The sequence below is a fragment of the Nocardiopsis coralli genome, from assembly GCF_014892575.1.
GTDB classification, from domain to species: Bacteria; Actinomycetota; Actinomycetes; order Streptosporangiales; family Streptosporangiaceae; genus Nocardiopsis; species Nocardiopsis coralli.
On sequence record NZ_JADBGI010000004.1, the window covers coordinates 57,672 to 115,342 of the forward strand.

Consider the following 57,671-nt stretch of genomic DNA (forward strand, 5'->3'; position numbering starts at 1 on the left):
CTCATCCGGGGCAGCAGCGCCGTGATCACCGACACCGCGATGATCGCGTACGGCAGCTGGAAGATCATCGACGCGAACTTGTAGGCGGCGATCCCCGCGCCGGAGGACCCCGCCTCGGCCGCCATCGCGCCCGCGCGCGTGGCCACGTTGGTGGAGACGAGCGCGCCCACCTGAGCGACGCCGATGTAGAGCATCATCCACGAGGCTGCGCCGGCGGCCTCCCCGAGGCCGGACCCGCGCAGGTCCAGGCGCGGGCGCCAACGGAACCCGGCCGCGGCCAGCGACCAGATCAGCACGGCGGCCTGGACGACCTGGCCCAGGACCGTGCCGAGCCCCAGCAGGGCGATCTGGCTCTGGTTGGCCATGAGGTCCTCGGGGGTCGACCCCGGGCCGGCGATGGCCAGGAACCACAGACAGATCCCGATGATGACCAGGTTGTTCAGCACCGGCGCCCACATCGGGGCCCCGAACTTGTTGCGCGCGTTGAGCATCGCGCTGGCCAGACCGCTGGCGCCGATGAAGAAGATCTGCAGCACCAGGAACCGCGCCATGATCACCGAGACGTCGTACTGCGCCCCGGAGAACCCGCCCGCGTAGATGCGGATGAACCACTCCGCGAGGAACACCGAGAGGATGGTGATCCCCAGCAGGCCGAGCAGCATCAGCGTGACCAGGCGCTGCTCGGTGCGGTCGCCGCCGTCCTCGTCGAGCTTGCGGCGCTTGACCAGGAACGGGACGAACACGCTCGCCAACAACCCGCCGATGAGCAGGTCGTAGATCATGAACGGGACCATGTTCGCGGTCTGGTAGGCGTCACCCAGCAGTTGGGTCCCGATCGCCGCGGCCAGCACCATCGTGCGCACGAAGCCCGTACCGCGGGAGAAGACCGTGCCGAGCGCCATGATCGCGCTCGACTTCGCGATGTTGCCCGACCCCGTGTGGCTCGATCCGCCGACCTCGTCGCCGTCCTCGAGGCCCGCACGGTCTGCGGTACCCAGGTCGCCGATGTCGGTCGGGTCGCGGTCGGTGCGCAGCCCCGTCTCGGGCTCGCTCCGCGGCTCGCTGCGCTCGTAGGCGTCGAGCACGTCCTCCGGCATCACGAGCGTGTGCCGTCCTCCGTGCTCCTGCGCCTCTGTCTCGGTCGCCTCGGAATCCCGTGGCTCCCGCGGATCCTGTCGGGGGTGATCGCTGGACACCGTCGCGCGGTCCTTCACTAGGTCGAAACTGGCGTGACCCCGGTGGGGCCCGGTCGGGGGGAGGGGGGATGGCGTTATCGACGCAGGCGGCCGCGGATCAGTTCCACGGCCGAGGTGAGCTCCTGGACACGCAGCAGTCGGGCCGCTCCGAGGAAGAGCAGCGCCCCGAGGACGCAGCCCACGACGGGGGCACCGATGTAGTTGAGCAGGCCGGGGCCGGCGTAGGTGTCGAAGAGGTGGATCACACCGAAGCCGGCGGCCACGCTCGGGATCGCGGCCAGGTGCAGGCGCAACAATGTGCCAAGGATGTGCTTTCCGTCAAGCCCGCCGAGTCGGTGGCTGAGGATGTTCCCCGCGATGACCAGGCCGGACAGGAACGAGATCATGAAGCCCGCGGCCACGCCCGTGACCACGTGCGCAGGCGGGAGCAGCAGGTAGGAGGCGAAGGCCAGGGCGGCGTGCACCGCCAGGTTGGCGATCGCGATCATCGCGGGGGTCCGGGTGTCGCCCATCGCGAAGAACACACGCAGCATGAGCTGGAAGACCGTGAAGGGGACCAGGCCCAGCGCCATGACCGCGAGGATGTAGCCGATGCTGGTCGCGTCGGCCACCGAGATCGACCCGCGGGCGAAGGCCAGGATCGACAGCGGCTTCGCGAACAGGGCGATCGCGAACGCCATCGGGACCAGCACGAACGCCGAGATCCGGAGTGTGCGCGAGAAGTCCGAGCGCACCATCGTCCAGTTGCGGTCGTCGGCGTGGGCGCTCATCCGGGGGAGCAGCACGGTGATGAGGGAGACCGCGATGATCGCGTACGGCAGCTGGAAGAGCTGGTAGGCGAGGTTGTAGGCGGTGATGCCCGCACCGACCGCGGCGTCGGGGTCCTGCTCGACGGCGGCGACGTTCGCGGCGTTGGCGATGTTGGTGGTGATCCACAGGCCCGCCTGGGTCAGGAGGGTGTAGAGCATCATCCACCCGGCGGTGCGCACGGCCTCGCCGAGGCCGGAGCCGCGGAGGTCGATGCGCGGACGCCACCGGTAGCCGGTCCGGGTCAGGGCCACGAACAGCACCACGGCCTGCAGCGCCATACCCGCGGCCGTGCCGGCGCCGAGGAGGGTGAGCTGGCCGTCGGTGACCTCGTCCGGGGTGAGGTCGGGGCCGGCCACCAGCAGGAACATGCCGGCCACCAGCATGATGACGATGTTGTTCAGCACCGGGGCCCACACGGCGGCGCCGAACTTGCCGCGGGTGTTGAGCATGGCGCTGAGCAGGCCGCTCATCCCCACGAAGAAGATCTGGGTGAGCAGGTAGCGCGCCAGGTAGACCGACGCGTCGAACTGCGCGGGGGTGAAGCGCGACCCGTACAGGTAGATGAGGATTTCGGCCGCGAGCACCGCCACCGCCGTCAGCGTGAACAGCGCCAGCATCGTGGTGGTGAACAGGCGGTCCTCGGTGGCCTTGCCGCCGTCGGCGTCGCGCTTACGGCGCTTGACCAGGAACGGCACGATGACACTCGCCATCAGGCCGCCGATGAGCAGGTCGTTCAGGATGAACGGGATCGTGTGCGCGGTGTGGTAGGCGTCACCGAGCAAGTGGGTGCCGATGGCCGCGCCCAGCACGATGGTGCGCGCGAACCCGGTGATGCGGGAGGCCATGGTGCCGACGGCCATCACCGCGCTGGACCGCATCATCCCGCCGTCGTCGGAGTTGCCCGCGGCGCTGTGGCCCCCGTCGCCGGGACCGTCGCCGCCGGACTGCGCGGGCGCCGGCTCGGGGAGCTCACCCTCTTCGTAGGAGGGGGTGGGGCCGCCGTAGGGCCGGACCGTGCTCTCGCCCGGGAGCGGTCCCTCGACCGGGTCCTGCTGCTGGGGGGAACTTCGGCGGTGTTTGCCGCCGTTCGGGGAGTCGGTGGCCACGGTGGATCAGGCTTCCTTTCGTCCGGCTGGGCAGGCCCCGGTCGGGGCGGGGGAACGGCGCTCGGCCGCGAGTGTCGACATGCGGACACCGGGGCCCGTCGGCACGTGGACGTGTCGACAGGTCGGGAGGTCGGCGAGTCGACTTCTCGACCCGCCGGGGGCGCGGGCCCGGGCACTCATGTGCGGGGGCCGTCCGCGCCGGGGGTGCTGTCTCCCCCATCCTCGCCGTGTGAGGGCGTGCTCGTGTCGTCGTCCGGGGCACGGTCGGCCTCGGAGGGCTCCGCGTCCTGGTCGGCCTCGGCGCGGTCGGTGTCCTCGCCGTCGGAGAGGTCGGCCTCGGACCCCCCATCGGTGCCCTCGGACGGTGCCTCTTCGGTGTCGTCACCGGCCGGAGCCACGGTGCCCTGGGAGCTCTCCTCGCCCTCGGGCGTCTCGCCGTCCCCGTCCCCGGGTGCACCGCCGGCCGCGGCCGCGGCGGCCGAGGACTTCGACGACGAACGCGCCCACTTGCGCACCGCACGCGGTGCGAGAGCGGCCACCAGGATCAGCACACCGATCCCGCTGATCAGCAGCGCCTGGGTGCCCAGACCCGTCGCGTTCACCGGGATCTCCGTGTCCTGGGCGTTGATCGGCTCACCCGCGGAGTTGTGCAGGCTCGTGTGCAGCACCGTCCGGCCGTTCACACGCGCCGACAGCGGCACGTACACGGTCGTCTTCGCGCCCGGAGCGATCTCGAAGGAGTCGGTGTAGCTCTCCACCGTCAGCCGCTCGGAGTTCTCCGAGAACACCGACAGCGTCACGAAGACCGACTCGTCCTCGAGGTCGTTGGCGACAAGGATCCCGGTGATACCGGTCCGGCTCGCCAGGGTCACCGGTTCGCCGGGGATGATGCGGACCGAGTCGAGGCCGTCCTGGACGTCCTGCGCCACCAGCGAGCGCATCGCCCCGGCCAGGGCCTCCTCGTCGCGCCAGTACGCCGACGACAGGCGCAGCAGGGCCGGGCGGAAGGGGTCGTTGTCCTCCACCAGTATGCTGTTGAACATGCGGACGTCGCGGTTGACGTCCTGGATCTGGCCCAGGTAGGTGGAGCTCAGCTCGGTGTCGTAGGCGGACTCGGGGTAGGTCAGGTCGCCGCGGGTGTCCTCGCGCTCGTCCTCCGGCGGGAGTTCGACGTCGTCGAGGTTCTCGGGGTTGAGCCACGGCAGGGACTCGGTCGCCTCCAACACCCCGGACGCGAACTCCTCACCCGGGTCCCACTGGGCCTCTGGGGAGGCCACGACCACCCGGTCGCCGCCCGTGTTCTCACCGGCGATCATCGCGGTCTCGGCGGCGAACCGCTGCAGCGCGAGCGCCGAGTCGCCCTGCGTCTCCGAGGGCATCGACAGCACCTCGGTGAGGCCGGGGTCGCTCAGCAGCGCGACGTCCTCGCCGTCCCCGGTGGGGGAGGGGAGCGCGTCCTGCGCGGACGGGGTCGTCGACAGCCACGACACGGGCGGCATCGCACTGCCGTCCAGGATGAACCGGTCGGCACCGGCCTCGGACAGCAGCTCGTGCACGGAGTCGTCCATGAGCCCGCCGGGCGGGAGGGCGTAGGACTCGTCCGGCGCCAGCTCCAGGGCCTCCATGGTCGCCTCGCGGCCGATCCGGACGGACGCCTCGGCGTCGGTGTCGATGTCGTTGCGCAGCATCGCGGCCAGGTCGGGGTTGGCGTACGGGGACGCCGCGACGGTGTCGGCCGGCAGCACACGGCGCGCCTCGCGCAGCCACACCTGGGCCGCCTCGTCGGCCTCGTGGTCGTGCCGGACGGGGTCGGACTCGGCCGGGATCGCCAGTACGTCGTCGAGCACCTCGAAGTCGTCGGAGGCGGCGCGGGCGATGTCGTCGAGCGTGCCGGGGTCGACCGCCCAGGTCACCGGGACACCCTCGGTGCGGGTCGGCTCGGGCTCCTCCTCGTCCTCGGGCTCCTCGGTGTCGTCCTCGGTCGGGGACGCGTCGTCGGTGGGCTCGGACTCCGCGGTCTCCTCGTTGGTGGCCTCGTCCTCCTCGGGGGAGCCCTCCTCGGGTTCCTCCTCCTCGGGGGCGGTCTCCAGGCCCAGGTCCTCCGGCAGGTCGTCGTCGCCCGGATCGAAGTCCAGGGGTACCTGCGCGCCCGAGGCCAGCAACCTGCCCAGGCGGCCCTGCTGTTCGAGGGACTCGGGCAGGGAGTCGGTGAGGAAGGTGTCGTCGTCGGCGCGCTGCGGGGTGTCCATGAGCGGCCACACCCAGGCGAGGTCGATCTCGGGTGCTTCGTCGTCCGGGTCGAGGTGGGGGAGGAACGTGTACTGGGACCCGATCACGGTTCCGTCGCCGTCGACCGCCTCGATCATCATCGGGAACACGCCGTACCCCGACAGTCCGAGCTCGTCCACGTCGGTGCTGAGCGCGTACCCCTGGCCCGCGTCGGGTGCCAGCTCCTCGGAGACGTCCTCCTCGGGCCCGGTCGCGTCGGGCTGCCAGCCGTCCCCGGCGGCGAACTCGTCCAGCTCGCCGCGGTCGCTGAAGGGGTGCCGCGAGTAGCGCATGCGTACCGACACCTCCGACACCTCTTCGTCGGTGGTGTTGGTCACCTGGCCGCTGACGCGCAGGGTGGCGTCCTCGTCGACCACGTCGGGTGTGATGCTGTCCACGACGAGCGGATCGACGGTGTCCTCATCGGGCTCGGCCGCCGCGGGCGGGAGTGTGCCCGGTATCGGGAGCAGCGCGGTGGTCAGGGCCATGACCACCGATGCGGAGGCAAATCGACGCAACGCTTGACCGGTTTCCTGCTCGGGTCCGTAAGGGCCGTACCGCCGGAGGATATGGGTGCGGCAGGGGCGGTGACGGCGGATACCCGCACGGCGCACTCGGCGGACGCGGGTCGGGCGGGCGCGAAGGACGGCGTCCCACCACTGCACCGAAGATACCCCCTCCCCGGAACGCGGGATCGTGCTGAGGGGCCGTGCGGCGCGTCCGGTGCCGGTCACGTGTCCCTCATGCGGGTGAGGGACGATTCGCGGTCACCGGTCGGGGCCGCCTAACCTGCGTGGTGTGCCGAACACAGAGCTTCCGGGCGACGACACCGCCCGCCACGAGACCGGTCGGTTGACCGATGCCCAGAGGTCGACCCTGGGCTCCTTGATCGACTCGATCCAGCCCGTGCCCGACGAGCTCGGTGAACGCTTCGCCGCACAGGGCCAACAGCTCGCGCTCGTGGGCGGGCCAGTACGCGACGCACTCCTCGGCAGGGACTCGCACGACGTGGACCTCACCACCGACGCGGTGCCCCAGCGCATCCTCGAACTCGTGGACGGCTGGGCCGACTCGGTGTGGACCGTCGGCATCGACTTCGGCACCGTGGGGCTGCGCAAGAAAGGCCTCCAGCTGGAGATCACCACCTACCGCAGCGAGTCCTACTCACCGAAGTCCCGCAAGCCCGAGGTCGCCTACGGCACCGACATCGAGGACGACCTGCTGCGCCGCGACTTCACCGTCAACGCGATGGCGGTGCACGTTCCCGACGGCACCTTCGTCGACCCCTTCGGCGGCCTGCGCGATCTGCACGCCCAGGTGCTGCGCACGCCCGGCAGGCCCGAGGACTCCTTCAGCGACGACCCGCTGCGCATCATGCGCGCGGTCCGCTTCGCCGCCCAGCTCGGTTTCACACTTGCCCCCGAGGTCGCCGAGGCGGCCCGGGACATGGCCGACCGGCTCACCATCGTCTCGGCCGAACGTGTGCGCGACGAGCTGGTCAAGCTCATGCTCAGCCCGAACCCGCGCACGGGCATCGAGCTCATGGTCGACCTCGGCATCGCCCAGTACGTGTTCCCCGAGATCCCCAGGATGAGCCTGGAGATCGACGAGCACCACCGGCACAAGGACGTCTACCAGCACTCCCTGACCGTGCTCGACCAGGCCATCGACCTGGAGCGTTCCCGCGGCCACGAACCCGACCTCGTGCTGCGCCTGGCCGCACTGCTGCACGACATCGGCAAGCCCAAGACCCGCTCGTTCGAGGGCAACAACCGCGTCACCTTCCACCACCACGAGGTCGTGGGCGCCTCGATGACGCGCAAGCGCCTCAACAAGCTGCGTTTCTCCAAGGACGTGGTCAACGCGGTCAGCAAGCTCGTCTCCCTGCACCTGCGCTTCCACGGGTACGGCAAGGGGGAGTGGACCGACTCGGCGGTGCGCAGGTACGCCCGCGACGCCGGTGACCAGCTCGAGCGCCTGCACATCCTCACCCGGGCCGACTGCACGACCCGAAACAAGCGCAAGGCCGCGGCGCTCGCGCGGTCGTACGACGACATCGAGCGCCGTATCGACGAGCTCGCCGAGCAGGAGGAGCTGGACCGCATCCGGCCCGACCTCGACGGCAACGAGATCCAGGAGATCCTCGGCATCGGGCCCGGGCCGGCCGTGGGCAAGGCCTACCGGTACATGCTGGAGCTGCGGCTCGAGAACGGTCCGATGTCCAAGGAGGAGGCCACGGCCGAACTCCGTGAGTGGGCCGGTCAGCACATCGAGTGAGCCGGGGCCGCCTCAGGGGGTGTACCGGTCGAACGGGAACTCGGGCGGGGTACCGAAGGGGTCCCCTGCGCCCGAGTTCTCCTTTCCGGCGACCTTGAGCGCGGCCAACGACGCACGCATGACCCCCGAGCGCATGCGGATCCCGCCGCGGCCGGTGCGCGGCGCCGCGAAACCGGTGGAGAGCGGCCCCACCTTGTGTGCGGCGTCCACGTGCGGACGCATCGCCTCACGGTAGGCGGCGAACGCGCGCACGTGGTCACCGTCGTGGTGTGCGAGTTCCCCCGCCAGCGCCATGGCCCCGAGCAGGGCCAGCACGCTGCCCATCCCGGTCATCGGGTCCGGGCAGTGCGCCGCGTCGCCGAGCAGAACCACCCGCCCCCGGTGCCACTCCTGCATCCGGATCTGCTGGGACGGCGCCATGTGCACGCGGGTGCCGCGCATGGCCCGCAGGAGGTCGGGAACGTGGCCGCCGAGGTCGGAGTGCACACGTTCCACGAAGTCCTTGACCTCGGCCTGGCGCATGCCCTGGGACTCGACCGGGCGCAGGCTCCGGAACAGGAACATGCCCTCGAGGTCGGTGTTGCCCGGGAACGTCGTCACCGCCGACCCGCGGTAGGGCCAGACGTGGAACTTGGTCGAGTCCTTCTGGCCGGTGTGGTTGTCCACCGTGAAGATGGCCAGGTTGGTGCCGAGGAAGAAGGCGTGGTCCTCGGTGGTCGTCCCGAACAGCAGGCCGCGCACGTTCGAGTGCAGCCCGTCGGCGCCCACCACGAGGTCGAAACGGCGCGGCTCCCGGTTCTCGAACCCCACGAGCACACCCTCGTCGTCCTCGTGCAACGCGGTGATGGAGTCGTCGAAGAGGTACTCGGCCGCCTGCTCGCCCTCCTTGTGGAGGAGCGAGCACAGGCGGTCGCGGGCGATGGCCCTGCCGCCCCCGGCCCAACTGGGGATGCCGATCTCCGGACCGTCGCCGTAGACGATCGTCGCGTTGGGCGGAGCCCCGCTGACGGCGTGCACCCGCTCGTGGAGCCCCATCCGGTCCAGCACGGTCAGGCCCTGGGCGGAGAGCTCGATGCGGAACCCTTCTGCCCGCGGAGCCGGGGCGCGCTCCACGACCGTGGGTACGAAACCCTGACGGGACAGGAAGTGGGCCAGCGCCGGGCCGGCCACACCCCCGCCGGAGATGAGGACGGTCTTGGCGGACGTGCGCACGGTGACTCCTCTCGGTCGTCGGCGGCGACCTCGTCGCCGCCCTCTACGCCCAGAGTGCCCCACGGCCCTTACATGTTGCTGACAGTCTGCGTGCACGCACCGTCCAGCCCACGGCGAGCGCGGCGTAGACCAGCACCATCGCCACCACCACCGCCGCGCTCACCCCCGACGGCGGGACGAACACCGCGGCGAGGGCCGCGCCCAGTACGAACGTGGCGTTGAACAGGACGTCGTAGACGGAGAACACACGGCCGCGGAACGCGTCGTCGACATGTCGCTGAACCAACGTGTCGACGGTGACCTTCACGGCCTGGGAGACGAACCCGAGCACGAAACCGGCGATCGGGAACAGCACCGGTGAGAACGGCAGGCCGAACACCACCAGTGCGACCGCCGCCGTGGCCAGCAACGACGCGATCCACGTGCTCGCGCTCATCCGGGCGGTCGCCCACGGGGTCGCCACGGCGCCGGCGAAGAAACCGATCGCGAGCAGGGCGGCCGACACCGAGAAACCGGCGAGACCGGCCACCCCGCCGCCGGTGAAGGTGTTGTTGTACAGCAGCAGTGTCATGAGGGTCGCGACCCCGAACAGGACCCGGTGCACACCCATGGTCAGCAGGCCGTCCCGGGCCGGGACCCGGTCGCCGATGTGCCGCAGTCCGCTCAGCATCCCGCGCAGCACGTTGCGGACGGCCGCGCGCACCTCTTCGGGCTCCTCCTCCAGGTGGGGACCGAGTTCCCGGTAGCGAAGGCTGAGCGAGACCAGCGCGGCGGCGGCGAAACCGAGCGCGGCCACGAACAGGATGATCCCGGTCCCGAGCGCGTCCTCACCGCCGATCATGCCGATCGCCAGGCCCACGCCCGTGCCCAGGGAGCTGGCCGCGGTGCCGCACGTGGGGGTGACCGCGTTGGCCATCATGAGCTGGTCGCGCGGCACCACGTACGGCAGTCCGGCGGAGAGCCCGGACAGGAAGAACCGGTTGACGCTCAGCACCAGCAGCGCGGCCACGAAGAACGCCGGACCTGCACCCTGGGCGACCAGCACCGCGGTGACGACCCCGAGTACCGCCTTGACCAGTGAGGAGAACAGCAGGACCTGGCGGCGCGGCCACCGGTCGATGAGCACCCCCGCGAACGGGGCCACCACGGAGAAGGGCAGCAGCAGCACGGCGAACGCGGCGGCCACCGCCCCCGCGCTGGTGTGCTGCTCGGGGTTGAAGAACACGAAGCCGGCCAGGCCCGCCTGGTAGACCCCGTCGGAGAACTGGGAGACCAGGCGGGTGCCGAACAGGCGGCGGAACCGGGCGCCGCGCAGCACCACACGCAGGTCGCCGAAGAAGGAGGAGGACACGGCCTCACCCTAGGGCCGTGAGTCCCGGGCGGCGGCCGCCCCCGATACGAAGGGCCCCGGCCGGGAACGCTCGTGATCCCGGGCCGGGGCCCCTGCGGTCGCGGCGGGTTCAGGCGTCGTCGCCGCCCGCGATGAACTCTTCGACCTGTGCGTGCGCCTCGGAGTCGCTGTACTGCACGGGCGGGGACTTCATGAAGTAGGAGGAGGGCGCCAGGATCGGGCCGCCGATGCCGCGGTCCTTGGCGATCTTCGCGGCGCGGACCGCGTCGATGATGATGCCGGCGGAGTTCGGGGAGTCCCACACCTCGAGCTTGTACTCGAGGTTGAGGGGCGCGTCCCCGAAGGCGCGCCCCTCCAGGCGGACGTAGGCCCACTTGCGGTCGTCGAGCCACGGCACGTGGTCCGACGGGCCGATGTGCACGGAACCGGCGTTGAGCTCGTGCGGGATCTGCGAGGTGACCGACTGGGTCTTGGAGACCTTCTTCGACTCCAGGCGCTCGCGCTCCAACATGTTCTTGAAGTCCATGTTGCCGCCGAAGTTGAGCTGGTACGTGCGGTCCACGACCACGCCGCGGTCCTCGAACAGCTTGGACATCACACGGTGGGTGATGGTGGCGCCGATCTGCGACTTGATGTCGTCGCCGACGATCGGGACCCCGGCCTTGGTGAACTTCTCCGCCCACTCGGGGTCGGAGGCGATGAAGACCGGCAGGGCGTTGACGAAGGCGACACCGGCGTCGACGGCGCACTGCGCGTAGAACTTGTCGGCCTCCTCCGAACCCACCGGCAGGTAGGAGACGAGGACGTCGGCCTCGCTCGCCTTGAGGGCGGCGACGACGTCGACGGCGTCCTCGGGGGACTCCTGGATCATCTCCCGGTAGTAACGGCCGAGGCCGTCGTAGGTCGGACCGCGCATGACGGGGACACCGGTCGGCGGCACGTCGCAGATCTTGACGGTGTTGTTCTCGCTGGCGGTGATGGCGTCGGCGAGGTCGTGGCCGACCTTCTTGTCGTCCACGTCGAAGGCGGCGACGAACTCGATGTCGCTCACGTGGTACGGGCCGAACTGGACGTGCATCAGGCCAGGTACCCGGGACTCGGGGTTGGCGTCCTTGTAGTAGTGCACGCCCTGGACGAGCGACGCCGCACAGTTGCCGACGCCCACGACGGCTACACGTACCGAACCCATTGGTCCTTGCTCCTTCTGTTCCGCGAACATGGATTCCACAGCGCACAGCTCGACGCGCCCGCTCCGGAGGAACCGGGGCGCGCCGTTCTGCTTCTTGTTGTCCGTGTTGAGGTCAGCAGCGCCCGGGGCGGATCTGTTCCCGCCCTCAGCCGCCGTGCGGACGTCCCACGGACGCCGTTGGCGCGGCCTCCCCTGAACGGCCGTCGGCAGTCGGGGGGAACATGCAACTCTGGCTGTTTTGCTCGGTATGACTCTATCTCCGCCCACCGGCCCGGCCCGCACGACAGTACGCGGGGGGTCCGGGGCGACCCGGCAGGTCAGGGCGGCCACACGGGATCCGTCCCCGCGTGCGGCGCCAGTGGTACCGAGTTCCCCCAGCTCAGAGGCGCTGAATCTCACACCGGCACAGGAGGGCATGGAGCGGTCACCGAGCGCACAACCGGGCGCATCGAGGCCATGCGACCACGGTCCGGAACCTGCGGCGTGAACTGCCCCGATCGGTACGGAGCGACCCGGCGTGGCCGACAACTCGGTCACGCGCGATACTCTCGCGCGTGGGTTGTGCTATGCCGTTTCATCGCTCTACCGTGACGTTTGATTTGCGTGCGTAGCCGTTCCGCCCCCATGGGCCGCGCGCCCATGACGGCCCCCGTCGGCCCCCCGCGCCGACGGTTGCGAGCCCCGCTGGCCAACGATCAGGAGGAAGAAGCGGCCAACGTCTTCGCGACCTGTTGAAAACCTACGCGCCCGCGTGGGCGTCTCTTCATCAAGCCTTGAACGACAGGCGAAGGCACCGGCCGAGGCCCCGTGCCGAGGCACGAAACCACCGGCCGAGCCACGTCAGCACCGCGGACGCAGGTCGCGGATCACCGATCCCCCAGGGGGACCGTCCCCCCGTTTCCACCAAGGAATCGTCAGGCCGACCGGCCGTGAGAGGCAATCGAGGACCACGTGAGTACCGAACGACGACGGAGTGCCGAAGGCGGCCGTCGACGGGCCGATGGCCCGGTCGACGGTCCGCACGGCGACGGTGGCGATTGGGACGGCGTCCCGCCCGGGGCCGAGCGTCCCGGGAGGCGCCGTCGGCCGGAGGCCGGCGAGGAGAGCGGATTCTGGGGCGGAGAGGAGCCCGCCGAACGGCCGCGCCGCCGTCGGCCCCCCGAGGGTGAGCCCCCGCCCGGCGAAGGCCGGCGCCGCAGGCCCCCCGAAGGACACCGCCGCCGTCCCCCCGAGGACGGTGAGCGCCCCCGCCGCCGTCGCCCCGACGACGAGACCGCGGCCCTCGGGGCCGAGGGCGAACGCCCCCGCCGCAGGCGCCCCGACGACCCGCGGGCCGGTGGGCGCCGCAGGGCGGACGGCCCCCGCGACCCCCGCGAGCGCGACCGCACCCACGCCGCCGGTGCCGAAGGGCGCCGCCGTCCTCCGGGACGCGGAGACGGTGGAGGAGGCCGTGGCGGCCGTCGGCGCAGTGCCGCGGGCGACGACGACCGGCCCTGGTGGAAGCGTTTCTTCTCCAAGGCCTGGAAGCCCGCACTCGCGGTCTTCGGCCTCCTGATCATCGCCGGTGTCGGCACGTTCGCCGTGTTCTACTCGGTCGCCCCCGACGCCGACGACCTCGACCACCAGGCCGAGGTCGAGCTCAGCGCCACCCAGATCATGTGGGCCGGCGAGGAGGACGGCGAAGAGAGCGTCGCCCTCACCACCGGTGAGGTCAACCGGGTGCCCGTCGAGTTCGAGGACATCCCGGACAGTGTCGTGAGCGGGGTGCTCGCCGCCGAGCAGCACACCTTCTACGACGACCCGGGCATCAGCGTCACCGGTACCGCGCGTGCCCTGCTCTCCCGCGGTGAAGCGGGCGGTGGTTCCACCATCACCCAGCAGATGGCCCGTAACTACTACGGCGGGCTCTCGCAGGAGCAGACGATCCAGCGCAAGATCCGCGAGATCTTCATCTCGATCAAGCTGGCCCAGCAGCTGGAGCAGGACCAGATCCTCGAGCAGTACCTCAACACCATCTACTTCGGGCGCAACGCCTCCGGTGTCGAGGCCGCGGCCCAGGCCTACTTCGACAAGCCCGTCTCCGAGCTCGACGACGCCGAGGGCGCCTTCATCGGGCTGATCATCCAGCAGCCCAGCGCGTTCTCCAACCCGGAGCCGGGCGGTCCGCACGACCAGGTCATGCGGGGCGAGCGCTGGGACTACCTGCAGACCCAGCTCGCGGCGCTCAACGAGATCGAGCCCGAACTCGGCCTGCCCGAGGAGGAGGCGCAGAACCTCGAGTTCCCGGACACGGTCGAATACAACCCCGAGGAAGAGGGCGACCCGCAACTCGCCTACATCAACAACGCGGTCGTCGACGAGGTGGAGCGCCGGTACGACGGCATCACCGGCGCCGACATCGCGACGCAGGGGTACACGATCCAGACCTCGCTGGACGAGGACCTGATGACCGCCGCCGAGGACGCCTTCGACGTCCTCCCGGAGATGGCCGACGACACCATGCGCGGACTCACCTCCGTCAACCCCGAGACCGGGGAGATCGTCGCCTTCAACGGGGGACCGAACGCAGCGGAGGTCGTCAACAACTCGCTGACCCACCAGACACAGGCGGGTTCGGCGTACAAGCCGTTCGTGCTCGCGGCCGCGCTCAGGGACGGGGTGAGCCTCAACAGCCAGTTCGACGGCGACTCCCCGCAGGAGTTCCCCGGGTTGGAGAGCCCGGTGCAGAACGCCGGCGAACAGAGTTACGGCGAGGTCGACCTCATCCAGTCGACGGCGGACTCCATCAACACCCCCTATGTGGAACTGATGGTCCAGACGGGTGTGGAGAACGTCGACGACCTGGCCGTTGACATGGGCGTGAACGCGGCCCGTACCGAGACCTCGGTCCAGGGGCCGCTCGTCGCCCTGGGTACGCACCAGGTGAACACCCTGGACATGGCCTCGGCCTACGCCACCTTCGCCGCGCAGGGCCAGCAGAAGCCGGCCCACATGGTGACGGAGGTGCGCGACCGCAACGGCGACGTCGTCCAGCCCAACGACGCCGACGAGATCGAGAGCGGTTCCGAGGTCCTCGACAGCGACGTCACCGCCGACGCCACCCACGCCATGACCCAGGTCGTGGAGAACGGCGGTGGTGAGAACGCCGCGTTGCCCGACGGCCGTCCCGTCGCCGGCAAGACCGGTACCTCCTCCGACGCCGTCTCCGCCTGGTTCGTGGGGTACACCCCGCAGCTGGCCACCGCGGTCAGCCTCAGCCGGGCGGGCGCCGAACCGCTGGAGATCGGCGGTCAGGGCGATGTGGAGATCTTCGGTGGCACCACCTCCGCGAACGTCTGGAGCGAATTCATGACGACCGCGATGGAGGGTGAGGAGGTCCAGGAGTTCCCGCCGCCGCAGTTCATCGGTGACGACCAGAGCTTCCTGCCCACGCCGGAGCCGACGCCGGAGCCCACGCCGGAACCGACCGAGGAGCCGACGGAGGAGCCCACGGACGAGCCGTCCGAGGAGCCCACGCCTCCGGAGGACTGCAACCCGCTCGACCCCACCTGTGAGCCCGAGGAGATCGACTGCGAGGACCCGCAGTTCGAGGGTCACCCCGAGTGCCAGGAGGACGGCGAGGACGACGGCCCCGAGTGGCCGTGGGACCCGGAGGAGGAAGCTCCCGAGGAGGACAACAACAGCCTGATCAGGCCTCAGCGGGAGTGATACCGACAGGTCGACGTCGCGACGTGCCGATCTCCTGACAGATCGACCTCCTGACAGATCGACATGCCGACACGGTGACGAGGGGCCGGCGACCGCGCAGCACAGCGCGGACGCCGGCCCCTCTCGCTGTCCACAGGGGCGGAACCGACCCGCCAGGGTGGTACGGAGCTGCTGGTAATCTTGGCTCCCGTACGGCTCAGAGCCCCGATCACTCCCCGGCCCGGTCCGGGTGACGGGAACGGGGCACCTGACCTCCTGCCATGGAGATTCCATGGCCGCAACAGTCCAGAGGAGGAACGAACGCTCATGCGTCGTTACGAAATCATGGTCATCCTCGAGCCCAGCCTCGACGAGCGCACCGTCGCCCCGTCGCTGGAGAACTTCCTCGGCGTCGTCCGCAACGACGGCGGCTCGGTCGAGAAGGTCGACATCTGGGGCAAGCGCCGTCTCGCCTACGACATCGACAAGAACGCCGAGGGCATCTACGCGGTCGTCGACCTGACCGCCACGCCCGCCACGGTCAAGGAGCTGGAGCGCCAGCTCGGCATCGCCGAGTCCGTTCTGCGCACCAAGGTGCTCCGCCCCGAGGTCCACTAGGACCCGGTCCGTCCCCAGAGGGCGGCGGTTGTCCACACCCCCTGCCTCCGAGCATTCCGTTCTGTCGTCACCGGCGCGGATGATCGGGGGAACAGGCCCCAGCGCCTGATCCGTCTATCTCGAACCGGAGCCGATCCATGGCAGGCGAAACCCAGATCACGCTCGTCGGCAACCTCGTCGACGACCCTGAACTGCGCTTCACGCCCAGTGGAGCCGCGGTCGCCAACTTCCGAGTGGCCTCGACGCCTCGCACCTTCGACCGCCAGGCGGGGGAGTGGAAGGACGGCGAGTCCATGTTCCTCACCTGCACCGTCTGGCGGCAGTACGCGGAGAACGTCGCGGAGAGCCTCCAGCGCGGCATGCGTGTCATCGTCCAGGGGCGCCTCAAGCAGCGTTCCTTCGAGACCCGCGAGGGTGAGAAGCGCACCGTCTTCGAGATCGACGTCGACGAGGTCGGTCCCGCCCTGCGCCGCGCCACCGCCAAGGTGACCAAGACGGCGGGTCAGGGCGGCGGCGGCTTCGGCGGCCAAGGTGGCGGTTTCGGTGGCGGCCAGCCCCAGGGCGGCGGCTACGGGAACCAGGGCGGCGGCTTCGGCGGCGGCCCCCAGGGCGGTCGCGGCGGAGCACCCGCCGACGACCCGTGGGCGACCAACGGCGGTGGCGGCGGCTTCGGCGGCGGCGGGTTCTCCGACGAGCCCCCGTTCTAGTCCGAGGTCGAGCACCGAGCATCACCCCGGCCGGTGTCCGCCGGACACCGTGCCACCATCCATTTGTCATAGACCATCCCCGGGAACGACCCGGGGCTCTTGCGAAGGAGCACCACGATGGCGAAGCCGGCAGCGCGCAAGCCCAAGAAGAAGGTGTGCATCTTCTGCCAGGAGAAGCAGTCCTACATCGACTACAAGGACACCACGCTTCTCCGTAAGTTCATCTCCGAGCGCGGCAAGATCCGTGCTCGTCGGGTGACCGGTAACTGCACGCAGCACCAGCGCGACGTCGCGACCGCGATCAAGAACGCGCGCGAGGTCGCCCTGCTGCCCTACACCAGCAGCACCCGATAGCCGGGAAACTCCGAGGGAGGTTTTTGTCGTGAAGCTGATCCTGACCCACGAGGTCAACGGTCTCGGAGCCCCCGGCGATGTCGTCGAGGTGCGGGACGGCTACGGCCGTAACTACCTGCTCCCCCGCGGGTTCGCCATCGTGTGGACCCGTGGCGGCCAGAAGCAGATCGACCTCATCCAGCGCGCCCGTCGCTCCCGCGACATCCGCACGCTGGACGAGGCCCGTCAGATCGCCGGCCAGGTCGAGTCGCTCACGGTGCGCCTGAAGCAGCGCGCCGGCCAGGGCGGCCGTCTGTTCGGTTCTGTCACCGCCGGTGACGTCGCCGAGGCCGTGAAGGCCTCCGGCGGTCCCGAGCTGGACAAGCGCCGGATCGAGATCAAGAACGCGATCAAGTCGGTCGGCGCCCACAAGGTCGACGTGCGCCTCCACCCCGAGGTCAGCGCGACCATCAAGCTGGACGTCGCAGGCGTCTAGTCACGGTCGACCGTCGAAGGCCCCGTCCCGCTTCGTGCGGGGCGGGGCCTTTCGTCTGTGTGTGAGATGGACACGCCGCCCCTGAAGCCCAAGTGTGATTACAGTTGGTAATCTATCGTGTTCTCTGTGTTGGCATCCCGGATGCCCCGCACAGAGAGGACGAAGCATCGATGGCCGTAGAGAGACTGGACCGCAGGACCATGCTCCGCGGGGCCGCACTCCTCGCCGGGGGTGTACTGCTCGGCGGAGGGCTGGGCACGACCACCGCACGCGAGGCCCGGGCCGCCGCGATGCCGAAGGTGTTCACGCGGGACGACTGGGGTGCCCGTGCGCCCCAGGAGACGATCGACGTCCGGTCGGGCGGACCGACGCACATCGTGGTGCACCACACCGCGACCGAGAACGTCTCCGACACCTCGACGTCGCACGCGGCCGCCCTGTCCCGTTCCATCCAGAGGTTCCACATGGACACCAACGGGTGGGCCGACACCGGACAGCAGTTCACGATCAGCCGCGGCGGACACATCATGGAGGGCCGTGAGCGCTCCCTGGCCGCCGTGGGCGAGGGGTCGCACGTGATCGGCGCACACACCGCCGACCACAACGACCACACCATCGGGATCGAGAACGAGGGCACCTACACCTCGGCCACGCCGCCCGGAGACCTCCTCGACGCACTGGCCGACACGTGTGCCTGGCTGTGCACCGCCTACGGGCTGGACCCGGAGGAGGCGATCGTCGGCCACCGCGACTACAACTCGACCAACTGCCCCGGTGACGAGCTGTACGGGCTGCTCCCGCAGCTGCGCAGCGACACCGCGGCCAAGATGTCGAACGTGCGGAGCGAACTCGACGGGGTCGTGGACCTGGATCTGCGCCCCGAACAGCTGCCGTCGTTCCCCGGGCTCCCGCAGGCCGAACGGGTCGCCAACCACTACCACGGTCCGACGATCGGTCAGCGCGAACCGGTCCTGTGACCCGTCACCGGGGCCGCTCTGCCCCGGTGACCAGCCATGCACCGCCCCGTGCCCTCAGCCCCAGGGTGAGGGCACGGGCCAGGATCCACACGGAGAAGGCCCCCCACAGGCCGACCAACCCCCACAGCTGGGACCCCGCCACACTCGGCAGGGCCAGCGCGAACGGCAGGAACGCCAGCATCGTCCACAGGGACGCCCACGCGAGGTAACGCTGGTCCCCGGCCCCCATCAGGACCCCGTCCAGCACCATCGTCACCCCGCTCAACGGCTGCATCAGGGCCACCACGACCAGCGAGGCCATGATCAACGAGGCCACGTGTGCGTCGTCGGTGAAGGGGACCGGTGCCCAGGGCAGCACCAACAGCACCACGACGGTGAAGACCAGCCCGGCCATCACACCCCACTCGACCATGCGCCGGGTCGCGTCGCGGGTCCCGCGCACGTCGCCGGCGCCGAGGTAGCGGCCCACGATGGACTGTCCGGCGATGGCGACGGCGTCCATGGCGAAGACGAGCAGGGCCCAGATGTTGTAACTGACCTGGTGCGCGGCGATCGACTCGTCGCCCAGACGGGCGGCGACCGCGGTCGTGACCAGCGCGACCACACGCATGGAGACGCTGCGCAGGAACAGGGCGAACCCGGCGGTCGCCGAGCGGCGCAGGCCGTACAGGCTCGGCGCGAGGGAGACCCCCTGACCGCGGGCCGACCGGGCGATCGCGGCCACGTACCAGAAGGCCCCCGCCCCCTGCGCGATCACCGTCGACCAGGCCGAACCGGCGATGCCCCAGTCCATGACGAGCACGAAGAGCGCACACAGCAGGGCGTTGCCCGCGTAGGACGCCACGGCCACCACGAGTGGGGTGCGGGCGTCCTGGAGTCCGCGCAGGACCCCGGTCCCGGCCATGATGATCAGCAGGAACGGGGTGCTCAGCAGGCTGATGCGCAGGTAGGTCAGCGCGTAGGGCGCGACCTCGGGGGAGGCGCCGAGCATGTCGATGAGGTACGGGCCCAGGGGCCAGCCGATGCCGATGGCGGCGATCCCGAGGAGCACGGCGAGCCACAGGCCGTCGATCCCGTCGCGCATCCCGCCGGGGATGTCCCCGGCCCCGAATTTGCGGGCCACCGCGGCGGTGGTCCCGTAGGCGAGGAAGATGCACACCGCGGCCAGGGTCAGCAGGACCTGGCCGGCCACCCCGAGCCCGCCGAGGGCCTGGGTGCCGAGAGTGCCGACGATCGCGGAGTCGGTGAGCAGGAACAGGGGCTCACTGATGAGAGCGAAGAACGTGGGGACCGCGAGTGCGAAGATCTCCCGGTCGTGGCGGTGCCGGAAGGGCGCGGCGGAGAGCAGTCTGGGCATGACGGGGCAAGATTACCGGACACCCGTTCGACGGGGTGGGTGAAGTTGTCCACAGGCGCGCGAAAGCCTGTGGACAACCTGTGGAAAGACCCTCTGTGAGGCATCTGGCACCCGGGGGTCACGAAGCACGTTTTCGCAGATCAAATGGGTCATGAACGGGACGTCGCAAAGTTATCCACAGGTGATGTGCACAACCTGTGCGCACAACGTCCCGCGCAGCCCGGGACATGGTGGTACAGGCGGTTGTCCACAGGCTTCTGCCGGGGTCCGGGAGGACCTCGGGATGGGGCATCCTGGAGGGGTCGTCATCGTCTCTGGGGGAGTAGTCCGTGAGCGTCGCCGAGGAACCACCCGAGGAACGCGGATACGATCGCACCCCTCCCCACGACATCCAGGCGGAGCAGAGCGTGCTCGGCGGCATGCTCCTGTCGAAGGACGCCATCACGCAGGTCGTGGAGATCATCCGCTCCGCCGACTTCTACCGGCCCGCGCACCAGATCATCTACGACGCGGTCGTGGACCTGTTCTCCCGCGGCGAGCCGGTCGACGCCATCTCCGTCAACGCCGAGCTCACCAAGCGCGGCGAGGTCACCCGGGTGGGCGGCGCCCCTTACCTGCACACCCTGACCGAGGCGATCCCCACCGCCGCCAACGCCGGCTACTACGCCAAGATCGTCTCCGACCGCGCGATCCTGCGCCGCCTCGTGGAGGTCGGTACCCGCATCGCGCAGATCGGCTACACCGGCGACGGCGAGGTCGACGACCTCGTCGACCACGCACAGGCCGAGATCTACCGCGTTGCCGAGAAGCGCACCGGCGAGGACTACCTCGCGCTCGCCGACATCATGCCCGGCGCCCTCGACGAGATCGAGGCGATCGGTGCCCACGACGGCAGCCTCACGGGTGTGCCCACGGGCTTCGCCGACTTCGACGCGCTCACCAACGGCCTGCACCCCGGCCAGATGGTGATCATCGCCGCCCGCCCGGCAGTAGGCAAGTCGACGCTTGCACTCGATTTTGCTCGGGCGGCCTCCATCAAGAACGACATGACCTCGGTCTTCTTCAGCCTGGAGATGGGGCGGAACGAGATCGTCATGCGCCTGCTCTCGGCCGAGGCGCGGGTCCCGCTGCACACGATGCGGTCCGGTCTGATGACCGACGACGACTGGACCCGCCTGGCCAGACGCATGGGCGAGGTCGCCAACGCCCCCCTGTTCATCGACGATTCCCCGAACATGTCGATGATGGAGATCCGTGCCAAGGCGCGCCGTCTCAAGCAGCAGCACGATCTCAAGCTCATCGTCGTCGACTACCTCCAGCTCATGAGCGCCTCCGGCCGGGTGGAGAGCCGGCAGCAGGAGGTATCGGAGATGTCGCGTTCCCTCAAGCTCTTGGCCAAGGAGCTCGAGGTTCCGGTCGTGGCGCTCTCACAGCTCAACCGTGGCCCGGAACAACGCACGGACAAGCGCCCGCAGGTCTCGGACCTGCGTGAGTCCGGATGCCTGGTCCCAGAAACACGTGTACGGCGTGCAGACACGGGTGTTGAGACCACCTTGGGTGAGCTGCACGAGAGCGGGGAGACCGATATCCCGGTGTGGTCCCTCGACGAAAAGTTGCGCATGGTTCCCCGGACCATGACTCACGTGTTCTCCAGCGGCACCAAGCAGGTGTACCGCCTTCTCCTCACCTCGGGCCGGGAGGTCACCGCGTCGGGAAACCACCCCTTCCTCGCGTTCGACGGATGGACACCGCTGGAGGAACTGGGTGCGGGTGACCGGATCGCCGTACCCCGGTCGGTGCCGGAACCTGAGCAGGTGCGTTCATGGTCGGAGCCGGAGGTCATCCTCTTGGCTCACCTCATCGGGGACGGCTCCTTCGTCCGTCGGCAGCCGATTCGTTACGCGAACACGGACGAGGACAACTTGGCCGTCGTCACAGAGGCCGCGGCCCACTTCGGGGTCCGGGCGGTGCGTGACGAGCACGCTGCTGCCCGCACGGTCTCGCTCCGGCTTCCGTCCCCGTACCGGTTGACCCACGGTAAGCGGAACCCGATCGCGCAGTGGTTGGACGGCTTGGGGCTCTTCGGGCTGCGCAGCCACGAGAAGTTCGTCCCGTGCGGGGTCTTCTCCCTGCCGGAATCACAGGTCGCGTTGTTCCTCCGACACCTATGGGCGACCGACGGGTCGGTCGGGTGGGACCGGGCGGCGGACAAGGCCCGCATCTACTACTCGACAACGAGCCGTCGCTTGGTCGACGACGTGAGCCACCTGCTCATGCGGCTCGGCATCATGAGCCGGATCAAGGAGACCCGGAAGGGCGATTACCGGCCCAGCTACACCGTGGACGTCAACGGTGTCGACGACCAGCGTCGCTTCGCCGACCTGGTGGGCTGCCACGGTGCGCGGTCGGTGCGCGTGGACGAGTGTGTGACGGCGCTCGCCGGTCGCAAGGCCAACACCAATCTGGACACGGTCCCTCACCAGGTGTGGGATCAGGTCCGAGAAGGCCTCGCAAACCGGGGGATGACCCATCGTGAGTTCGCGTCCGCCATGGAGACCAGTTTCAGTGGCAGGAGCATGTGGAAGCGCGCGCCGAGCAGAACCCGGCTCTCCCGAGTGGCCCAGGTGTTGGACGACGCCGATCTGGATCTGCTCGCCACCAACGACGTTTTCTGGGATGAGATCGCCGCGGTGGAGCCGCTCGGGGAGCGCGAGGTGTTCGATGCCACGGTTCCGGGCACGCACAATTTTGTCGCCAACGGGATCCACGTACACAATTCGATCGAGCAGGACGCCGACATGGTGATCCTCCTGTACCGCGAGGACGTGCACGACAAGGAGTCGCCGCGCGCGGGCGAGGCGGACATCATCGTGGCCAAGCACCGTAATGGTCCGACCGCGGACGTCACCGTCGCCTTCCAGGGGCACTACAGCCGCTTTGTCGACATGGCGCCGGGCTGATGGAGCGACGTGTCGCCACGGCGACAGGTCTCTGAAGTGCTGTAACCACAGAACCACCTGCGGTTATATCGGTCCGTCCACAAGTCGATTTTTGTGCAGACCAAAAAGTCGACAAAGAGCTACGTCGACATGACGCCACAGCCCCGTGCCTGTCGCCGAAGCCGGCGGGGTGGCCGGCGGATCCTCGCGGCGAACATTCCGGGCGGGGCCCGGCGCGTGTCCTCCAGGTGCGGAGGCCCGAGTGTGCCGCGGCCCCGTGCCGGAGGGGAAACGGCCGAGCGGGTTTCGGACACCGAATGAGGCCGCAGGTGCGGGGCCGGATGGAGGCCCTCCGGTCCGCATCGGGGTGAGCCGTCCCGTGCCGGCCGGGTGCGGGTGGTCGCCGTGAGAGCAGGATCACCTCCGTTGTGTGGCCGGAGGTCCTGTATTCAGACAACCGGAACCCGATTAATCGACGGGCTGATTTGTCGACAAAACGATCCGCGCGGGGATCGAGTGACAGGAGCACCGCCCTACACACGCATCAGGCCCCCGCCCGGTGTGGGCGGGGGCCTGTGCGAGTCGTGGGGCCGGGGGGGGTGTCAGAACCAGCGGGCCTCGGGGCGGGTGCGCCCGTTCTCGTCGGTCACGAGGACCCAGTGCATGATCGGGTGCCCCGAGCTGATGCGGTCGGCGTCCTCGCGGGGCTGCGGGACGGCTGCGGGGCCGCTGCCCAGGCCGGAGAGGCGGCGGGTCGTGGCGGCAGAGCGCGTGCTGCGACGGGTGTGGGAGCGAGTGGGCTGAGGTGCACGTTCGGTCCGGCGCGCCATGGTGACCCCTCTCGTTTCCGTTTCAGATGATCTAAGTTAACCCGTCGTTCACCTTGGAGTCAATCGCCCGGGCGGTGAGAACCGGGGCTTCCGCGGCTGGATCGGGCCTCAGGTGAACGGAAGGTGAACGAGGGGCGAACCCGGACGACGGGTGCAGAAACGACGAGAGCACCCGCCGCAGCGGGTGCTCTCGTCGTCGCTCTCGTGCGTGGAGGAGGGCCTCACTCCTTGAAGATGAGCCCCACGACCTCCAGGTAGAGCTGTTCCGGGTACGGGATGAAGTTGATCTTGCTGAGGGCCTGGTCCTGACCGGCCGACTCCATCACGAACGTCCCGTAACCGAGGAAGCGGCCGAGCAGCGTGCGCTCGAACCGCATGTCGGTGACCTTGCCGAGCGGCATCATGTTCACCTGGCGGGTGATGAGTCCCGTGGTGAGCAGGAGCCTCGCCGAGGTGATGACGAAGTAGTCCACCGACCACTCGGCCACCTGCCAGACGAACCACACCAGCATCAGCAGCCACAGCCACCAGATGATGGCCAGGCTCGCCGTGCTGTTGGCGATCGCCGTGTTGCTGAGGATCCCGGCCACGATCAGGGCGGCGAGCACCGCGCTGACCGGCCCGATGAGCACGGCTGGATGCCTGCGGATGGTCACCACGTCCTGCTCGTGGGGGAGCAGGTAACGGTTGACCGAGGCGGGTGCGCTGTTACTCGACGCTACGAGGCGCATGCCGGCCGACCACCCCTAAGGAAGCAGCGCGTTGACGAAGCGGGACATCGCTTCCGCGCCGCCCATGAGCCCGCCCAGGGCGCTCTGGATCACCCCTGCGGCGCTCTCCGGCTGCGTGAGCAGATAGAACGCCACAAAGGCGATGAGCGCGTATCCGCCCCATTTCTTCAACTTCGCCACGTCTGACTCCCCTTGGAATCCACCTGACCCACTGGCCCAGCAGAGATTGTTCCACCGACCATGGTGCCCGTAAAGCCAGTGCTACACCATCGGCGTGGCGTTATGTCGGACGTTCGACGCTTGCCGAAACTGTCCTTTTCCGGTGCCGCTGGTAACCCCGTGAAAGAGGGGCCGTAACCCGTGTACGCAGGTCAGCGCTGTTCGTTGAGGGCCAGGGCCAGAACCTGCAGATGTTGGCGGGCGATGCGTTCGACCAGCTCGGGCGTGGCGTTCCCGGTGACGTCCTGGGCTCCGTGGTGGGCCGCGTTCACGCACCGGGTCACGGTCGCCGTGTGGTGCACGCCGTTGAACTCCGATTCCAGCCGGTGGACCACCGGGGCGAAATGCGAGTCGCGGGAGATGTGGGGCGTCGAAGGGGAGGGGTTCTCCGGCATCTCACTCCTTGGGGGCTCTTCTGAGGTGTGTCGCGCACTGTGTGCGCCTCGGGGCTGTGCGTAGCCCGCGGAGGGTTGCCTGGACGTCGGCCGCGAAGGGCGGTCGGTCCTGGGGGAGGAGGCTCGGCTACGCGCTGTGTGGGGTTCTTTTCGGTCCGGCGGGTTTGCCCTGTTAAGGGCGGTTCTCAACCATGATCACTCGTGTCTGTTACGTTCCCATCTCGAATCGAATTCGGCTAATGCAGCAGGGGGTTGCGGTCTGGTGGACCCGCTGCTTCGACCTGGGGCGATGCACGTTACCAGTGTGCCATTACCCGTCTTTCGGACCTTCATTCACGCGCCCGGAAAATGGACCGAAAAAGCGCCCAACCGGAGACCGGTTGGGCGCTCGGGATGCGGAGAGGGCTGTCGGCTCAGTGGCAGCCGTACAGGCGGTCGCCCGCGTCGCCCAGCCCCGGGACGATGTAGCCGTTCTCGTCCAGCCGCTCGTCGACCGCGGCGGTGACCACACGCAGGGTGGCTCCGTGGTCGGGGTCGAGGGACTCCTCGAGCTGCTGCTCGACGGCGGTCAGGCCTTCGGGGGCGGCCAGCAGGCACAGGGCCGTGATGTGGTCGGCGCCGCGCTCGACCAGCAGTTGCAGCGCTGCTGCGAGAGTGCCGCCCGTCGCCAGCATCGGGTCGAGCACGTAGATCTGGCGGCCCGAGAGGTCCTGCGGGAGGCGGTCGGCGTAGGTGGCCGGCTGGAGCGTCTCCTCGTTGCGTGCCATGCCGAGGAAACCGACCTCGGCGGTCGGCAGCAGACGGGTCATGCCGTCGAGCATGCCGAGCCCGGCGCGCAGGATCGGGACGACCAGGGGGGTGGGGCGGGTGAGTTGGGTTCCGGTCGCCCGCGTCAGCGGGGTCTCCAGGGTGACCTCGCTCACGCGTACGTCGCGGGTGGCCTCGTAGGCGAGCAGGGTGACCAGCTCGTCGGTGAGGCGCCGGAAGGTCGGGGAGTCGGTCCGCACGTCGCGCAGGGTGGTCAGCTTGTGCGCCACCAACGGGTGGTCGACGACCAGGGTTTCCAAGGCTTTCTCCGGTTGAGCTGGGCTGACGGGACGGTGGCTGGGGAGAAGTGGGCGTGCCCGAGTCTAATCGCGAGGTCCGCCCGCACCGCCGCAGCGCGGGCGTCACATGCGTCGCACCACTCCCGTACCGATCGGCCGCACCCCCTGGCAGACAGCAGCGCGCGCCCCTTACCCTTCGGGTCCGGTGGTGGCCCGCGGACGCGGGCGGGCACATGAGTCCGCCCCTGCGCGGACACCGCCGAGCACTGATTGTGGACAAGGATGACGGGAGGCGCGGGGTGATCGTTACCATGGCTGTCGCAGGGGCGATCCGGGGTTCCGTCGTCCGCACCGATGCACCGGCCGGGTTGGGGTGGCGATGACAGTACTCGATCATGGTGACGACGATTCGGGCGACTTCGCCGCCGTCGCTTACAGGGAAGAGGAGTACTGGGACGTCGATCTGCTCCCGGTCGCCCTCACCCAGGACCTCAAGGGGCTCATTCACGCCCTGCGCCAGCAACCCAGCATCAGCGGTTCGCTCGGCCTGGTCTCGATCGGCGACGACTTCTTCATCATCGTTCGGGTCTACGGTGAGGAGACCTCCCTCTTCCTCTCCGACGTGACCGCCTCGGTCGACTGGGAGATGGCCCGCGACGTCCTGGACGAACTCGGGATCGACGTCCCCGACGACGACGATCTGGACCAGGTCCTGCCCGCGGGCGACCTGTCGATCGTGGCCGATCTCGGCCTGGACGAGATGGAGCTGGGCGCCCTCGCGGGCGACCTCGACCTGTACCCCGACGAGGTGCTGGCGAGCGTCGCCGAGCGGCTGGGATTCGCCCAGTCCTTCCAGCGTGTCCTGGACGGGATGGGGTAAGGGAGTCCTGGAGTTCACCCCGGCAGAACAGGAGAGCACGCGGTGTCGACCTTCGCAGCCATCTTCGCCCCGGACGGGAAGGTGTGGCGGGGTACCGAGGTCGAGCTCGACGAAGCGGACATGATCGACGACATCACCGATCTCATGGTCGACTTCGCGGTCGACCGCGGCGGTGACGAGGCCCTCCTCCTCGTGGAGGCCGATGACGAGTGGTTCGCGATCGTCCGGGCCGAGGACGGCGGTGAAGAACCCCGGATCTATCTTTCCGACGCCCGCGTGGTGCACGACCACCCCGTTGCCTCGGTGTTGTCGGAGGCCGGCGGGCTGGGTGCGCCGCCGCCGTCCGAGAGCGCCGGTTCCCGACCCAACCCGGTCCCCGACGGTGACGGGGACCTCCTCACCGACCTCGGCGTGACCGAGGACGAGCTGCACGACCTGGCTTCGGGCGGCGGTGTGCTGCCCAGCGACGTGTTGGCCGTGGTCGCCGAGCGGGCGGGGTTCGCCGACCTGCTCGACGGCATGAGGCTCTGAGGCGATGGACCGGGACCTCGTCGACGCCGCTCTGCGTCTGGCCCTGCTCGAGGGCGAGCGTGCCCTGGAGACGGGCGACGTCCCCGTGGGCGCGGTGGTTCTGGGAGGGGACGGCGCGGTCCTGGGTACCGGCCGCAACGAGCGTGAGGCGACCGGTGATCCCACGGCCCACGCGGAGGTCCTGGCGCTCCGGGCGGCGGCCCGTGTGCGGGGTGAGTGGCGTCTGTCGGGGTGCACCCTGGTCGTGACGTTGGAGCCCTGCACGATGTGCGCGGGGGCGACCGTGCTCTCGCGTGTGGACCGGTTGGTGTACGGGGCGCGCGACGAGAAGGCAGGGGCGGCCGGATCGGTGTGGGACGCGGTGCGCGATCCACGCCAGAACCACCGGCCGGAGGTGCTCCCGCCCGACCTCGTGGGGGCCGATGTGGCGGCCGAGTGCTCCGGTCTGCTCTCCCGATTTTTCGCTCGGCGCAGGATCCTGTAGAGTTCCTCTCGGTGGAGTCGCCTAGTGGCCGATGGCGCCCGCCTCGAAAGCGGGTAAGGGGCAACCCTTCGAGGGTTCGAATCCCTCCTCCACCGCCACCAAGCCGCCCCCGGCACTGCCGGGGGCGGCTTTTTTGTGCCCGCTCCGGGCTCCGTGCCGTCGTCGTGAATTCTGTGCCCCGACTGGTTACCGTGGGTTTTTGTTCGATTACTTTGAGCAGTAACGCATGATGGGGGACGCCACAGTATGGCTCTGACATGGGCGGACGAGTTCCGCCGTCGAACGCTGCGGTTGCGCCGGAGGGTCCCCAGGAAGGCGTTGCTCCTGGCGGTGGCGGCCGTGGCCCTCGTCGTCGTCCTCGTCGCCCCGACCCCCGTTGCCATGGTGACCGCGTTCCTCTTCCCCGCCGCGGGGCTCTGGCTGCTCGGCTCCGAACTGGCCGCGCTCCGCCGGGAACGCAGGGTGCGGGAGCGCGACCGTCGACACCGTGCCGAGGAACGGCGCCGGCAGCAGGAATCGGAGAACCGCCTGCGCGAGCTGGAGCACCGCCTGTGGAAGGGGGACTCGGGGGCAGCGGGCGAGGGTCTGCGCGAGTACACCCTCGACGCCGGCCACGGGACCGAACGGCGGGCGCGCGCCCTGGACGGCCTGGGAGCCTGGTTCGAGCACACCGGCCACTCGGACCGCGCGCAGCAGATGCGGCGTGCGGCGCTGCTCACCGACCTGTCGCCGCCGAGCTCCGAGCGGGTGCGGTCGGTGCTGGGTGATCGCGGGGAGACCCTGCACTTCGACGTGCTGATCGTCTCGCACTTCGGTCTCCCCGGGGGCACGACGGGCAGCAACGCACAGGAGATCGAGGCGCAGACCCGCGCCGGGCTGCGGACGGGGCTGCTGCATCACCCCATCACCGCCTGGAACCGCGGAAGGCCCATCAGCCCGAAGATCATGCGTCTGGTGGACGGGGACCGCGTCCGGCTCGTGCACTGGAGCGACCGGATCACCTGCGATCTGCTGCTGATCCGGCATCCGAAGGTCTGCGACGTCATCGCCGAAGACCTCCCGGAGGTGGAGGCCGCCCACACAGCGCTGATCATCAACCAGCCGCCGTACCGCTACTACGGAGCGGACGGCAGGGGCGAGGAGATCTGGGACCCCGCCCGTGTCCACGGCAACCTGATGGAACGCTTCGGGCCGCACACGTGGTACCCGATCGGTCCGGCGGTGCGCGACACACTCGTGGCGCACCACCTCGACGAGTTCCCGGACATGCCGCTCGCTTCGTGGGACTGGGTCAACGTCATCGACATGGACGAGTGGGCGCGCCCCGAGCCCCGCCCCTTCGACGGCACGGTGCGGGTCGGGCGGCACTCGCGCGACCACGTGTCCAAGTGGCCGGAGACGCGCGAGCTCCTGGAGGCCGCCTACCCGCCCGACGCGGGTTACGAGTACCGGGTCCTGGGCGGGGCGGACAGCCCGGAAGGCCTGCTCGGCGGGTTGCCCGACAACTGGACGGTCCACCCGTTCGACAGCGTTCCGGCGCGGGACTTCCTGCACGAGCTCGACGTGTACGTGTACTTCACCTCCACCGACTACGTGGAGGCCTTCGGGCGCTCGCCCCTGGAGGCGATGGCGGTCGGGCTGCCGACCGTGCTGCCCCGGCAGTTCAAGCCCCTCTTCGGTGACGCCGGCATCTACACCGAACCCTCCGGGGTGGGCGCCGAGATCGACCTGCTCATGACCGACCGTGAACACCACGCACGCCGCGTCGAACGCGCCCGCCAGGTGGTCCGGGACCGGTTCAGCTACGACGCTCACCTGGGCCGTCTCGGTGACGTGGGGGTCCGTGCCGCGCGCACCTCGTGAGGAACCGTGCGGCCCGGACACCGAAGCTTCGATGGGAGACGACGATGACCCCTGACCCTCGAGCCCTGCTCGCCGGCCTCCGGCGGAGGGTGCGCCGTCACGTACCGATGCGGACGGCCTTCGCCGTGTCCGCCGTGTGTGTGGCCCTGCTGGTCGTGCTCGTCGGCGGGAGACCGGGCCTGGCCGCGGCCAGCCTGTTCCTCGGCGCCGGTGTGGCTTGGGCCGGCCGTTCGGTGGCGGTGCTGCGCCGGGAGGAACACGCGGCGGCCACGGCCGGCCCCGTGAGCGGCCGTGGCAGGGCCGACCAGCAGGCCGTCGAACGGATGTGCCGCCACCTGTGGGGCGGGTTCTCCACGGCCGCGCTGGCGGAGCTGCGCGAGTTCTCCGCCGATCCGACCCGCACTCCGGAGTCCCGTGCCGCGGCGCTGTCTGCGGCCGCGGACCGGCACGCCTCGATCGGTGAGACCGACCGCGCGGGGGCCCTGCGCCATGCCGCCCTGCTCTCCGACCCCCGGCCTCCGGGGCCCTCCGTGAAACCCGAGCCGCTGCCCGACGGTCCGGTCCACGTCGACGTCCTCCTGGTGTCGGACTTCTGCAACCTGGGCGGGACGACGGGCAGCAACCTCCAGGAGTTGGCGGCCCAGACGGCGGGCGGGTTGCGCACGGGGCTGTTGCACCACCCGTTCGACAACCAGAAACCGGGCAGGCCGGTCAACCCCAAGTTCAACCGGTTCGTGGACGGCGACCGTGTGCGGTACGTGCGCCCGGGCGAACAGGTGACCTGCGACGTGATGATCGTGCGCCACCCGAGGAGTGTCGAGAGCCTGCGGGAGGACCTCACACACGTCACGGCCCGGGCCACGAAGCTCATCGTGAACCAGACCCCGTGCCGGTACTACGGGGACGACGGCGCCGGCGAGGCCGTCTGGGACGTCGCCGAGACCCATCGTGTGCTCCAGGACTGGATCGGTGACCACGAGTGGTGCCCGATCAGCCCGTTCGTGCGCCGCGCGCTCCTGGAGCACCACGCCGACGAGCTCGGTCCGGTGCGCCTGTCCGACCACGACTGGACCAACATCATCGACCTGGACGAATGGCGCCGGGACGGGGAGCGCGAGCCGGACGGGGCGGTGCGGATCGGTCGGCACTCACGCGACCACGAGTCCAAGTGGCCGGAGACGCCGGAGCTGCTGCTGTCGGCCTACCCCGCGGGGGAGGGGCGCGAGGTCCATGTGCTGGGCGGGACGTCGGTGCCGCGGCGCATGCTCGGCGGGCTGCCCGAGGGGTGGGTCACCTACCGCTACGACTCGTTGCCGGTCCCCGAGTTCCTGCGTGATCTGGACGTGTACGTCTACCAGACCTCCTCGGACCTGCTGGAGGCGTTCGGCCGGGCCCCCTTGGAGGCGATGGCGGCCGGGGTCCCGACGGTGCTCCCTCCCAAGTTCGAGGAGCTCTTCGGATCGGCCGCCGTCTACGCGACCCCCGGGCGTGTGGGCGACGCCGTCGACTGGCTCACGGCCGACCCCCGTCGCAGCCGGGACCAGGTGGAACAGGCGTGGGCGGTGCTGCGGGACCGCTTCAGCCACCAGGCGCACCTGCAGCGGCTGGCCGCGATCGGTGTGCGGGTCGGCGCCCCGGTCTGAGGGGCGGTGACGGGGCCCGGCAGAGGTCCGGGCCGGCGAGGAGGGGATGTGGATGGGACAGGCCAACACGGTCGGACAGCAATTGTGGAGCCTGCGCGACAGTGTCCCGCCGGCGCGGGTGGCGGCGGTCGGGGGCGCGGCGGGGCTGATGGTGGTCCTGTTCGCCGACCTGCGCCTGGCCCTGGCCGCCGGGTTCGCGATGGTCGCCTGCGGACTGTTCTGGGTCGGCCGGTCGGTGGTGCGCCTGCGGAGCAGGGTGGACCAAGAGGTGGACCGGGCCGACGAGCGGGCGGAGCGGCAGGAACAGCATCAGAAGCGGGAGCGCAAGGCCCGGGAACGCGGGGAACGCGGTCGGGCCAGGGACCGGGAGGCGGACGCCGAACGTGCCGAGCTCGAGCGGCTGCGCCTGTTGCTGTGGAACGGGTTCAGTGCGTCCGGGATCGAGCAGATGCGCGCGTTCTGCTCGGCCCCCGACCGGAGCAAGGAGGCCCGCTTCGAGGGGTTGGCGTCGATCGCCGAGAGGCATGCCTCCGCCGGCCGGGAGGACCTGGCGCGCAGCTTCCGCCGGTCGGCGTTGATGGCCGACCCGGAGGCGGTGACGGCCGAGCGGGTCAGGGGCGTGATGGCCCCGGAGGGCCGGAGTGTCCACGTGGATGTACTCATGGTGTCGGACTTCGGGCTTCCCGGGGGCACCACCGGGAGCAACATCCAGGAGGTGCGGGCGCAGTCCACCGCCGGGCTGCGGACCGGACTGTTGTCGACCCCGTTCCGGCCCTCGAAGGTCGGCAGGCCGGTGAACCCGAAGGTCCTGGAGGTCGTCGACGGCGACCGTGTGCAGTTCGTGCACTGGAGCGACCGCATCACCTGCGACCTGCTGCTCGTCCGGCACCCGAAGGTCTGCGAGAACCTGCTCGAGGACCTGCCGGAGATCCGCGCGGGACGTACGGTGCTCGTGGTCAACCAGCCGCCGTGCGAGCGCTACGGGGTCGACGGCCCTTCCCCTGCCACATGGGATCCGGGCAGGGTGCGCGCGGTGCTCGACGGGTGGGTCGGCGAGCACACGTGGTACCCGATCGGCCCCGCCGTGCGGTCGGCGCTCCTGGAGCACCACGGTGCCGAGCTGGACGGTGTGGAGCTGGCCGAGGACGACTGGGTCAATATCATCGACCTCGCTGCCTGGCGGCGGCCCCGCCGGCGGGAGCACGACGGTACGGCCCGGGTCGGCCGGCACACGAGGGACGAACCGGTGAAGTGGCCCGAGCTCCCGGGGCTGCTGGAGGCGGCCTACCCGTCCGGTCAGGGACGGGAGATCCACGTGCTGGGCGGGGCGGACAGCGCGGCCGGGGTGCTCGGCGGGGTTCCGGACACGTGGAGGGTCCAGGGGTTCGACTCCGTTTCCCCGAGGGAGTTCCTGCACGGGTTGGACGTGTACTCGTACTTCACCGCATCGGACTACGTGGAGGCGTTCGGCCGCTCCCCGTTGGAGGCGATGGCTGCGGGGGTCCCCACGATCATGCCGCCCCGTTTCAAGCCGCTGTTCGGTGACGCGGGGGTCTACTCCGACCCCTTCGGTGTGCGGGAGGAGATCAGCCTCCTCATGACCGATCACGACCGGTACGAGCGCCAGGTGCGGCGGGCCTGGGAGGTGCTCGAGGCCCGGTTCAGCCACGAGGCTCACCTGCGCCGGATCGCTGAGCTCGGGGTGCGCCAGGAACGGGCTTTCCCGACGATCAGTTAATAACGGACATACGTGGAGGTCATGCCTTCTTCCGGTCAGCGTGTGGCGACCGGGAGGAGGCATGTCCGCGCGGGAGGATCGGCGCCCTGAAGACCCGGCCGCGAGGCCGTGTTCCTCACGTCTTTGGGGGTAACAGTGGCGGGACGGTACGAACACCACGACGTCGTCGTGGTCGGCGCAGGGTTCGCCGGCCTCAGCGCCGCGCACGCACTGACCGACGCGGGTCTGTCGGTCCAACTGCTCGAGGCCCGCTCGCGCGTGGGCGGTCGCGCGCTGACGCGGTACCTGGACGACGGCACCCAGCTGGACCTGGGCGGGCAGTGGATCGGACCCACCCAGCTGCGCATCAACGAGATCGTGCAGCGCTACGGGGTGGAGATCTACCGCACGCCCGCACACGGCGCCGCCGTCAACGACTTCGACGGTGACCGCCGCGAGGACCTGCTCCCCGACGTCACCGAGCTCTTCGATTCCCTGGAGGCGATGTGCCGCCGTGTGCCCGCCGAAAGCCCGTGGGAGGCCGAGGAGGCGCGGCAGTGGGACCGTATGACGTTCGCGTCCTGGCTCGACGCCACCGGGCGCCCTGACGTGGCCACCCGGTACGTGGCGCGTGTGGTCTCCGGCGGGCTCCTCGCCGGTTCGCCGGCGGAGACATCGGTGCTGGAGACCCTGTTCTACCTCGTCAGCGCGGGAGGGGTGCAGTCCCTGCTCGGGTACGAGGGCGGCGCGCAGGAGAGCCGGGTGGTCGGCGGGGCCCAGGTCATCGCCGACCGGATGGCCGCCGACCTCCCCGAGGGGGTGCTGCGCCTCGGCGAGCCGGTCCTGCGCATCGAGTACTCCGACGACGGCGCGCGGGTGGAGAGCACCGTGCACGCCTACCGCGCCGACCGGGTCGTGGTCGCCGTCCCGCCGGTGATCGCGTCCCGGCTGCGCTACGACCCGCCGCTGCCCCCGCTCAAGGACGGCGCCCTGCAGAGGGTCCCCGCGGGCACGGCGCTCAAGGTCCACGCGGTCTACGCGGAACCGTTCTGGCGTGAGGCGGGATACTCCGGCATCTCCACCTCCGCGGGCGGGCTCCTCACCGAGACCGTAGACAACACCCCGCCCGGGGCGCCCAGGGCGGTACTGACGGCGTTCGCGTACGGCGACGAGGCCGTGGAACTGCGCCGCCACGGCGCGGACGCGCGGCGGGCCTCGGTGCTGGAGCGGCTCGCGGAGCTCTTCGGCGCCCCGGCCCTGAGCCCGGAGGACTTCGTCGAGTACGACTGGCTCGCGCAGGAGTGGACCCGCGGGTGCTTCTCCGGGCACCTGACCACCGGGGCGGGCACGACCTTCGGCTCGGTCCTGCGCACCCCGGTCGGGGTCGTGCACTGGGCGGGAACCGAGACCGCCACGGAGTGGAACGGCTACTTCGACGGCGCCGTGGCCTCCGGGCGCCGGGCCGCGGACGAGGTGGTCCGGGCCCTGCGTCCGTGAGCGCGGGTGCGGTCGGCCCCGGGGCGGGTGTCCCGGGGCCGACCGCTGTTCAGGGGCGGAACAGGGAGTTGACCGACCGCAGTACGGGCGCCGAGGTCAGCGCTGCGGTGTCCAGGTCGGCGTCGGTGCGCACGGTGAAGGTGTGCGACTCCCCGGGCAGGAGGGTGACGAGCATGGTGTCGGCCTCCGCGTCGGGTGCGAGGCGGTCGGCGAGCACCGCGGTGTCGCGCGCGAACGAGGACGCCGTGGCGGTGATGTGGTAACCCCCGGGTACGCGCGCGGCGGTGGCGGTGACCGCGCCGGGGTCGTAGGCGAGGTCCCGGTCGGCGGCGAAGGTGTGCACGGCCCGTGTGCGGCCGTCGTCGACCACGAGGACCTCCTGTGCGGCCTCGGCCGGGGTGAGGGCCGGGTCGGACAGTTCCAGCGCCTGTGCGGATCGTGCGGCGATGTCGGCGTCCAGGGACGACTCGTGTTCGACGGTGCCGTCCAGGCGCATGCGGCGCACACGCAGCCGGGTGGTCCAGCGTTCACCGGTGTCGTTGACCGCGACCAGAGTGGGGCGGCCTTCCCTGGGCTGGACGGTGAGCAGACGGGGCGCGAAGGCGTGACGCAGTGCGTACAGCAGGGGTTTGGGTCGCCCGTCGCCGTCGACCGCCGACCATGAGGTGACGGGCCAGCAGTCGTTGAGCTGCCACACGAGGGCCCCGGCGGTGCGCGGCCACCACGACCGGAAGTGTTCGACGCCGAAGGCGACCGCGCGTGCCTGCACCAGCTGGGTGGCCCAGTGCCAGTCGGTGAAGGAGGCGGGCTCGGGCAGGTGCGGTGCGAGGCCGCGGGCGAGCTTGCCGTTGCCGTCCTCGGCCTTCTGGTGCAGGAGGAACCCGGGTGAGGTGGTGGTGAGGGGATCGTCGTGCACCCAGTCGGTGAGCGTGCGCCAGGTGGGCGGCCCCTGGAACCCGAACTCGGAACAGAACCGGGGTACGTGGTCGCGGTAGGCGCGGTGGTCGAGGCGGTTCCACACCTGCCACTCGTGCCGTGTCCCGTGGTCCTGGTCGTTGGGGTGGACGGCGTCGAGGGCGTGCCCGGGGCTGGCGGGGCTGCCAGGGGAGTAGGGGCGCGTGGGGTCGAGCTCGGCGACCACCCGCGGGAAGAGGTCCGTGTAGTACCCGTGCCCCCAGGTGCGGCCGGCGAGGGGTTCCTGCCAGCCCCAGTCCATGAACCCCCACAGGTTCTCGTTGCCGCCGTTCCACAGGGCGAGGGAGGGGTGCGGGGTCAGGCGGGCGACGTGCTCGCGCGCCTCGGCCTCGAACTCGTGCCACAGCTCGGCGTCCTCGGCGTAGGCGGCGCAGGCGAGCGGGAAGTCCTGCCAGACGAGCACGCCGCGTTCGTCACACAGGTCGTAGAAGTCCTCGGACTCGTAGATGCCGCCGCCCCACACGCGCAGCATGTTCATGTGGGCACCGACGGCCTGGTCGAGGCGCCGGGCGAGCCGGTCGCGGGTGATGCGGGTGAGGAAGTGGTCGTCGGGGATCCAGTTGGCGCCCTTGGCGAAGATCGGCCGGCCGTTGACGACCACGGTGAAGGGGGTCCCGTGTTCGTCGGGTGCGGTGTCGACGGTGACGGTGCGGAACCCGGTGCGCCGCTCGTGGGTGTCGAGCACCCCGTCGGCGCCGTGGAGGAGCACACGGAGCGGGTAGAGCGGCTGGTCGCCGTGGCCGGCCGGCCACCACAGGCGCACCTCGGGGACCCGCACGACGGCGACGGCCTCGTGGGACCCGGGCGGCAGGACCGCCTCGGTGCGTACCCCGGCGACCTCGGCGGACACCCGGAGTTCGGCGCCGGGGTCGTCGCGTTCGACGGCGGCGTGCACTTCGACGCGGCCGGTGCCGTCCTCCTCCACGGTCACGAGCGTGCGCACGGTGTCCAGGCGCGCGGTGCGCCAGCGTTCCAGGCGCACCGGTCTCCACAGGCCCGCGGTCTGCAGGTCCGGTCCCCAGTCCCACCCGAAGGAGCAGGCCATCTTGCGGACGGCGTTGAAGGGGTGTGCGTTCACGTGTGGGCGCGCTCCCATGGCGGCTTCGCGCTGCTCCGCGTACTCCAGTGCGGGGGAGAGGTCGACGCTCAGGGCTCCGCGCCCCGAGCCCAGGGCCGTGCGTGCGTCGAAGCGGTACGTGCGGTGCATGTTCGCGGTGCGGCCGAGCACACGCCCGTCGACCGCGACGTCGGCGACGGTGTCCACGCCCTCCAGGACCAGGTCGAGGCGTTCACCGGGTGCGGGAGGGGTGGTCCGCACGCCGAGCTCGTAACGCCAACCGCTGCGGTGCAACCAGGTGAGCTCGGCCTCGGCGAGGTGCTGGTAGGGGTCGGGGATCAGACCCGCGCCGTGCAGGTCCAGGTGGGTGCTGCCGGGGACCCGGGCGGGGATCCTCCGGCCGGCGACGTGGTCGGGGACGGGGCCCGAGGTGGCCGAGAAGTGCCAGCCCTCGTGCAGGGTCTGCCGGATCATCGTCTCCCTCTTCCGGGCGGGGGCGACCCGTGGGCCGGGTCTCGACCGGAATCCTGACCGGCGCCCGCGGGGTGGTCAAGGCCCCCGGACGGCCGGAGGACGTCAGGGGTCCGTCCCGGCCGTGTCCTCCTCCGGGGCCTCCCCGGACAGTTCCTCGACCGCGCGGGTGAGCCAGGAGATCCACCCGGCCTCCACGTCGATGCCGCCGCGGAGCACGAGCCGTTGCACCCGTTCCTGCTGGGTGGAGGGCTCGTCCGCGTAGTCGCGCCGGTCGAACTCGCGGTACTCCGCCAACCGGGCCCGGTGCAGGTCGCGGTGGCGCCGTAGCTCGTCGACGAGGCCGCCCAGGCCCACCACCCCCGCGGCGCGCAGCCGCAGGGGCAGGGGGTCCCGGGCGACCTTGGGGTCCTCGCGCTGGTCGACCCAGCGCACGAGCTCCGCCCGGCCCTCGGGAAGGACCTCGTACTCCTTCTTCTGCCCGCGGGTGGGTGCCCCGCCGGGCAGGGTGCGGATCAGCCCCGCCCGCTCCAGTTTCCCGAGCTCGCGGTAGATCTGCTGGTGGGTCGCCGACCAGAAGTAACCGATGGAGCGGTCGAAACGGCGGGTCAGCTCCGAACCGGAGGAGGGCTTCTCCAGCAGTGCGGTCAGGAGCGCGTGGGGCAGGGACATGGCCGCGATTCTAGAGGTCGGGGTACGAGGGCAGCAGGTGTCTGGCGGGTGACGGGTGGGCGCGGCCGAAGCGGAGCGAGGCCCTAGAGCACAGCAGCCAGACGGGTGCCCTGGTCGATGGCGCGCTTGGCGTCGAGCTCGGCGGCCACGTCGGCACCGCCGATCACGTGCGCGGTCGTGCCGAGCTCGGCCAGCTCGTCGGCGAGCGTGCGCTGCGGTTCCTGTCCGGTGCACACCACGACGTGGTCCACGTCCAGGACCCGGGACTCACCGTCGACGGTGATGTGCAGGCCCTCGTCGTCGATCTTGTCGTAGGCGGCGCCGGCGACCATCTCGACGCCGCGGTGGCGCAGTTCCAGGCGGTGGATCCACCCGGTGGTCTTGCCCAGGCCCTTACCCGGCTTGCTCGTCTTGCGCTGCAGCAGGTGCACGCGGCGCGGCGGGGTGGGGCGCGCGGGTTCGGTGAGGCCGCCGACGGTCGTGTGGTCGGTGTCCACGCCCCACTGCCGGAAGAACTCCCCGATGTCCTGGCTCGCGCCCTCTCCCCCGTCGGTGAGGAACTCGGCGACGTCGAAGCCGATCCCGCCGGCGCCCATCACCGCGACCCTCTCGCCGACCTCGACGCGGCCGCGCAGGACGTCCACGTAGGAGACGGCCTTGGGGTGGTCGATGCCCGGCACGTCGGGGATGCGCGGGGTGACGCCGGTGGCCACGACGACCTCGTCGTACCCCTGGAGGTCGCCCGCGCCCACGCGGGTGCCCAGGCGCACGTCCACACCGAGCTTGCCGAGCTGGACGCGGTAGTACCGCACGGTCTCGTCGAACTCCTCCTTGCCGGGGATCCGGCGGGCCATGTCGAGCTGGCCGCCGATCGTGTCCGCGGAGTCGAACAGGGTGACGCGGTGGCCGACCTCGGCGGCCGAGACCGCGAAGGCCAGACCGGCGGGGCCCGCACCGACCACGGCCACGTCCTTGGCGGTGCGGGTGGGCTCCAACACGAGCTCGGTCTCGTGGCAGGCGCGCGGGTTCACCAGGCAGGATGTGATCTTGAGGCTGAACGTGTGGTCCAGGCAGGCCTGGTTGCAGCCGATGCAGGTGTTGATCTCCTCCGAGCGCCCCTCCGCGGCCTTGGCCACGAAGTGCGGGTCGGCGAGGAAGGGCCGGGCCAGGGAGACCATGTCGGCGTCGCCCGAGGCGATCACCTGCTCGGCGACCTCGGGGGTGTTGATCCGGTTGACGGCCACGAGTGGGACCGACACCTCGCCCATGAGCTTGCGGGTCACCCAGCTGTACGCACCGCGCGGCACGGACGTGGCGATGGTCGGGATGCGGGCCTCGTGCCATCCGATGCCGGTGTTGATGATGTCGGCGCCGGCCTCCTCGACGGCCTTGGCGAGCTGCACGACCTCGGGGAACGTGGAACCGCCGGGCACCAGGTCGAGCATGGAGAGGCGGTAGACCACCACGAAGTCGTCGCCGACGCGCTCGCGCACCCTCCGCAGGATCTCCAGCGGGAAGCGGGTGCGGTTCTCGTAGGAGCCGCCCCAGCGGTCCTCGCGCTGGTTGGTGGCCGAGGCGATGAACTGGTTGATGAGGTAACCCTCGGAGCCCATGATCTCGACACCGTCGTAGCCGGCCTCGCGCGCCAGTGCGGCGGTGTTCGCGAAGTCCTCGATGGTGCGCTCGATGTCGTCCTCGGTGAGCGCCCGGGGGGTGAAGGCGCTGATCGGGGCCTTGATCGCGCTGGGGGCGACCGACTCCTCGCTGAAGGCGTAGCGGCCGGTGTGCAGGATCTGCATGGCGATGCGCCCGCCGGCGGCGTGCACGGCGTCGGTGACGGTCTTGTGCTCCGCAACCTCTTCGGGGGTGGTGAGCTTCGATGCGCCGGTGTAGGTGGCGCCCTCGGGGTTGGGGGCGATGCCGCCGGTGATGATGAGCCCGACGCCGCCGCGGGCGCGCTCGGCGTAGAACTCCGCCATCCGCTCGAACCCGTTGGGGGCCTCCTCCAGGCCCACGTGCATGGAGCCCATGATGACGCGGTTGGGCAGGGTCGTGAAGCCCAGGTCCAGGGGTTCCAGGAGGTGGGGGTGCTCGCTCATGTTCGTCTCCTTGCGCGGTGCCTCGTGGCCGGTGTCGGGCCGGCCGCGACCAGTTTATGCAACAAGTTGCAAAATCGGGAGGGGTGCCCCCGCGGAACCGGACCGCACACATCCGGGCCCCGGGGAACGCTCCTGATTCCCCGGGGCCCGGCGGCCGGCTGCTCGGCTCAGAACTCCTGGTGCGTGGCCGGGTCCTGGCCCTTGTTGCGGCCGTCGGGGCGGCCCAGCGCCGAGATCGCCTCGACCTCGGCCCCCGACAGCTCGAAGTCGAAGACCGACAGGTTCTCGGTCTGGCGCTCCGGCCCCGAGGCCTTCGGGATCGGCACGGACCCCAGCTCCACGTGCCAGCGCAGGATCACCTGTGCCGTGGTCCGCCCGTGAGTGCGCGCGATCGACTCGACCACCGGCTCGCTCAACACGGAGTTGGCCCGGCCCAGCGGGCTCCACGACTCCGTGCGGACCCCGCGTGCGGCGTCGGCCGCGCGCTGCTCGGCCTGCGGGAAGTACGGGTGCAGTTCCACCTGGTTGACCGACGGCGCGACGCCGGTGTCCTCGATGATCCGGTCCAGGTGCTCGGGCAGGAAGTTCGAGACGCCGATCGACCGCACCAGCCCGCGCTCGCGCGCCTCCACCAGCGCCCGCCAGGCCTGCACGTACAGGTCCTCGATCGGGTTCGGCCAGTGGATGAGGTAGAGGTCCAACCGGTCGAGGCCCGTGGCGCGCAACGACCCCTCGACCGCCTCCAGGGCGCGGGCGTAGGCGTGGTCGCGTCCGGGGAGCTTGGAGGTGACCCGCAGTTCCTCCCTGGGGACCGGGGAGCGGCGCACGGCCTCGCCCACCGCGTCCTCGTTCTGGTAGTTCACCGCCGAGTCCAGGAGCCGGTAACCGGACTCGATCGCCGACAGGATCGACCGGGTCCCCTCCTCGCCGGTGAGCCGGTAGGTACCGAAGCCGACAGCGGGCAGCGTCGTCCCGTCGTCGAGCTCGTACTGCGGAACGTCCTGGGTCATGTTCGACACCTCCGTGGCTGTGGTCGGGGGATACTCACCGGTCGTCGGGTGTGACGGCCTCGAAGACGGCGGCGATGTCCTCGTCCCGGTGACCGCTCAGTTCGGCCGCCTTGAACTGCACGCGTACACCGTCCAGGACACCGGCCGCAACGCCGTGGCTGCGTGCGCTGTCCACCATCAGGTCGAGGTCCTTGAGCGCCCCGTGCACCGTGAACGAGGGGTCGTACTCACCGCTGAGCATCGCCTCGCCCTTGACGTGCGCGTACCCGGCGTCCAGCGGCCCGCCGGAGATCGCCTCCAGGAACAGCCGCGGATCGGTGCCCAGCGCTTCGGCCATCGCCATCGACTGGGCCACACCCGCGGTCAGCGTGGTGACCCAGGCGTTGCACGCGAGCTTGAGCGCCGAGGCCTGTCCCGGTCGGTCGCCCACGTGGATCTCCTTGGCCGAGAAGGCCTCCAGAACCGGACGGGCCGTCGCGAGCGCTTCCCCCTCGCCTGCGGTCAGCACCACGAGCGTGCCCTGCTCGGCGGGTCCCTTGGTGCCCAGGACGGGGGTGTCGACGATCCCGACCCCGTTGCGTTCGGCGAGCTTCACGAGGTCGGCGGTGCCCTTGACCCCGACCGTGCCGGCCTGTGCCCACACGGCGCCCGGCGCGGTCGAGGGCAGGGCGCGTTCCATGACCTCGGCGGTCACACCCTCGTCGAAGAGCACGGTGAGCACGACCGCCGCGCCCTCCACCGCCTCGGCCGGCGATGCGGCGGAGTGCGCCCCCGCGTCCTCCAGAGGCCGGGTCTTCTCCCTGCTGCGGTTCCAGACCCGTACGTCGAACCCCTGCTCGATGAGGTTCGAGGCCATCCCCGAACCCATGATCCCGGTCCCCAGGACCGCCACCGTGGTACTCATGCGTCTCCCCTCGGACGACGAGTCGGCCAGGGTCCCCACCCTAGGGAGCACGGTCGCGGGCGACCAGGAGCGCCGCGTACGGGCGTGCGGTGCCGGGGAGGGCCGCAGTGTGGCGTTCCCGGGTTCCGGGGCACCGCGCTCCTAGCGTTGGGGCCGACAGTGCCGTCGCAGGGAGGAACACCGCCGTGGCCAGGAACACCGTCGCAGAACAGCTCGTCCGCACCCTGGCCTCGGCAGGGGTCACCCGCATCTACGGCGTGGTCGGGGACAGCCTCAACCCGGTCGTCGACGCCGTGCGCGAGACCGACGGCATCGAGTGGGTGCACGTACGCAACGAGGAGGCCGCCGCGTTCGCCGCCGCCGGGCAGGCCGAGGTCGACGGCGGGCTCGCGGTGTGCGCGGGTTCCTGCGGCCCGGGCAACACCCACCTGGTGCAGGGCCTCTACGACGCCCAACGCAGCGGGGTCCCGGTACTGGCGCTGGCCTCGCACATCCCCTCCCGGCAGATCGGGACCCAGTTCTTCCAGGAGACCCACCCCGAGCGGCTCTTCGGCGACGTCACCGAGTTCCGCGAGCTGGTCGCCCACCCGGACCAGATGCCGCGGTTGGCGCGGGTGGCGATCCAGCACGCCCTCGGCACCCCGGGGGTGTCCGTGCTCGTCCTGCCCGGGGACATCGCCGGGCAGCGCGCCACCGGTCCGGCCGACACCTCACCGGTCACCGCCGGTCGCGCCACCGCCTGGCCCAGCGAGGACGACGTGCGGGAACTGGCCGCCCGCATCAACGCCGCCGACAAGGTCGCGCTCTTCTGCGGTGTCGGGGTGCGCGACGCCCACCGCGAGGTCATGGCGCTCGCCGGGAAGGCCAACGCCCCGGTCGGGCACTCCCTGCGGGGCAAGGAGTGGATCCAGTACCACAACCCCTACGACGTCGGCATGATCGGCCTGCTCGGCTACGGCGCCTGCCACGACGCCCTGGAGGCGGCCGACCTGACCGTCCTGCTCGGCACCGACTTCCCCTACGACGACTTCCTGCCGAAGAAGGGTGTGGTCCAGGTCGACCACGACCCGCGCCGCCTCGGCCGCAGGGTGCCGCTCGACCTGGCCGTGCAGGGGGACGTTCCCGCGACCCTGCGGGCGGTGCTGCCGCTGGTGGAGGACAAGTCCGACGCCCGGTACCTGCACGAGATGCTCCGCAAGCACGAGCGGGCCCTCACCCGGGTCGTGGACGCCTACACGCAGAACATCGAGCACCACACGCCCATCCACCCCGAGTACGTGGCGGACTGCCTCGACAAGGTCGCGGACGAGTCCACCGTCTTCACCGTCGACACCGGTATGAACAACGTGTGGGCCGCCCGCTACCTCACACCGAACGGGCACCGGCGCGTCATCGGGTCCTTCTCGCACGGGACGATGGCCAACGCGCTCCCGCACGCGATCGGTGCCGCCTACGCAGCGCCCGACCGCAAGGTGGTCTCGCTCTCCGGCGACGGCGGGCTCAGCATGCTCCTGGGAGAGCTCATCACCGTGCAGCAGCACGACCTGCCGATCACGACGGTGGTCTTCAACAACTCCTCGCTCGGCATGGTGAAGCTGGAGATGATGGTCGACGGGATCCCCGCCTACCAGACCGACCACCAGCAGGTGGACTACGCGGCGGTCGCCCGTGCCCTCGGCATGCGGTCGGTGCGGGTGGAGGACCCCAACGACGTGCACGAGGCCCTGCGCGAGGCGCTCGCGGCCGACGTCCCGTACCTCGTCGACGTGATCACCGACCCGAACGCGCTGTCGATCCCGTCCCGCATCACCGCCGACCAGGTCGCCGGTTTCGCGCTGTCGGCGGGGCGCACGGTGCTGCAGGGCGGCGTCGGGGCGATGGTCGAGATGGCGCGCTCGAACCTGCGCAACATCCCCCGCCCCTGACCCGGGGCCTCACCCCGAACGGAACGCGCGGCGGTAGGCCTGCGGGCTCGTGCCCACCACCGCCCTGAACCGCTCCCGGAAGGCGGTCGGGGAACCGAACCCGGCCAGGCCGGCGATGTGCTCGACCGAGTGGTTCCCGGACTCGAGCAGGTACTGGGCGCGCCGGACGCGGGCGCGGTGCAGCCAGCGCATGGGTGTGGTCCCGGTCTGTTCCCGGAACCGGCGGCTGAGCGTACGGGTGCTCAGCCCGGCCCGCGCGGCGATCCGGTCGAGGGTGAGGTCGTGCTCGGCGTGCTCCTCCATCCACCGCAGGAGCGGTTCGAGGGCGGCCCCGTCGGGCACGGCCGGGCGGTCCGGCACGATGAACTGCGCCTGGCCGCCCTCGCGCTCGAGCGGTATGACGGACATGCGGGCGGTGTGCGCGGCCACCGCGGACCCGTGGTCGCGGCGCACCAGGTGCAGGCACAGGTCGAGCCCGGCCGCGGCGCCCGCGGAGGTGAGTACCGCCCCGTTGTCCACGTAGAGCACGTCGGGGTCGACCGCCACCTCGGGGTGGAGCTCGGCCAGGAGGGCCGCCCCGGCCCAGTGCGTGGTGGCGCGGAGCCCGTCCAGGAGCCCGGTCGCAGCGAGCACGAACGCACCCGAGCAGATCGAGGCCACGCGGGCGCCCCGGGCGGACGCCGCGCGCAGGGCCTCGACGATGTCCTGCGACGGCGGCTCCGCGGGGTTCTCCACCCCCGGGACGATGACGGTGTCGGCCTCGGCGAGCGCCTCCAATCCGTGTTCGGTACGCAGCCGGAAGGGACCCGCGGCGACCTCCTCGCGCGCGGAACAGACCAGGACCCGATAGGCCGGACGGCCGTCGGGCAGGCGGCTGCGGGTGAAGGTCTCGACCGGGGTGGTGAGGTCGAACCCCACCACGTCGTCGAGGGCGAGGACGGCCACGGTGTGCATGTCCGGATCTTATTCAACGACGGAAAACAGCCAGCCGGAAATCCCGGAACACTGGAGCACGTGACTGCTCCCACCAGGGTGGACGGGGTTGGCCGGATCCCGTTGAACTATGTCCGTCCAGCCCCTGGGACTGCGTTCCGGGCGCCCGTAACGTCGTGTCCCGGCGGTCGGAACGGCCGCCCGGAGAAGACACACGGGGGAGGGACGATGCGGGCCCAAGTGGTGCTGTTCGACGGGTTCGACCCGATGGACGCGGTGGCGCCGTACGAGGTTCTGTACGCGGGAGGGACGGCGTCCGGCGGGGCGCTCGAGGTCGAGCTGGTCTCGGCCGAGGGCGCACGCGAGGTGCCGAGCGGGAACGGGATGACGGTGTGGGCCACCGCCGCTCTGGACCCCGGCGCCGCCGACGTGGTGGTCCTTCCGGGCGCGGTCGGTGCCATGCCCGACCCGGCCTCGGAGGAGGTGGACGAGAACTCGATCCCCGCGATCCTCGGCCGCACCCTCACCACCGCACTTCCCGGGCTGATCGGGGAGGTCCTGGAACGCCCCGGGGCGCTGCTGGCGACAGTGTGCGGGGGGTCGCTCGTCCCGGCGATGGCCGGGTTGATCGAGGGCCGCCGGGCCACCACCCACCACATGGGCGCGGACTTCCTCGAGGCGACCGGAACGGTGCACGTGGACGCCCGCGTCGTCGACGACGGCGACCTGGTCACCGCGGCCGGGGTCACGTCCGGCCTGGACCTGGGGCTGTACCTGCTGGAGCGGGAGCTCGGACCGAGGATCGCGCTCTCCGTCGAACGGCTCTTCGCCCACGAGCGCCGGGGTGTCGTCTGGCGCGCCGAGGGCCTGGAGCCGGTCTCCTGACCACCACAGAAACGAGGAGGGAACGCCCATGCCGGTCACCGGGGACTGGGACCTGACCATCACGACGCCGATCGGCCGGATCGAGCCGACCGTGCGCATCACGGAGGAGGGCGGCGCGCTCTCCGGCATCGCCTGGACCGAGGGGGCCGAACCCGAGGAGCTGCTGGACCTGGAGTTCGACGGTGCCCGGCTCACCTGGCGCCAGCGTGTGCGCCGGCCGCTGCGGCTGAACCTGAGGTTCGAGCTGGATGTCGACGGCGACGAGCTCTCGGGGGTCTCGCGGGCGGGGCGCCTGCCGGCGTCGACCGTCCGGGGCCGCCGGACCCGAAGCTGACGCGGGGAATCGAGCCGCGGAAACGACGAAGGCCCGGAACGCTGTGCGCTCCGGGCCTTCGTTCGTGGCGGAGGATAAGGGATTCGAACCCTTGAGGGGTTGCCCCCAACACGCTTTCCAAGCGTGCGCCCTAGGCCACTAGGCGAATCCTCCGAGATCAACTCTACAGGTTCCGAAGGGGTGCTTCGTCCATCCCTCCGGCCGAGAACCGACCGCCGCCGAACGCTGGTGCGTGCGGCCGCGGGCAGACACTACCGGTTCCGTGGAGCGGTGTGCACACGCGTTCTCGGGGGTGGAGAGGGCCGCGATCGCGGGTTGGACAAGTCGGTTGTTCTTTCGGGTAGGCTTTGGGGCAGACCCCTCGTGCGGCGTCACCCTATGAACCTCCCCAGGGCCGGAAGGCAGCAAGGATAAGTGGGCTCTGGCGGGTGCGCGGGGGGTCCTTTTTTCTGTCTCCGGCAGCCCCGGAAGTCCCCCTCCCGGTTTCCCACGACCCGGCCCGAGCTGTCGGTGGTAGCGGGTTGAATGGACCCGTGGCAGGGACCAGGGGAGTGATCGCACCGTGAGCATCGCGCTGTACCGCAAGTACCGTCCGGCGACGTTCGGCGAGGTACGCGGTCAGGAGCACGTGACGGACCCGCTGCGGCAGGCGCTGCGCAGCGGACGCATCAACCACGCCTACCTGTTCAGCGGCCCGCGCGGCTGCGGCAAGACCACCAGCGCGCGCATCCTCGCCCGCTCGCTCAACTGCGAGCAGGGGCCCACACCCGACCCGTGCGGCACCTGCGACTCCTGTGTCGCGCTGGGCCCGGACGGCGGCGGCAGCATCGACGTCATCGAGATCGACGCCGCCTCGCACGGTGGTGTCGACGACGCCCGCGACCTGCGGGAACGCGCCTTCTTCTCGCCTGTGAGCTCGCGCTACAAGATCTACGTGATCGACGAGGCGCACATGGTCACCCGCGAGGGGTTCAACGCGCTGCTCAAGCTCGTCGAGGAGCCCCCGCCGCACCTGAAGTTCGTCTTCGCCACGACCGAACCCGAGAAGGTCATCGGGACGATCCGGTCGCGCACGCACCACTACCCGTTCCGGCTGATCCCGCCGACGACCCTCAAGGAGCTCATGGAGGACCTCCTCCAGGAGGAGGGCGTCCCCTACGAGCAGGCCGCGCTGCCCCTGGTCGTGCGCGCGGGCGCGGGATCGGCGCGCGACACCCTGTCGGTGCTGGACCAGCTCATCGCCGGTTCCGGTGACGAGGGCATCACGCGCGAGGGCGCGGTGGGCCTGCTCGGATACACCGACTCCAGCCTGCTGGGCGAGATGGTCGACGCGCTGGGCGACCGGGACGGGGCCGCGGCCTTCGGGCTGATCGACCGGATGGTCGAGGGCGGCCACGACCCGCGCCGTTTTGCGACCGACCTGTTGGAGCGGTTCCGCGACCTGGTGATCCTGGCTGCCGTGCCCGACGCCCTCGACAAGGGTCTGGTCAACGTCGCCCCGGAGGCGGTCGAGCAGATGCAGGGCCAGGCCTCCCGGCTGGGGCCGGCAGAGCTCACGCGCGCCGCCGACGTGCTCAACGCCGGGCTGACGGAGATGCGCGGGGCGACCGCGCCGCGGCTCATGCTGGAGCTGATGTGCTCGCGTGTGCTGCTGCCCGCGGTCGACTCCGACCGGACGGCGTTGCTGGCCCGGTTGGAGCAGATGGAGCGCCGGGTCGCCTCCGGAGCCGCGGCCCCGCAGGCCCCGCAGGTGGCGCAGGCCCCGCAGGCCCCCCAGGCGCCTGCGACGCCCCCGGCCGCTGCCCCGGCGCCCGCACCTCAGCCGGAACCGCAGGCTCCCGCTGCGCCTCCGGCGGCCCCGCCCGCGCCAGTGCGACAGCAGCAGCCCGAGGCACCGGTCCCGCAGCCGCAGCAGCCGGCCCCCGAGCGTTCTCAGGGTCCGGCCGAGCCCGCGGGCTGGTCGGGCTCCTCCCCGGCCCCGAGCCCGCAGCCCCAGCAGGCCGCTCCGGCCCCGGCGCAGTCCTCGGGCGGGGGCGTGGTCGACCTCGGCCGCCTCCAGGGCGCCTGGCACCAGGTGCTGGAGGCGGTCAAGAACCGGCGCCGGTTCACCTGGATGGTGCTGACCGGAAGCGACGTCGGCCCGGTCGCGGTCGAGGGCAACACCGTGCTCCTCGGGTTCTCGCGCCCCAACGAGGCCAAGGGCTTCGGTAACAGCGGCAGCGACCAGGTGGTCTCCGCGGCGATCCAGGAGGTCCTGGGCGTCGAGGTCAGGGTCGCCGCCGGTGGCTCGAACGGTCAGAACGGCTCGAACGGCGGTGGGGCCCCGGCCCGCCGACCGGAACCGCAGCGTCCGGCCGAACCCGCCGGATGGGGTGACCCGGCCCCGGCCCAGCCCGCACCCGCTGCCCCGGCCGATCCGGCACCCGCGCCGGCACCCGCGAGCACCCCGGAACCGCAGGGACCCGCCGCCGAGGAGCCCCCGGCCCCCGAGCCGCAGGCCGGTCCCGAGGCTCAGGCACCCGCACAGACCCCGTCGGGCCCGCCGCCGGACAAGATCGTCACCGGGCTGGAGGAGCCGCCGCCGGACCCGTACGAGGACGCCGCCGCGGCCCCGCCGCCCGAGCACGTCCCCGCGGACCCGCAGCGCCGCGCGCCGCAGGGGCCGGGGCCCGAGCAGCAGCCTGCCCCGTCCGCGCCGGCGGGAGACGCCGCTGGCCAGGCCGGATCCCCCGGTTCTGCGGGTTCTGCCGGTTCAACGGGATCGGCCGACGCATCGGGCCCCTCGGGTTCCTCAGGGGCTTCGGGCGTCGCGCTCATCGAGACCGAACTCGGCGGCAAGCTCATCGACGAGATCGAGCACGAGCCCCCTCAGGGCTGACCCCGCCGTCCCCCGGTCCGGGCACGGGCTCAGGGCCGCAGACTGCGCATGACCATGTCGACGAGGTCGTCGGTGTAGGCGTGGGTGAGCGGGGCGGTCCGCATCAGCCACCGCTTCAGGAACGGGCCGGTCAGCAGTTCCACCGCCAGCTCCAGGTCGGCGTCGGCGCGCACCTCGCCCGCGTCGATCGCGCTGCGCAGGCGCTGCTTGTACACCTCCGACCCAGGCTCGACGAGCAGCCCGGAGATCCGCTGCGACAGCTCGGTGTCGCGCTGGATCTCCGCGGTGAAGGCGCGCGCGATGCGGTCCATCGTGGGGTCGTTGAACTCGTCGACGGTGGCGCGCAGCACGGTTCTCAGGTCGGCCGCGAGGTCGCCCGTGTCCGGTAGGGCCTCGCCCGTCTGCTCCCCGGTCAGGTGGTTGAACACGTCCAGGACCACCGCGGACTTGGACGGCCACCACCGGTAGATGGTCTGCTTGCCGACCCGGGCGCGGGAGGCGATGCCCTCCATGGTCATCCGCGCGAACCCGACCTCGACGATGAGCTCCGAGGCGGCGTCGAGGATCGCACGCTCGGCCCGTGCGCTGCGGCGTTGCGGGTCCGGCGTCTGCCGTCCCCGGTCGTGTGGGGTGTTCTCCGTCATGGCGCCCACGGTACCCAGAAAAAGAACGAGACGTATCGTCTCGCATCAGGTACGTTCGTCCGCGACGCCATGCGAACGAGACGCGGCGTCTCGATGATGAAGGGGAGAAGGCCATGGCCAAGAACAAGGACAACCTGCTCGGTATGGGCGGACAGCGTTCCACCGTCTCGCGCTCCGACCTGAAGGGTGGCCGGGGCGGAGGTGTCGGCGGCGCCGACCGACAGGCGCGCGACCACAGACAGGATCTGCTGCGACGGATCCAGGAACGCAACGCACGCGCCGCTGACCAGGGGGCCGGCGGCGCATGACCGTGCGGGCCAGTCCCCTTCCGGCGGTCCTCGCCCCAGCGGTGAGGGCCGCCGTTGTGTGTCCGGGGTGATCAGCCGTCGGTGACCGGTGAGAGATCCCAGGCCCGGCCCTCCGGGGAGTCGAGCCAGATCCGGTGGGTTCCGTCGCCGGACACGGAGATACCGAAGCGTTCCGGCGCGGGTTCGCCCAGCTCCGACCACTCGTCGAGCGCGTCCTCGAACTCGTCCCAGATGCTGCGCGGGCCGCCCTGCTCGATCATCCACGACGTGCCGTACGGGTAGACGCGCACCCACGACTCGTCGGCGCGGTCGTTGACCCACACCCCCGAGCCCGTGCCGATCCACCGGCGCCGCACACGCCAGTCCGGCACCATCACCGACAGCGCGAACGCCGACGGGAACGACATCAGCGGCGCGATCGGGTCCTCCTGGGTCAGTCGGTACTCGTCCGGCTGCTGCCCGCTGTCGTGCACAGGCGGCAACTGCGGCCCGGGAACACGCAGCGGCACGAACCCCACACCCCCGTGGAAGGTCCCCCGCGCGGTCCCGTCGCCGGGGCACTCGAAGCGCGCCAGCACCCCGGCGCCCTCCAACGCACCCCACGGGCACACGATGAGTCCGTCCTCCGCGACCTGTTCCAGCCACGCGGGCGGCAGCGCGCGCACCCCGCACGTGGAGGTGATGCGGTCGTACGGGGCCCCCTCGGGGTGCCCCGCGTACCCGTCCGAAACGGTGATCCGGGGCGAGCGTCCCTCCGCCGTCAGTGCCTGTCGGGCGTTGCCGGCCACTCGGGGGTCGATCTCCACCGAGTCCACGGAGTCGTCGCCGAGCCGGTGCGCGAGCAGGGCCGTGTTCCATCCGGTCCCGGTCCCGATCTCCAGCGCACGGTGTCCGTAGGTGAGGTCGGCCAGGCCCAGGAGCCGGGCCAACACGGTCGGCGCCGAGCTCGATGACGTCGCCGCCTCGGCCTCCGGCGTGCGCGGGGTGGCCTCGTCGCCGCGCTGCCGGGGCACCCCGCCCTCGTCCAGGCGGGTGATGATCGCGTTGTCGGCGTAGACGGCGGCCAGCCAGCGTTCCGGGTTCCCGGCCGCGTTCAGGGCGGTCCCGCGCACGGTGGACGCCCCGGTGTCGGGGATGAAGGAATGTCGTGGGACGGCCCGGAAGGCCGCGATGAGACCGGGGTCGGTGAGGGTGCCGTCCGCGACCATCGCCTCGATCAGCGCCGAGTGGCGTTCCCTGGCGGTCAACACGTGTTCGGTCCCCCGTGACGTATCGGTCGTGCCCCTCGAGACACATCTACAACCGAAAGTGATGTTAGCGCTACTCTTCGTCTTGTTGGTGTGTGGAGGGCGGTTGCGGTGGGTCGGGCCGCACCGGATCGCAGGCCCTCCCGAGGTCGGCGCCGCTGCCGGGGAGTGATCGTGCGGGCTCGTTCGTTGTCGGGGCGAGGGGGTCACACGGGCACCCATCGGGTGCGACCGGAACCCCCTTCCGGGCGCCGACCGGACACAGGACGGCGCCGGACACGAGCGGTTACGCTCGCAGGAACAGCGACACAGCGATATCCGGCACCGCGGGTGCCGGCGAGGAGACGGCCGTGAACCCTGGCGGAATGGACATGCAGGCCCTGCTCCAGCAGGCCCAGCAGATGCAGGAACAGCTCGTCGAGGCGCAGAAGGCGCTCGACGAGGCGGAGGTCGAGGGCAGCTCCGGCGGTGGCCTGGTCAAGGTCAAGCTGAGCGGCCGCGGCCAGGTCGAGGACATCACCGTCGACCCCAAGGCGATCGACCCGGGTGACAGCGACGAGTCGGCGCAGACCATCGCCGACCTCGTGCTCGCCGCGATCCGTGACGCCGAGGCCCAGGTCGAGCGGATGCAGCAGGAGAAGATGGGCCCGCTCACCGAGGGGCTCGGCGGGATGCCCGGTGGCATGCCCGGCGGGATGCCCGGCCTTCCCGGTATGTGAGCCACCGTTCGCGGGTCGGTGACGGCGGCCTCCGCGTGCGCGAGAGGTCGTCGGCACGGATACCGTGGACGCTGAGAAGGGGAAGACGGGCCGCCCCCGAAGAGTCGGCCCGGTGAACGGGTAGGCGATGTACGAAGGCGCGGTGCAGACTCTGATCGACGAGCTCGGGCGGCTGCCCGGCGTCGGTCCGAAAAGCGCGCAGCGCATCGCCTTCCACCTTCTGTCCGCCGAGAACGCGGACGTCAAACGCCTCGTCAACGCGCTTGTCGAGGTCAAGGAGAAGGTGCGGTTCTGCTCGGTCTGCGGCAACGTGGCCGAGGAGGAGCAGTGCCGTATCTGCCGTGACGCGCGCCGCGACCCCGCCGTCGTCTGCGTCGTCGAGGAGTCCAAGGACGTCGTCGCAATCGAGCGCACCCGCGAGTTCCGCGGGACGTACCACGTGCTGGGCGGCGCGATCAGCCCCATCGAGGGCGTCGGACCCGACGACCTGCGTGTCAAGGAGCTCATGTCGCGCCTGGCCGACGGCCAGATCACCGAGATCATCCTCGCGACCGACCCCAACCTGGAAGGGGAGGCCACCGCGACCTACCTGGCGCGGCTGGTCAAACCCATGGGGCTGAAAGTCACGCGCCTGGCCAGCGGGCTCCCCGTCGGAGGCGACCTCGAGTACGCCGACGAAGTCACGCTCGGCCGCGCCTTCGAGGGCCGCCGGAGCTTGGAGTTCTAGCTCACATTTGCCCGTAATGCGGACGAAATCTGAGTAACCGTCGTTCGAACGGGTAAGCCCGAACGCTGGTGCGTCAAGTTGCCACGCCACCCAACCGCAGGTCGGAGCGGGTGCGCGAGGCGTCACTGGCTACACTCCGTTGTTAATTGTCTTGATCCCAACTCCTCAGGAGCATCGATCGTGGCCCTAATCGTGCAGAAGTACGGTGGGTCTTCCGTCGCTGACGCGGAAGCCATCAAGCGAGTAGCCCAAAGGATCGTGGCTCAGAAAAAGGCGGGACATGACGTCGTGGTCGTCGTCTCCGCCATGGGCGACACGACCGACGAACTGCTGGACCTGGCCGAGCAGGTCTCCCCGATGCCGCCGGCTCGCGAGCTCGACATGCTCGTGACCGCGGGTGAGCGCATGTCCATGGCTCTCGTGGCGATGGCGATCGAGAACCTCGGGTACGAGGCGCGCTCCTTCACCGGCTCCCAGGCCGGTGTCATCACCACGTCCCTGCACGGCAACGCGAAGATCATAGACGTCACCCCCGGCCGAATCGCCGAGGCCGTGGACGAGGGCGCGATCTGCATCGTCGCCGGTTTCCAGGGCGTCTCCCAGGACACCAAGGACATCACCTCGCTGGGCCGCGGCGGCTCCGACACGACCGCCGTCGCGCTCGCCGGTGCCCTGAACGCCGACGCCTGCGAGATCTACAGCGACGTCGACGGGGTCTTCACCGCCGACCCGCGTGTCGTACCCACCGCCCGCCGGATCCCCCAGGTCTCCTACGAGGAGATGCTGGAGATGGCCGCGAGCGGCACCAAGATCCTTCACCTGCGCTGCGTCGAATACGCGCGGCAGTACAACATCCCGCTGCACGTGCGCTCGTCGTTCAGTCAGAAGCCCGGGACCTGGATCGTTTCGGAAGTCGAGGAAAGCGAAGGCATGGAACAGCCGATCATCTCCGGGGTCTCCCACGACCGGAGCGAAGCCAAGATCACCGTCGTCGGAGTGCCCGACAAGGTCGGTGAGGCCGCGACGATCTTCAAGGCCCTCGCGGACGCAGAGATCAACATCGACATGATCGTGCAGAACGTCTCGGCGGTCTCCACGTCGCGCACGGACATCTCCTTCACCGTCCCCAAGGACACCGGCAAGGAGGCCGTCGCCGCGCTGAAGAAGGTCCAGGACAAGGTCGGCTACGACTCCCTGCGCTACGACGACAAGATCGGCAAGGTCTCCCTGATCGGCGCCGGCATGCGCTCCTACCCGGGTGTGACCGCGCGCTTCTTCGACGCGATCGCCGCCGCGGGCACCAACGTGGAGATGATCTCCACGTCGGAGATCCGCATCTCGGTCATCGTCGAGGAGGATCAGATCGACGCGGCCGTGCGCGCCGCCCACAGTGAGTTCCAGCTCGACGCCGACCAGGTCGAGGCTGTCGTCTACGGAGGTACCGGCCGATGAGCAACCGTCTTCCCACCCTCGCCATCGTCGGTGCGACCGGTGCCGTCGGCACGGTCATGCGCGACATCCTCACCCAGCGCGAGAACGTCTGGGGCGAGATCCGCCTGGTCGCCTCCGCCCGCAGCGCCGGCAAGGTGCTGAGCGTGCGCGGCGAGGACGTCACCGTGCAGGCCCTGGCCCCCGAGGTCTTCGACGGTGTCGACGTCGCCATGTTCGACGTGCCCGACGAGGTCTCCAAGGAGTGGGCCCCGGTCGCCGCCGCCCGCGGCGCCGTGGCCGTCGACAACTCCGGCGCGTTCCGCCTGGACCCCGACGTCCCGCTGGTGGTGCCCGAGGTCAACGCGGACCAGGTCCGCAACCGCCCGCGCGGCATCATCTCCAACCCGAACTGCACGACCCTGTCGATGATCGTGGCCATCGGTGCCCTGCACCGCGCCTACGGCGTCAAGGACCTGGTCGTCTCCTCCTACCAGGCCGCCTCCGGTTCCGGTCAGGAGGGCATCGACACCCTGCGCGACCAGATGTCGGCCGTGGCCGCCGACCGCAGCCTCGGCGACAAGGCCGGCGACGTGCGCGGGGCCGTCGACGAGCTGGGCCCGTTCCCGGCGCCGCTCGCCTACAACGTCGTGCCGTGGGCCGGCTCGCTCAAGGAGGACGGCTACTCCTCCGAGGAGCTCAAGGTCCGCAACGAGTCCCGCAAGATCCTGGGCATCCCGGACCTGCGTGTGGCCGCCACCTGCGTGCGCGTCCCGGTCATCACGACCCACGCGCTGACCGTGCACGCCACCTTCGACAGCGAGGTCCCGGCCGCCGACGCGCGCAAGCTCCTCGGTGACGCCGAGGGTGTCGAGGTCCTGGACGACCCGGCCAAGGGCGAGTTCCCCACCCCGGCCGACGTCGTGGGCACCGACCCGACCTGGGTCGGGCGCATCCGCCAGTCGATCGACGACCCGACGTCGCTGGACCTGTTCCTGTGCGGCGACAACCTGCGCAAGGGCGCTGCCCTGAACACCGCGCAGATCGCCGAGGTCGTGGCCCAGGAGTTCATCCAGGGCTGACCCCGCGGCCGGAGGGACCCCGAGGTCCCCGGCCCTGACGGTGTACGCCGCCGCCGACGGACCATTGATCCGTCGGCGGCGGCGTTTCTGTGTCTGCACGGTCTGTACATGCACGGTCGGTGTCGGCACACCCCGACCGGAACCCGGACCGGAACCCGGTGGACCCGCCGCGCGTCACGCCCCGGGCCCGGCGTCCGCGGGAGGGCGGGGCCGCGGCAGGGAGAGCCGGTAGACGAGCCGGCACTGGTCGGTGGTGCTGATGAGGTCGGAGGTCTCCACGGGGCGCCCGCGCGAGTAGTGGGTGCGCTCGACGACCAGGACCGGGACGCCCGGGGTGGCGTGCATGAGGTCGGCCTCGATCTCCTTCAGCGCACGCAGGCAGACCTCCTCCACGACCCCGTCGACGGGGTGGCCGACCGCTTCGAGCCGGGAGATCGGGCTCTGTCCGGGGGCGGCGTCGAAGGGTGTGTGCAGGGTTCCGGTGGTGATGAGGGCCGGTTCCCAGGACAGGTGCAGGGCCACGGGGCGGTCCAGCGCCATGCCGCGTGCGGTGGTCAGGTAGACGGGTTCGTCCGGGCGCAGGCGCAGGCGCGTGGAGACAGGGGGTTGGCTGCGCTGCTGTTCGGTGCCCACGACCTCGCGGCGGAGCCCGCCCAGGCCCTGGACGGAGCCGGTGTCGGTGCGCAGGATGTGGTGGCCCACCGGGTTGTCGGGCACGAAGTACCCGGCCCCGCGGCGGGCCTCGACGACGCCTTCGGTGGCCAGGAGGCGCAGGGCGGCACGGGAGACCTGTTCGCTGACGCGGTACCGGCGGGCGAGGCGGGTGCGGGAGGGCAGGCGGGTGCCGGGGGCGATCTCACCGCGCTGGATGGGGCGCCGGAGCTGCTCGGCGAGCCAGACGTAGCGTGGTTGCCTCTCCACGGCTCACGTGTTCCCGACGGCCGCCGACCCGGCCGCGGGTGTGGCTCTGAGGCGTCCCATGGTTGGGGGGTCGGGAGTGAACCTGCCAGATCGCCGAAGCTCGCCCATGTTCCCAGTAAAGCAGCGAAAAGCCCTGGTAGAAGCCCCTACTGGCAAGTAGGTGACGATGGGCCCGCACGGCGGACCGGTGCGGATCCGGCTCTGAACTGCGGGAACGCACGGTTCGCCGCTCGGCAATTCTGTAATTCTCTGATCACACAGGGCACACGCGACACCTCGGTGCAGCACGGCCCCCGGACGCTCGTGCGACAAACCCGGCGCGGAGCCCACCAGCCCCCTGTCGGGGGAATACTGGCGAGTACGTACCGTAATCGCGTGCACTGTGGGAAACTGCCCTCAAACCCACAGACACGGAGGCCCACGATGCCGAGCGGTCGGAATCGCCCCTGCTCCGGTTTCCCCGACACCCCCGATCACCAGGGCGCCCCGGGTGCCCCTGCCGCCCCCCTGCCTCCCCGCGACTGTGACGGGTAGAGGCGGGGCACCTCCAGGGAGAATGGTCGACAGCCGCACTTAGGAAGGCGCCGCCGTGAGCCCCCACCCCCCCACACCCGCTGGGCTCTACCCCGTACCCGCCTCGGACCCCGAGGCCATCCGTGTCCTGGTGGTCGACGACCACGCCCTCTTCCGCCGCGGCATGGTCTCCGTGCTCGACGACGAGAAGGACATCGACGTGCTCGGCGAGGCCGGCACCGGTGAAGAGGCCGTGCGTCTGGCAGGCGAGCTCAGACCCGACGTGATCATCATGGACGTGATGATGCCGGGCGCCGGCGGCATCGACGCGTGCCAGCAGATCCGGCGCACCACCCCGGACACCCGGTTCATCATGCTCACCATGAGTGACGAGGAGTCCGACCTCTTCGACGCCCTCAAGGCGGGGGCCACCGGCTATCTGCTCAAGGAGATCGGCGTGACCGACCTCGCCGGCGTCGTGCGCCAGATCGCGTCCGGACAGTCCACCGTGAACCCCTCCATGGCCACCAAGCTCATCGGGGAGTTCGCCGAGCTCGCCAAGCAGGAGAACACCGCCCCGCAGCCCCAGGCGGTCCCGGAGCTGACCCCGCGAGAGACCGAGGTCCTGCGCCTGCTGGCCCATTCGCTGAACAACCGGGAGATCGGTTCGCGGCTGTTCATCACCGAGAACACCGTGAAGAACCACGTGCGCAACCTCCTGGAGAAACTCCAGGTGCACTCCAGGACCGAGGCGGCCATCTACGCCGTGCGTTCCGGTCTGGCCTGAGACCCGACCGGAGAAACGCCCGAAACCCGCGAAAGGGGCTTCTCCGGAGGCGCATGAATTACCCTGCGTGACAATACGGGTACTTCATGTATGGGGGAGTCATGGTCACACAGCTCGCAGAAACCATGATGGACAGGCCGGAGCTCGGTTGGGTGGGTGTGCTCTTCGGGGTGATCATGGTGGTGATCGCCCTGGCCGTCCTCGTCCTGGTCATCGCCGCGCTCATCTCGGCCCTGATCAACCCGGACACCACCGGGGGCGGGAAGCTCCTGTGGGTGCTGGTGATCCTCTGGTACCCGATCATCGGCGCGGTGGCCTGGTTCGTGCTGGGGCGCAAGCGCCACCTGAACCGGTTGGTCGGGATCGACAAGGGCCCCCGCCACAGCGGCCCGCCCAGTAACGGCCAGCACAGCGACGTCGCCCAGCCCCCGCCCGGAGGGCCCGGCGCCCCGGGCTCAGGTCCCGGAGGGCCGTCCGGTGCGGGCCCTGCGTTCGGCCCCGGAACCGGCACCGCCTGACACCTGCCCGACACCAGAACGCCCCGGCCGCCGCGGCCGGGGCTCTCTTGTGTCCCGGGAGGGGCGCTCGGTGCGAGGTCTGACCGCTTCGTGGGGTAAGAAGCGTGCATGTCGCAATTCGCAGAGAACGTCCGCCGCTACTACACGCTGGTCGACGCCGACGATGTCCCCGGACTCATCGCCCTGTTCGCCCCGGACGCCGTCTACCGCCGCCCCGGGTACGAGCCCATGGTCGGCCGGGACAGCATCGAGGCGTTCTTCAGCGGGGAACGAGT

Annotated in this window: 48 protein-coding genes, 2 tRNA genes and 1 other RNA gene (2 of these 51 cut by a window edge); 29 read left to right on the top strand and 22 right to left on the bottom strand. The window is 70.6% G+C overall.

Features of this window, described 5'->3' with window-relative positions; translation table 11 throughout:
- From murJ (IDM40_RS05340) to IDM40_RS05350, 3 genes are all read right to left on the bottom strand, one after another.
- Positions 1 to 1,097, bottom strand: partial view of a murein biosynthesis integral membrane protein MurJ gene (gene murJ / locus IDM40_RS05340; RefSeq protein ID WP_216630386.1) — the 5' portion only. The gene continues 691 nt to the left of window position 1, outside the view; 1,097 of the gene's 1,788 nt are visible here — the first part of the coding sequence; it begins with the start codon at positions 1,095 to 1,097; its stop codon lies beyond the left edge, outside the window.
- 173 nt (positions 1,098 to 1,270) lie between these two features.
- Positions 1,271 to 3,112, bottom strand: coding sequence for a murein biosynthesis integral membrane protein MurJ (gene murJ / locus IDM40_RS05345; protein WP_193120795.1), 1,842 nt, complete (start codon positions 3,110 to 3,112; stop codon positions 1,271 to 1,273).
- Between the two features lie 176 nt (positions 3,113 to 3,288).
- A complete protein-coding gene (locus IDM40_RS05350) occupies positions 3,289 to 5,874 on the bottom strand; it encodes a DUF6049 family protein (protein ID WP_193121011.1) in 2,586 nt (861 codons plus the stop codon).
- A 304-nt stretch (positions 5,875 to 6,178) separates the two neighbouring features.
- Between IDM40_RS05350 and IDM40_RS05355 the strand changes: the two genes are divergently transcribed.
- Positions 6,179 to 7,657 carry a CCA tRNA nucleotidyltransferase gene (locus tag IDM40_RS05355; protein ID WP_193120796.1) on the top strand — a complete coding sequence of 493 codons (1,479 nt, stop codon included), beginning with the start codon at positions 6,179 to 6,181 and terminating at the stop codon, positions 7,655 to 7,657.
- 12 nt (positions 7,658 to 7,669) lie between these two features.
- Here IDM40_RS05355 and IDM40_RS05360 read toward each other — a convergent pair whose 3' ends face one another.
- The 3 genes from IDM40_RS05360 to IDM40_RS05370 form a co-directional block, all read right to left on the bottom strand.
- Positions 7,670 to 8,869 carry an FAD-dependent monooxygenase gene (locus IDM40_RS05360; protein ID WP_193120797.1) on the bottom strand — a complete coding sequence of 400 codons (1,200 nt, stop codon included), beginning with the start codon at positions 8,867 to 8,869 and terminating at the stop codon, positions 7,670 to 7,672.
- A gap of 43 nt (positions 8,870 to 8,912) precedes the next feature.
- Complete coding sequence (locus IDM40_RS05365; RefSeq protein ID WP_193120798.1) at positions 8,913 to 10,220, bottom strand: MFS transporter; 1,308 nt, start codon at positions 10,218 to 10,220, stop codon at positions 8,913 to 8,915.
- Between the two features lie 109 nt (positions 10,221 to 10,329).
- The gene (locus IDM40_RS05370; protein ID WP_193120799.1) at positions 10,330 to 11,409 is read right to left on the bottom strand and encodes an inositol-3-phosphate synthase; all 1,080 of its coding nucleotides are present in this window, start codon (positions 11,407 to 11,409) and stop codon (positions 10,330 to 10,332) included.
- A gap of 951 nt (positions 11,410 to 12,360) precedes the next feature.
- Here IDM40_RS05370 and IDM40_RS05375 point away from each other — a divergent pair.
- The 6 genes from IDM40_RS05375 to IDM40_RS05400 all read left to right on the top strand — a co-directional run bounded on the left by IDM40_RS05375 (position 12,361) and on the right by IDM40_RS05400 (position 18,227).
- Positions 12,361 to 15,117, top strand: a complete 2,757-nt coding sequence (locus IDM40_RS05375; protein WP_328806945.1) for a transglycosylase domain-containing protein — start codon at positions 12,361 to 12,363, stop codon at positions 15,115 to 15,117.
- A 306-nt stretch (positions 15,118 to 15,423) separates the two neighbouring features.
- A complete protein-coding gene (rpsF, locus tag IDM40_RS05380; protein ID WP_193120800.1) occupies positions 15,424 to 15,714 on the top strand; it encodes a 30S ribosomal protein S6 in 291 nt (96 codons plus the stop codon).
- Between the two features lie 137 nt (positions 15,715 to 15,851).
- A complete protein-coding gene (locus tag IDM40_RS05385) occupies positions 15,852 to 16,421 on the top strand; it encodes a single-stranded DNA-binding protein (RefSeq protein WP_193120801.1) in 570 nt (189 codons plus the stop codon).
- 117 nt (positions 16,422 to 16,538) lie between these two features.
- Positions 16,539 to 16,775: a 30S ribosomal protein S18 gene (gene rpsR / locus IDM40_RS05390; protein ID WP_017577046.1), complete on the top strand. Its 237-nt coding sequence runs from the start codon at positions 16,539 to 16,541 to the stop codon at positions 16,773 to 16,775.
- Positions 16,776 to 16,803: 28 nt separating this feature from the next.
- A complete protein-coding gene (gene rplI / locus IDM40_RS05395) occupies positions 16,804 to 17,250 on the top strand; it encodes a 50S ribosomal protein L9 (RefSeq protein WP_193120802.1) in 447 nt (148 codons plus the stop codon).
- A gap of 170 nt (positions 17,251 to 17,420) precedes the next feature.
- Positions 17,421 to 18,227: a peptidoglycan recognition protein family protein gene (locus tag IDM40_RS05400; RefSeq protein WP_235997346.1), complete on the top strand. Its 807-nt coding sequence runs from the start codon at positions 17,421 to 17,423 to the stop codon at positions 18,225 to 18,227.
- Between the two features lie 4 nt (positions 18,228 to 18,231).
- On the opposite strand, the gene IDM40_RS05405 is transcribed toward IDM40_RS05400, so the two are convergent.
- Complete coding sequence (locus tag IDM40_RS05405; protein WP_193120803.1) at positions 18,232 to 19,584, bottom strand: MATE family efflux transporter; 1,353 nt, start codon at positions 19,582 to 19,584, stop codon at positions 18,232 to 18,234.
- A gap of 329 nt (positions 19,585 to 19,913) precedes the next feature.
- Between IDM40_RS05405 and IDM40_RS27985 the strand changes: the two genes are divergently transcribed.
- On the top strand, positions 19,914 to 22,544 hold the full coding sequence (locus IDM40_RS27985; protein WP_193120804.1) for a replicative DNA helicase: 2,631 nt from the start codon (positions 19,914 to 19,916) through the stop codon (positions 22,542 to 22,544).
- A gap of 581 nt (positions 22,545 to 23,125) precedes the next feature.
- On the opposite strand, the gene IDM40_RS05415 is transcribed toward IDM40_RS27985, so the two are convergent.
- The 5 genes from IDM40_RS05415 to upp form a co-directional block, all read right to left on the bottom strand.
- Positions 23,126 to 23,353: a hypothetical protein gene (locus IDM40_RS05415; RefSeq protein WP_193120805.1), complete on the bottom strand. Its 228-nt coding sequence runs from the start codon at positions 23,351 to 23,353 to the stop codon at positions 23,126 to 23,128.
- Between the two features lie 221 nt (positions 23,354 to 23,574).
- Positions 23,575 to 24,084, bottom strand: coding sequence for a PH domain-containing protein (locus tag IDM40_RS05420; protein ID WP_193120806.1), 510 nt, complete (start codon positions 24,082 to 24,084; stop codon positions 23,575 to 23,577).
- Positions 24,085 to 24,099: 15 nt separating this feature from the next.
- Positions 24,100 to 24,264, bottom strand: coding sequence for a hypothetical protein (locus IDM40_RS05425; protein ID WP_193120807.1), 165 nt, complete (start codon positions 24,262 to 24,264; stop codon positions 24,100 to 24,102).
- A gap of 191 nt (positions 24,265 to 24,455) precedes the next feature.
- Complete coding sequence (locus tag IDM40_RS05430; RefSeq protein WP_017614218.1) at positions 24,456 to 24,698, bottom strand: hypothetical protein; 243 nt, start codon at positions 24,696 to 24,698, stop codon at positions 24,456 to 24,458.
- A gap of 413 nt (positions 24,699 to 25,111) precedes the next feature.
- On the bottom strand, positions 25,112 to 25,765 hold the full coding sequence (upp, locus tag IDM40_RS05435; RefSeq protein ID WP_193120808.1) for a uracil phosphoribosyltransferase: 654 nt from the start codon (positions 25,763 to 25,765) through the stop codon (positions 25,112 to 25,114).
- Positions 25,766 to 26,123: 358 nt separating this feature from the next.
- Here upp and IDM40_RS05440 point away from each other — a divergent pair, with 358 nt between their 5' ends.
- The 8 genes from IDM40_RS05440 to IDM40_RS05475 all read left to right on the top strand — a co-directional run bounded on the left by IDM40_RS05440 (position 26,124) and on the right by IDM40_RS05475 (position 34,359).
- The gene (locus IDM40_RS05440) at positions 26,124 to 26,624 is read left to right on the top strand and encodes a tRNA adenosine deaminase-associated protein (RefSeq protein ID WP_017614219.1); all 501 of its coding nucleotides are present in this window, start codon (positions 26,124 to 26,126) and stop codon (positions 26,622 to 26,624) included.
- Between the two features lie 42 nt (positions 26,625 to 26,666).
- Positions 26,667 to 27,155 carry a tRNA adenosine deaminase-associated protein gene (locus IDM40_RS05445; RefSeq protein ID WP_193120809.1) on the top strand — a complete coding sequence of 163 codons (489 nt, stop codon included), beginning with the start codon at positions 26,667 to 26,669 and terminating at the stop codon, positions 27,153 to 27,155.
- 4 nt (positions 27,156 to 27,159) lie between these two features.
- A complete protein-coding gene (locus tag IDM40_RS05450) occupies positions 27,160 to 27,639 on the top strand; it encodes a nucleoside deaminase (RefSeq protein WP_193120810.1) in 480 nt (159 codons plus the stop codon).
- Positions 27,640 to 27,649: 10 nt separating this feature from the next.
- Positions 27,650 to 27,737 (top strand) — tRNA-Ser (locus IDM40_RS05455).
- Between the two features lie 148 nt (positions 27,738 to 27,885).
- Positions 27,886 to 29,502 (top strand): glycosyltransferase family protein, encoded by a 1,617-nt coding sequence (locus IDM40_RS05460; protein WP_235997347.1) that lies wholly within the window; start codon positions 27,886 to 27,888, stop codon positions 29,500 to 29,502.
- 44 nt (positions 29,503 to 29,546) lie between these two features.
- Entirely contained in the window at positions 29,547 to 31,145 is a 1,599-nt protein-coding gene (locus tag IDM40_RS05465; RefSeq protein WP_193120811.1) for a glycosyltransferase family protein, read from the top strand.
- A 52-nt stretch (positions 31,146 to 31,197) separates the two neighbouring features.
- Positions 31,198 to 32,883, top strand: coding sequence for a glycosyltransferase family protein (locus IDM40_RS05470; protein ID WP_235997349.1), 1,686 nt, complete (start codon positions 31,198 to 31,200; stop codon positions 32,881 to 32,883).
- Between the two features lie 135 nt (positions 32,884 to 33,018).
- Entirely contained in the window at positions 33,019 to 34,359 is a 1,341-nt protein-coding gene (locus tag IDM40_RS05475; protein WP_193120812.1) for a flavin monoamine oxidase family protein, read from the top strand.
- 49 nt (positions 34,360 to 34,408) lie between these two features.
- Here the strand turns inward: IDM40_RS05475 and IDM40_RS05480 are convergent, their stop codons facing one another.
- The 5 genes from IDM40_RS05480 to IDM40_RS05500 all read right to left on the bottom strand — a co-directional run bounded on the left by IDM40_RS05480 (position 34,409) and on the right by IDM40_RS05500 (position 41,547).
- The gene (locus IDM40_RS05480; RefSeq protein WP_193120813.1) at positions 34,409 to 36,865 is read right to left on the bottom strand and encodes a glycoside hydrolase family 2 protein; all 2,457 of its coding nucleotides are present in this window, start codon (positions 36,863 to 36,865) and stop codon (positions 34,409 to 34,411) included.
- A 102-nt stretch (positions 36,866 to 36,967) separates the two neighbouring features.
- Entirely contained in the window at positions 36,968 to 37,534 is a 567-nt protein-coding gene (locus IDM40_RS05485) for a PadR family transcriptional regulator (RefSeq protein ID WP_193120814.1), read from the bottom strand.
- Positions 37,535 to 37,617: 83 nt separating this feature from the next.
- Entirely contained in the window at positions 37,618 to 39,633 is a 2,016-nt protein-coding gene (locus IDM40_RS05490; RefSeq protein ID WP_193120815.1) for an oxidoreductase, read from the bottom strand.
- Positions 39,634 to 39,800: 167 nt separating this feature from the next.
- Positions 39,801 to 40,643: an aldo/keto reductase gene (locus IDM40_RS05495; protein WP_193120816.1), complete on the bottom strand. Its 843-nt coding sequence runs from the start codon at positions 40,641 to 40,643 to the stop codon at positions 39,801 to 39,803.
- A 34-nt stretch (positions 40,644 to 40,677) separates the two neighbouring features.
- Positions 40,678 to 41,547, bottom strand: a complete 870-nt coding sequence (locus tag IDM40_RS05500) for an NAD(P)-dependent oxidoreductase (RefSeq protein ID WP_193120817.1) — start codon at positions 41,545 to 41,547, stop codon at positions 40,678 to 40,680.
- Between the two features lie 185 nt (positions 41,548 to 41,732).
- On the opposite strand from IDM40_RS05500, the gene IDM40_RS05505 reads away from it, so the two are divergent.
- Entirely contained in the window at positions 41,733 to 43,472 is a 1,740-nt protein-coding gene (locus IDM40_RS05505; protein WP_193120818.1) for a pyruvate dehydrogenase, read from the top strand.
- Positions 43,473 to 43,481: 9 nt separating this feature from the next.
- Here the strand turns inward: IDM40_RS05505 and IDM40_RS05510 are convergent, their stop codons facing one another.
- Positions 43,482 to 44,426: a GlxA family transcriptional regulator gene (locus IDM40_RS05510; protein ID WP_193120819.1), complete on the bottom strand. Its 945-nt coding sequence runs from the start codon at positions 44,424 to 44,426 to the stop codon at positions 43,482 to 43,484.
- A 207-nt stretch (positions 44,427 to 44,633) separates the two neighbouring features.
- Here IDM40_RS05510 and IDM40_RS05515 point away from each other — a divergent pair, with 207 nt between their 5' ends.
- Both IDM40_RS05515 and IDM40_RS05520 read left to right on the top strand, forming a co-directional pair.
- Positions 44,634 to 45,290, top strand: coding sequence for a DJ-1/PfpI family protein (locus tag IDM40_RS05515; protein WP_193120820.1), 657 nt, complete (start codon positions 44,634 to 44,636; stop codon positions 45,288 to 45,290).
- Between the two features lie 28 nt (positions 45,291 to 45,318).
- Positions 45,319 to 45,624 (top strand): hypothetical protein, encoded by a 306-nt coding sequence (locus IDM40_RS05520; protein ID WP_193120821.1) that lies wholly within the window; start codon positions 45,319 to 45,321, stop codon positions 45,622 to 45,624.
- Between the two features lie 65 nt (positions 45,625 to 45,689).
- Here IDM40_RS05520 and IDM40_RS05525 read toward each other — a convergent pair.
- Positions 45,690 to 45,777 (bottom strand) — tRNA-Ser (locus tag IDM40_RS05525).
- A 199-nt stretch (positions 45,778 to 45,976) separates the two neighbouring features.
- On the opposite strand from IDM40_RS05525, the gene ffs reads away from it, so the two are divergent.
- Both ffs and IDM40_RS05535 read left to right on the top strand, forming a co-directional pair.
- An RNA gene (gene ffs, locus IDM40_RS05530) (signal recognition particle sRNA small type) lies at positions 45,977 to 46,072 on the top strand.
- Positions 46,073 to 46,186: 114 nt separating this feature from the next.
- Positions 46,187 to 48,502, top strand: a complete 2,316-nt coding sequence (locus IDM40_RS05535; RefSeq protein ID WP_193120822.1) for a DNA polymerase III subunit gamma and tau — start codon at positions 46,187 to 46,189, stop codon at positions 48,500 to 48,502.
- Between the two features lie 29 nt (positions 48,503 to 48,531).
- On the opposite strand, the gene IDM40_RS05540 is transcribed toward IDM40_RS05535, so the two are convergent.
- Complete coding sequence (locus IDM40_RS05540) at positions 48,532 to 49,146, bottom strand: TetR/AcrR family transcriptional regulator (RefSeq protein ID WP_193120823.1); 615 nt, start codon at positions 49,144 to 49,146, stop codon at positions 48,532 to 48,534.
- Between the two features lie 113 nt (positions 49,147 to 49,259).
- Here IDM40_RS05540 and IDM40_RS05545 point away from each other — a divergent pair, with 113 nt between their 5' ends.
- Positions 49,260 to 49,454: a DUF6243 family protein gene (locus IDM40_RS05545; RefSeq protein WP_193120824.1), complete on the top strand. Its 195-nt coding sequence runs from the start codon at positions 49,260 to 49,262 to the stop codon at positions 49,452 to 49,454.
- 71 nt (positions 49,455 to 49,525) lie between these two features.
- Here IDM40_RS05545 and IDM40_RS05550 read toward each other — a convergent pair whose 3' ends face one another.
- On the bottom strand, positions 49,526 to 50,701 hold the full coding sequence (locus tag IDM40_RS05550; RefSeq protein ID WP_193121016.1) for a methyltransferase domain-containing protein: 1,176 nt from the start codon (positions 50,699 to 50,701) through the stop codon (positions 49,526 to 49,528).
- Between the two features lie 365 nt (positions 50,702 to 51,066).
- Between IDM40_RS05550 and IDM40_RS05555 the strand changes: the two genes are divergently transcribed.
- From IDM40_RS05555 to IDM40_RS05570, 4 genes are all read left to right on the top strand, one after another.
- Positions 51,067 to 51,420, top strand: a complete 354-nt coding sequence (locus IDM40_RS05555; RefSeq protein ID WP_017614235.1) for a YbaB/EbfC family nucleoid-associated protein — start codon at positions 51,067 to 51,069, stop codon at positions 51,418 to 51,420.
- Positions 51,421 to 51,547: 127 nt separating this feature from the next.
- Positions 51,548 to 52,147 carry a recombination mediator RecR gene (gene recR / locus IDM40_RS05560; RefSeq protein ID WP_017614236.1) on the top strand — a complete coding sequence of 200 codons (600 nt, stop codon included), beginning with the start codon at positions 51,548 to 51,550 and terminating at the stop codon, positions 52,145 to 52,147.
- 180 nt (positions 52,148 to 52,327) lie between these two features.
- Positions 52,328 to 53,599, top strand: a complete 1,272-nt coding sequence (locus IDM40_RS05565) for an aspartate kinase (RefSeq protein ID WP_193120825.1) — start codon at positions 52,328 to 52,330, stop codon at positions 53,597 to 53,599.
- Positions 53,596 to 54,657 carry an aspartate-semialdehyde dehydrogenase gene (locus IDM40_RS05570; protein ID WP_193120826.1) on the top strand — a complete coding sequence of 354 codons (1,062 nt, stop codon included), beginning with the start codon at positions 53,596 to 53,598 and terminating at the stop codon, positions 54,655 to 54,657. The genes IDM40_RS05565 and IDM40_RS05570 overlap by 4 nt, the downstream gene beginning before the upstream one ends.
- A gap of 174 nt (positions 54,658 to 54,831) precedes the next feature.
- Here IDM40_RS05570 and IDM40_RS05575 read toward each other — a convergent pair whose 3' ends face one another.
- Entirely contained in the window at positions 54,832 to 55,578 is a 747-nt protein-coding gene (locus IDM40_RS05575; protein WP_193120827.1) for a GntR family transcriptional regulator, read from the bottom strand.
- A 589-nt stretch (positions 55,579 to 56,167) separates the two neighbouring features.
- On the opposite strand from IDM40_RS05575, the gene IDM40_RS05580 reads away from it, so the two are divergent.
- The 3 genes from IDM40_RS05580 to IDM40_RS05590 all read left to right on the top strand — a co-directional run.
- On the top strand, positions 56,168 to 56,878 hold the full coding sequence (locus IDM40_RS05580) for a response regulator (protein ID WP_193120828.1): 711 nt from the start codon (positions 56,168 to 56,170) through the stop codon (positions 56,876 to 56,878).
- A 101-nt stretch (positions 56,879 to 56,979) separates the two neighbouring features.
- On the top strand, positions 56,980 to 57,396 hold the full coding sequence (locus IDM40_RS05585; RefSeq protein ID WP_193120829.1) for a PLD nuclease N-terminal domain-containing protein: 417 nt from the start codon (positions 56,980 to 56,982) through the stop codon (positions 57,394 to 57,396).
- Positions 57,397 to 57,504: 108 nt separating this feature from the next.
- On the top strand, positions 57,505 to 57,671 hold the beginning of the coding sequence (locus tag IDM40_RS05590; protein ID WP_193120830.1) for a nuclear transport factor 2 family protein. The gene runs 190 nt beyond the window's last position; 167 of the gene's 357 nt are visible here — the first part of the coding sequence; the start codon lies at positions 57,505 to 57,507; the stop codon falls past the right edge of the window.

Bases quoted from the DNA above. Each gene is read 5' to 3' on its own strand.
- IDM40_RS05370 (WP_193120799.1), bottom strand. From the start codon at position 11,409: ATGGGTTCGGTACGTGTAGCCGTCGTGGGCGTCGGCAACTGTGCGGCG.
- rpsF (WP_193120800.1), top strand. From the start codon at position 15,424: ATGCGTCGTTACGAAATCATGGTCATCCTCGAGCCCAGCCTCGACGAG.
- IDM40_RS05385 (WP_193120801.1), top strand. From the start codon at position 15,852: ATGGCAGGCGAAACCCAGATCACGCTCGTCGGCAACCTCGTCGACGAC.
- rpsR (WP_017577046.1), top strand. From the start codon at position 16,539: ATGGCGAAGCCGGCAGCGCGCAAGCCCAAGAAGAAGGTGTGCATCTTC.
- IDM40_RS05400 (WP_235997346.1), top strand. From the start codon at position 17,421: ATGGCCGTAGAGAGACTGGACCGCAGGACCATGCTCCGCGGGGCCGCA.
- IDM40_RS05405 (WP_193120803.1), bottom strand. From the start codon at position 19,584: ATGCCCAGACTGCTCTCCGCCGCGCCCTTCCGGCACCGCCACGACCGG.
- IDM40_RS05415 (WP_193120805.1), bottom strand. From the start codon at position 23,353: ATGGCGCGCCGGACCGAACGTGCACCTCAGCCCACTCGCTCCCACACC.
- IDM40_RS05420 (WP_193120806.1), bottom strand. From the start codon at position 24,084: ATGCGCCTCGTAGCGTCGAGTAACAGCGCACCCGCCTCGGTCAACCGT.
- IDM40_RS05430 (WP_017614218.1), bottom strand. From the start codon at position 24,698: ATGCCGGAGAACCCCTCCCCTTCGACGCCCCACATCTCCCGCGACTCG.
- IDM40_RS05440 (WP_017614219.1), top strand. From the start codon at position 26,124: ATGACAGTACTCGATCATGGTGACGACGATTCGGGCGACTTCGCCGCC.
- IDM40_RS05450 (WP_193120810.1), top strand. From the start codon at position 27,160: ATGGACCGGGACCTCGTCGACGCCGCTCTGCGTCTGGCCCTGCTCGAG.
- IDM40_RS05460 (WP_235997347.1), top strand. From the start codon at position 27,886: ATGGCTCTGACATGGGCGGACGAGTTCCGCCGTCGAACGCTGCGGTTG.
- IDM40_RS05465 (WP_193120811.1), top strand. From the start codon at position 29,547: ATGACCCCTGACCCTCGAGCCCTGCTCGCCGGCCTCCGGCGGAGGGTG.
- IDM40_RS05470 (WP_235997349.1), top strand. From the start codon at position 31,198: ATGGGACAGGCCAACACGGTCGGACAGCAATTGTGGAGCCTGCGCGAC.
- IDM40_RS05480 (WP_193120813.1), bottom strand. From the start codon at position 36,865: ATGATCCGGCAGACCCTGCACGAGGGCTGGCACTTCTCGGCCACCTCG.
- IDM40_RS05485 (WP_193120814.1), bottom strand. From the start codon at position 37,534: ATGTCCCTGCCCCACGCGCTCCTGACCGCACTGCTGGAGAAGCCCTCC.
- IDM40_RS05490 (WP_193120815.1), bottom strand. From the start codon at position 39,633: ATGAGCGAGCACCCCCACCTCCTGGAACCCCTGGACCTGGGCTTCACG.
- IDM40_RS05495 (WP_193120816.1), bottom strand. From the start codon at position 40,643: ATGACCCAGGACGTTCCGCAGTACGAGCTCGACGACGGGACGACGCTG.
- IDM40_RS05500 (WP_193120817.1), bottom strand. From the start codon at position 41,547: ATGAGTACCACGGTGGCGGTCCTGGGGACCGGGATCATGGGTTCGGGG.
- IDM40_RS05510 (WP_193120819.1), bottom strand. From the start codon at position 44,426: ATGCACACCGTGGCCGTCCTCGCCCTCGACGACGTGGTGGGGTTCGAC.
- IDM40_RS05515 (WP_193120820.1), top strand. From the start codon at position 44,634: ATGCGGGCCCAAGTGGTGCTGTTCGACGGGTTCGACCCGATGGACGCG.
- IDM40_RS05520 (WP_193120821.1), top strand. From the start codon at position 45,319: ATGCCGGTCACCGGGGACTGGGACCTGACCATCACGACGCCGATCGGC.
- IDM40_RS05540 (WP_193120823.1), bottom strand. From the start codon at position 49,146: ATGACGGAGAACACCCCACACGACCGGGGACGGCAGACGCCGGACCCG.
- IDM40_RS05545 (WP_193120824.1), top strand. From the start codon at position 49,260: ATGGCCAAGAACAAGGACAACCTGCTCGGTATGGGCGGACAGCGTTCC.
- IDM40_RS05555 (WP_017614235.1), top strand. From the start codon at position 51,067: ATGGACATGCAGGCCCTGCTCCAGCAGGCCCAGCAGATGCAGGAACAG.
- recR (WP_017614236.1), top strand. From the start codon at position 51,548: ATGTACGAAGGCGCGGTGCAGACTCTGATCGACGAGCTCGGGCGGCTG.
- IDM40_RS05570 (WP_193120826.1), top strand. From the start codon at position 53,596: ATGAGCAACCGTCTTCCCACCCTCGCCATCGTCGGTGCGACCGGTGCC.
- IDM40_RS05585 (WP_193120829.1), top strand. From the start codon at position 56,980: ATGGTCACACAGCTCGCAGAAACCATGATGGACAGGCCGGAGCTCGGT.